Origin of the sequence: Parabacteroides sp. ASF519 (assembly GCF_000364265.2) — a bacterium.
GTDB lineage: Bacteria > Bacteroidota > Bacteroidia > Bacteroidales > Tannerellaceae > Parabacteroides > Parabacteroides goldsteinii.
The window spans coordinates 2,595,215-2,652,885 of sequence record NZ_AQFV02000006.1; the positions used below are offsets into that span (position 1 = coordinate 2,595,215).

47 protein-coding genes and 2 pseudogenes (2 of these 49 running past the window's edge) are annotated in these 57,671 nt (G+C 43.8%); 22 read left to right on the plus strand and 27 right to left on the minus strand.

All coding sequences use genetic code 11. From position 1 onward, the window contains the following. Positions 1–1,857, minus strand: partial view of a TonB-dependent receptor gene (locus C825_RS10045; protein ID WP_154292099.1) — the 5' portion only. It extends 1,341 nt beyond the left edge of the window; the window shows 1,857 of its 3,198 coding nt (coding positions 1–1,857); the start codon lies at positions 1,855–1,857; its stop codon lies off the left edge, out of view. Here C825_RS10045 and C825_RS10050 point away from each other — a divergent pair, their 5' ends adjacent. Then, the gene (locus C825_RS10050) at positions 1,858–3,123 is read left to right on the plus strand and encodes a FecR family protein (RefSeq protein WP_010803767.1); all 1,266 of its coding nucleotides are present in this window, start codon (positions 1,858–1,860) and stop codon (positions 3,121–3,123) included. A 498-nt stretch (positions 3,124–3,621) separates the two neighbouring features. On the opposite strand, the gene C825_RS10055 is transcribed toward C825_RS10050, so the two are convergent. Both C825_RS10055 and C825_RS10060 read right to left on the minus strand, forming a co-directional pair. Beyond that, the gene (locus tag C825_RS10055) at positions 3,622–5,025 is read right to left on the minus strand and encodes an MFS transporter (RefSeq protein ID WP_010802383.1); all 1,404 of its coding nucleotides are present in this window, start codon (positions 5,023–5,025) and stop codon (positions 3,622–3,624) included. 11 nt (positions 5,026–5,036) lie between these two features. Then, positions 5,037–7,040 carry a hypothetical protein gene (locus C825_RS10060; RefSeq protein ID WP_044214756.1) on the minus strand — a complete coding sequence of 668 codons (2,004 nt, stop codon included), beginning with the start codon at positions 7,038–7,040 and terminating at the stop codon, positions 5,037–5,039. Positions 7,041–7,154: 114 nt separating this feature from the next. On the opposite strand from C825_RS10060, the gene C825_RS10065 reads away from it, so the two are divergent. Then, positions 7,155–7,775, plus strand: a complete 621-nt coding sequence (locus tag C825_RS10065; protein WP_010802385.1) for a DUF4923 family protein — start codon at positions 7,155–7,157, stop codon at positions 7,773–7,775. 50 nt (positions 7,776–7,825) lie between these two features. Here the strand turns inward: C825_RS10065 and C825_RS10070 are convergent, their stop codons facing one another. The 3 genes and pseudogenes from C825_RS10070 to C825_RS10080 all read right to left on the minus strand — a co-directional run bounded on the left by C825_RS10070 (position 7,826) and on the right by C825_RS10080 (position 13,003). Beyond that, positions 7,826–8,497, minus strand: coding sequence for a YczE/YyaS/YitT family protein (locus tag C825_RS10070; RefSeq protein ID WP_007659087.1), 672 nt, complete (start codon positions 8,495–8,497; stop codon positions 7,826–7,828). Between the two features lie 674 nt (positions 8,498–9,171). After that, a pseudogene (locus C825_RS10075) lies at positions 9,172–11,288 on the minus strand (AAA family ATPase). A gap of 116 nt (positions 11,289–11,404) precedes the next feature. Continuing rightward, the gene (locus C825_RS10080; protein ID WP_007659085.1) at positions 11,405–13,003 is read right to left on the minus strand and encodes an aspartate:alanine exchanger family transporter; all 1,599 of its coding nucleotides are present in this window, start codon (positions 13,001–13,003) and stop codon (positions 11,405–11,407) included. A gap of 122 nt (positions 13,004–13,125) precedes the next feature. Here C825_RS10080 and truA point away from each other — a divergent pair, with 122 nt between their 5' ends. The 9 genes from truA (at position 13,126) to C825_RS10125 (ending at position 25,290) form a co-directional block, all read left to right on the plus strand. Then, positions 13,126–13,878: a tRNA pseudouridine(38-40) synthase TruA gene (truA, locus tag C825_RS10085; protein ID WP_044214853.1), complete on the plus strand. Its 753-nt coding sequence runs from the start codon at positions 13,126–13,128 to the stop codon at positions 13,876–13,878. 5 nt (positions 13,879–13,883) lie between these two features. Continuing rightward, positions 13,884–14,780 carry a DMT family transporter gene (locus tag C825_RS10090; RefSeq protein ID WP_010802388.1) on the plus strand — a complete coding sequence of 299 codons (897 nt, stop codon included), beginning with the start codon at positions 13,884–13,886 and terminating at the stop codon, positions 14,778–14,780. A gap of 10 nt (positions 14,781–14,790) precedes the next feature. Further along, positions 14,791–15,423 (plus strand): DUF3256 family protein, encoded by a 633-nt coding sequence (locus tag C825_RS10095; protein WP_010802389.1) that lies wholly within the window; start codon positions 14,791–14,793, stop codon positions 15,421–15,423. 130 nt (positions 15,424–15,553) lie between these two features. Beyond that, positions 15,554–16,096 carry an RNA polymerase sigma-70 factor gene (locus C825_RS10100; protein ID WP_010802390.1) on the plus strand — a complete coding sequence of 181 codons (543 nt, stop codon included), beginning with the start codon at positions 15,554–15,556 and terminating at the stop codon, positions 16,094–16,096. A 141-nt stretch (positions 16,097–16,237) separates the two neighbouring features. After that, the gene (locus tag C825_RS10105; RefSeq protein ID WP_010802391.1) at positions 16,238–17,212 is read left to right on the plus strand and encodes a FecR family protein; all 975 of its coding nucleotides are present in this window, start codon (positions 16,238–16,240) and stop codon (positions 17,210–17,212) included. Between the two features lie 239 nt (positions 17,213–17,451). Then, positions 17,452–20,877 (plus strand): SusC/RagA family TonB-linked outer membrane protein, encoded by a 3,426-nt coding sequence (locus C825_RS10110; protein ID WP_157310090.1) that lies wholly within the window; start codon positions 17,452–17,454, stop codon positions 20,875–20,877. A 14-nt stretch (positions 20,878–20,891) separates the two neighbouring features. Beyond that, on the plus strand, positions 20,892–22,592 hold the full coding sequence (locus tag C825_RS10115) for a RagB/SusD family nutrient uptake outer membrane protein (RefSeq protein ID WP_010802393.1): 1,701 nt from the start codon (positions 20,892–20,894) through the stop codon (positions 22,590–22,592). 35 nt (positions 22,593–22,627) lie between these two features. Beyond that, positions 22,628–24,730, plus strand: a complete 2,103-nt coding sequence (locus C825_RS10120) for a glycoside hydrolase family 172 protein (protein ID WP_010802394.1) — start codon at positions 22,628–22,630, stop codon at positions 24,728–24,730. Between the two features lie 11 nt (positions 24,731–24,741). Continuing rightward, a complete protein-coding gene (locus C825_RS10125; protein ID WP_010802395.1) occupies positions 24,742–25,290 on the plus strand; it encodes a hypothetical protein in 549 nt (182 codons plus the stop codon). A 110-nt stretch (positions 25,291–25,400) separates the two neighbouring features. On the opposite strand, the gene C825_RS10130 is transcribed toward C825_RS10125, so the two are convergent. The 5 genes from C825_RS10130 to C825_RS10150 form a co-directional block, all read right to left on the minus strand. After that, positions 25,401–25,850 (minus strand): PepSY-like domain-containing protein, encoded by a 450-nt coding sequence (locus C825_RS10130; RefSeq protein WP_010802396.1) that lies wholly within the window; start codon positions 25,848–25,850, stop codon positions 25,401–25,403. Positions 25,851–25,973: 123 nt separating this feature from the next. Then, positions 25,974–26,819, minus strand: coding sequence for a PepSY-like domain-containing protein (locus tag C825_RS10135; protein ID WP_010802397.1), 846 nt, complete (start codon positions 26,817–26,819; stop codon positions 25,974–25,976). A 24-nt stretch (positions 26,820–26,843) separates the two neighbouring features. Beyond that, the gene (locus tag C825_RS10140; RefSeq protein WP_007659072.1) at positions 26,844–27,284 is read right to left on the minus strand and encodes a PepSY-like domain-containing protein; all 441 of its coding nucleotides are present in this window, start codon (positions 27,282–27,284) and stop codon (positions 26,844–26,846) included. A 66-nt stretch (positions 27,285–27,350) separates the two neighbouring features. Next, the gene (locus C825_RS10145) at positions 27,351–28,619 is read right to left on the minus strand and encodes a sensor histidine kinase (RefSeq protein WP_010802398.1); all 1,269 of its coding nucleotides are present in this window, start codon (positions 28,617–28,619) and stop codon (positions 27,351–27,353) included. Between the two features lie 4 nt (positions 28,620–28,623). Further along, entirely contained in the window at positions 28,624–29,304 is a 681-nt protein-coding gene (locus tag C825_RS10150) for a response regulator transcription factor (RefSeq protein WP_010802399.1), read from the minus strand. A 97-nt stretch (positions 29,305–29,401) separates the two neighbouring features. Between C825_RS10150 and C825_RS10155 the strand changes: the two genes are divergently transcribed. The 5 genes from C825_RS10155 to C825_RS10175 all read left to right on the plus strand — a co-directional run bounded on the left by C825_RS10155 (position 29,402) and on the right by C825_RS10175 (position 32,534). Continuing rightward, positions 29,402–29,911 (plus strand): GFO_1088 family ECF-type sigma factor, encoded by a 510-nt coding sequence (locus C825_RS10155; RefSeq protein ID WP_007659067.1) that lies wholly within the window; start codon positions 29,402–29,404, stop codon positions 29,909–29,911. Further along, entirely contained in the window at positions 29,908–30,435 is a 528-nt protein-coding gene (locus C825_RS10160) for a PG0215 family putative anti-sigma factor (RefSeq protein WP_010802400.1), read from the plus strand. Before C825_RS10155 ends, C825_RS10160 begins: the two co-directional genes overlap by 4 nt. Before the next feature lie 13 nt (positions 30,436–30,448). Next, positions 30,449–30,922, plus strand: coding sequence for a DUF6108 family protein (locus C825_RS10165; protein ID WP_010802401.1), 474 nt, complete (start codon positions 30,449–30,451; stop codon positions 30,920–30,922). A gap of 20 nt (positions 30,923–30,942) precedes the next feature. Next, complete coding sequence (locus C825_RS10170) at positions 30,943–31,830, plus strand: outer membrane beta-barrel protein (protein ID WP_007659064.1); 888 nt, start codon at positions 30,943–30,945, stop codon at positions 31,828–31,830. A gap of 308 nt (positions 31,831–32,138) precedes the next feature. Then, positions 32,139–32,534 (plus strand): YkvA family protein, encoded by a 396-nt coding sequence (locus C825_RS10175; protein WP_007659063.1) that lies wholly within the window; start codon positions 32,139–32,141, stop codon positions 32,532–32,534. Positions 32,535–32,655: 121 nt separating this feature from the next. Here C825_RS10175 and bioD read toward each other — a convergent pair whose 3' ends face one another. The 14 genes from bioD to C825_RS10245 all read right to left on the minus strand — a co-directional run bounded on the left by bioD (position 32,656) and on the right by C825_RS10245 (position 48,291). After that, entirely contained in the window at positions 32,656–33,339 is a 684-nt protein-coding gene (bioD, locus tag C825_RS10180; protein ID WP_007659062.1) for a dethiobiotin synthase, read from the minus strand. A 3-nt stretch (positions 33,340–33,342) separates the two neighbouring features. Further along, the gene (bioC, locus tag C825_RS10185; protein WP_007659061.1) at positions 33,343–34,104 is read right to left on the minus strand and encodes a malonyl-ACP O-methyltransferase BioC; all 762 of its coding nucleotides are present in this window, start codon (positions 34,102–34,104) and stop codon (positions 33,343–33,345) included. Further along, entirely contained in the window at positions 34,080–34,739 is a 660-nt protein-coding gene (locus tag C825_RS10190; RefSeq protein ID WP_007659060.1) for a DUF452 family protein, read from the minus strand. The genes bioC and C825_RS10190 overlap by 25 nt, the downstream gene beginning before the upstream one ends. Continuing rightward, a complete protein-coding gene (locus C825_RS10195; RefSeq protein ID WP_010802402.1) occupies positions 34,736–35,875 on the minus strand; it encodes an 8-amino-7-oxononanoate synthase in 1,140 nt (379 codons plus the stop codon). The genes C825_RS10190 and C825_RS10195 overlap by 4 nt, the downstream gene beginning before the upstream one ends. 3 nt (positions 35,876–35,878) lie before the next feature. After that, the gene (gene bioA, locus C825_RS10200) at positions 35,879–37,156 is read right to left on the minus strand and encodes an adenosylmethionine--8-amino-7-oxononanoate transaminase (RefSeq protein ID WP_007659058.1); all 1,278 of its coding nucleotides are present in this window, start codon (positions 37,154–37,156) and stop codon (positions 35,879–35,881) included. A 13-nt stretch (positions 37,157–37,169) separates the two neighbouring features. Further along, complete coding sequence (bioB, locus tag C825_RS10205; RefSeq protein WP_010802403.1) at positions 37,170–38,150, minus strand: biotin synthase BioB; 981 nt, start codon at positions 38,148–38,150, stop codon at positions 37,170–37,172. Positions 38,151–38,162: 12 nt separating this feature from the next. Then, positions 38,163–38,567 (minus strand): hypothetical protein, encoded by a 405-nt coding sequence (locus C825_RS10210; RefSeq protein WP_010802404.1) that lies wholly within the window; start codon positions 38,565–38,567, stop codon positions 38,163–38,165. A gap of 13 nt (positions 38,568–38,580) precedes the next feature. Continuing rightward, positions 38,581–40,242 carry a peptide MFS transporter gene (locus C825_RS10215; RefSeq protein ID WP_010802405.1) on the minus strand — a complete coding sequence of 554 codons (1,662 nt, stop codon included), beginning with the start codon at positions 40,240–40,242 and terminating at the stop codon, positions 38,581–38,583. A gap of 19 nt (positions 40,243–40,261) precedes the next feature. Continuing rightward, positions 40,262–41,329: a DUF4831 family protein gene (locus C825_RS10220; RefSeq protein ID WP_007659053.1), complete on the minus strand. Its 1,068-nt coding sequence runs from the start codon at positions 41,327–41,329 to the stop codon at positions 40,262–40,264. A 270-nt stretch (positions 41,330–41,599) separates the two neighbouring features. Then, complete coding sequence (locus C825_RS10225; RefSeq protein ID WP_007659050.1) at positions 41,600–41,965, minus strand: DUF3244 domain-containing protein; 366 nt, start codon at positions 41,963–41,965, stop codon at positions 41,600–41,602. 116 nt (positions 41,966–42,081) lie between these two features. Continuing rightward, positions 42,082–43,683: a tetratricopeptide repeat protein gene (locus C825_RS10230; RefSeq protein ID WP_007659049.1), complete on the minus strand. Its 1,602-nt coding sequence runs from the start codon at positions 43,681–43,683 to the stop codon at positions 42,082–42,084. 309 nt (positions 43,684–43,992) lie between these two features. Next, on the minus strand, positions 43,993–45,504 hold the full coding sequence (locus C825_RS10235) for a bifunctional ADP-dependent NAD(P)H-hydrate dehydratase/NAD(P)H-hydrate epimerase (protein ID WP_007659048.1): 1,512 nt from the start codon (positions 45,502–45,504) through the stop codon (positions 43,993–43,995). Between the two features lie 100 nt (positions 45,505–45,604). Beyond that, positions 45,605–46,927 carry a sensor histidine kinase gene (locus C825_RS10240; RefSeq protein ID WP_010802407.1) on the minus strand — a complete coding sequence of 441 codons (1,323 nt, stop codon included), beginning with the start codon at positions 46,925–46,927 and terminating at the stop codon, positions 45,605–45,607. After that, positions 46,924–48,291 carry a sigma-54-dependent transcriptional regulator gene (locus tag C825_RS10245; protein ID WP_010802408.1) on the minus strand — a complete coding sequence of 456 codons (1,368 nt, stop codon included), beginning with the start codon at positions 48,289–48,291 and terminating at the stop codon, positions 46,924–46,926. The genes C825_RS10240 and C825_RS10245 overlap by 4 nt, the downstream gene beginning before the upstream one ends. A 526-nt stretch (positions 48,292–48,817) precedes the next feature. Here C825_RS10245 and C825_RS10250 point away from each other — a divergent pair. From C825_RS10250 to C825_RS10260, 3 genes are read left to right on the plus strand one after another with little or no spacing between them, the layout of a single operon-like run. After that, a complete protein-coding gene (locus C825_RS10250; protein WP_010802409.1) occupies positions 48,818–51,205 on the plus strand; it encodes an FtsX-like permease family protein in 2,388 nt (795 codons plus the stop codon). 22 nt (positions 51,206–51,227) lie between these two features. Continuing rightward, positions 51,228–53,636 carry an ABC transporter permease gene (locus C825_RS10255; protein ID WP_010802410.1) on the plus strand — a complete coding sequence of 803 codons (2,409 nt, stop codon included), beginning with the start codon at positions 51,228–51,230 and terminating at the stop codon, positions 53,634–53,636. 27 nt (positions 53,637–53,663) lie between these two features. After that, a complete protein-coding gene (locus tag C825_RS10260; protein WP_007659043.1) occupies positions 53,664–54,338 on the plus strand; it encodes an ABC transporter ATP-binding protein in 675 nt (224 codons plus the stop codon). A gap of 18 nt (positions 54,339–54,356) precedes the next feature. Here the strand turns inward: C825_RS10260 and C825_RS10265 are convergent, their stop codons facing one another. Together C825_RS10265 and C825_RS10270 are read right to left on the minus strand one after the other, a co-directional pair. Next, the gene (locus C825_RS10265; protein WP_232434131.1) at positions 54,357–54,893 is read right to left on the minus strand and encodes a hypothetical protein; all 537 of its coding nucleotides are present in this window, start codon (positions 54,891–54,893) and stop codon (positions 54,357–54,359) included. A gap of 115 nt (positions 54,894–55,008) precedes the next feature. Next, entirely contained in the window at positions 55,009–55,329 is a 321-nt protein-coding gene (locus tag C825_RS10270) for a hypothetical protein (RefSeq protein ID WP_228100001.1), read from the minus strand. A gap of 160 nt (positions 55,330–55,489) precedes the next feature. Between C825_RS10270 and hpt the strand changes: the two genes are divergently transcribed. The 3 genes and pseudogenes from hpt to obgE all read left to right on the plus strand — a co-directional run. Then, entirely contained in the window at positions 55,490–56,032 is a 543-nt protein-coding gene (hpt, locus tag C825_RS10275) for a hypoxanthine phosphoribosyltransferase (RefSeq protein ID WP_007659039.1), read from the plus strand. Positions 56,033–56,096: 64 nt separating this feature from the next. Next, on the plus strand, positions 56,097–56,666 hold the full coding sequence (locus C825_RS10280; RefSeq protein WP_007659038.1) for an adenylate kinase: 570 nt from the start codon (positions 56,097–56,099) through the stop codon (positions 56,664–56,666). 80 nt (positions 56,667–56,746) lie between these two features. Continuing rightward, a pseudogene (obgE, locus tag C825_RS10285) lies at positions 56,747–57,671 on the plus strand (GTPase ObgE) (it continues 232 nt past the right edge of the window).

Consider the following 57,671-nt stretch of genomic DNA (forward strand, 5'->3'; position numbering starts at 1 on the left):
GTAACGGTTGTCAAAAGTATAGGAGGCACGTCCTGCTATACCCATGCGGCGGAACGGCACAATGTTGCCATCCTGATAATCCCGTTGATTATAGAGGAACATGGCACTGACTGCGTGTTTCTTATTGAATGTGCGGTCGTAAGCGATATTTCCTTCCAGATAAGTGGCTTTATTTCCCCATGCAGACTCGCTTTTTGTATCCAGAAATTCTTGTCCGTCCGTACTGACTGTCAGGATCAGTTCTCCTGTTTCCGGATCTCTGCCTGTTGCCGGATTATAGTAAGTCGGAGTTTTGGAGCGTTTCACCCATGAACTGGAGTAACGGTCGAAAGAAAAGAGTCCTTTTATTTTCAAACCGGGAGTAATAAATTTCAGGTCCTGTTCGATAGAAAATAAGGATTCGACTTTTGAGTTGGTTGTTGTCTGATAACCATGCTGTGTGGCTTCCGCCCAGGGGTTATGGCGCTCTGTTACACGGACATCGCGTCCACCGGAATACTGGATCGGATGGTAGAAAGGAGGTGTATCAAATGCATAATTCCAAATGTCCTGTCCACTGACTGCCATTCCGTTTTGTTCCTGTAAATATCCCCCTATACTTATGCCGACAACGGTTGTTTTCGTGACGTTAATATCAACATTTGAACGGATATTGTATTTGTTCAGGCGGGTCGACGAATCCCAGTCTTTACTTTTATCGGTGACAAAAATACCACGTTCCCCATAGTAGGACGCAACTAATGCATAGCGAAGAATATCGCTACCACCTGTAATAGTCAGATCACCTCGTGTATTGGACGCCATGTCTTTTGAAACGGCATCCAACCAGTTTACATTAGGATAAAGCTCCGGATCGACATTATTACGGTAGTTGTTGATTTTTTCTTCTCCGTAAAGAGGATTAGGATTCCCTGCGTCCATATATAGTTCATCCATTAATGAAAGATAATCAGCCGATCCGATATATTCTGGGAGCTGGGTAGGTTGTGTGAAACCCTGTTCGAAGTGAAAATTTACTTTGGGTTTGCCCAGTTGCCCTCTTTTGGTCTTTACGATAATAACTCCATTTGCTCCTCGTACACCATAGACAGCACTGGCAGCAGCATCTTTCAATACAGAGAATGATTCGATTTCTGCAGCGGAAAGATCATCGAGCGTACGTTCTATTCCATCTACCAAAACCAATGGTTTGATACCTGTCCCTTTGAATGAAGATATACCACGAATCCAGAAGTCGGAACCGTCAGAACCAGGTTCGCCACTACGTTGAACGGCGATCACTCCGGCCAGTTGTCCTGCCAGATTATTGGAAACGGCACGGGTTGTTCCTTGTTGCAATTGAGCAGGTTCGATGGTCGTGATAGAGCCTACTACGGATACTTTTTTCTGGGAACCGTAACCAACTACTACAACTTCATCCAGATTGTTCGATTCTTCAGACATATTTACGTTTATATTGATCTGGTCTCCGACTTTAATTTCTTGTGATTCGAAACCGATATAGCTGAAAACAAGTACCGTGTTTTTATGAGGAACTTCAATGAAGTAATTTCCGTTAATATCGGTAGTTGTACCCTTTGTTGTACCTTTAATAATAACATTGACACCTGGTAATGGAACTTGCTGTGCATCTCTGATTGTTCCGTTGATAGAGATACTTTTTTGCTGTTGTTCTGTTTCTCCTTTTCGCATAATCATTACCTGTCTGTCATTGAGAACGTAGGTAAGACCGGTGTTTTTCAGAATTTCAGATAAAATTTGATCTATCGTTTGAGATTGGATGTTAATACTTACATTTTTACGTAGTTCTAGACGAACTAATTCAATATATATATTGGTATTAAATGAATTTAACATATGAAATGGGGCCAAATTTGGGAAATTAATGTCTTGTTTAAAATGAATAAAAAACAGCATATAAAAACTGTTGACCAGTTAATACATGACGATTTCTTTATTCTCTGGTGTCTGTTTCCTACGGAAGAGTCGGAACAGGTGTGGATTGATGATTATCTGACACTGTATCCGGAAGAGAAAGAAAATATAGAGAAGGCCAGGCAAATGGTTCGTTCGTTGAAATTGAATAATAGGAAACTGTCGCCAATTGAAAAAGAATCTCTTAAAGAAAATATTATAAATGATTTAAGAAAATTCAGAAAGCCAAAGCGAATGCGTCTGACATGGCAATATGCAGCAGCTTGTATTCTTATTATATGTACATTGGGTTCATTATTTTTGATTACTAAAGAAAATTTATTTCAGGAAAGAGATATTCTGTCTTTGGTGGATGATGTCCAGTTAGATGTTAATCAGACAGAAGTAGAACTTTATTTGGCACAGGAAAAAATGAAGGTTTCTGATAATGCGACAATTTTAGTCGATCAACAAGGGAAAATCAAGGTGACGGATAAAGACTTTAATAATCTAGAGGCTACAGAGAGGAAGTGTATTGGTGAAGCAAAGGAAAAAGGTAATCATATGAATGTGTTAAGCGTACCGAAAGGACGTCATTCTTCATTGATTTTGCCTGATGGTACGAAAGTATGGGTAAATTCAGGCACGGTGCTTCAATTCCCTGAAATATTTGAAAAAGAAAAAAGAATGATTTATGTGGAAGGGGAAGTTTATCTTGAAGTGACCAAAGATGCATCGTGTCCATTTTATGTAAAAACGAACCAGATGGAAATCAGAGTTTTAGGAACATCTTTTGGCATAGTTGCATATAAGGATGAAAATTTCCAATCTGTTGTATTGAAAGAAGGAAGTGTTGCGGTTGAAGGATATAAAAGCGGAAAACAAATTATCAAACCTAATGATCTCTTAGTCTTGGAAAATGGGCAGATGTCTGTTAGCCAGGTGAATGTATATGATTATATCTCATGGATAGATGGTATTCTCCAGTTCCGGGAGAAAAATTTAGGTGAGGTACTACGCAGTATCTCACGTTATTACCGTGTTCAATTTAGCTATCCACCGGATATAGAACAAGTGAAATGCTCTGGTAAGCTGGTGTTGTTTGATAATATGGACCAAGTTCTTCAAACACTCCAGAAAACGTTATCAGTTTCATTTCATCGTAAGGGGAATTTGATTGAAGTAAATAGTATCAATAATAAAAAATGAATGCCTATGAATAGATAAAACATGCCGTAACCTAGTATTGTATAAAACAATAGACCATTGTGTTGTTAACAAGTAAAATATTAATATCAAGGAAAACTTATTATATTATTATGGAATATCTAAAAATTAAAAGAAAAATACACGCGGTTTGTGTAGTGTTGTGTTTGCTTTTTACAGTAAATTCATCTCTTTTGGCTGAATTGTCCTATGCACAATCTACACGTTTGTCACTCGATTTATCAAATGTGGCTATCAGTGATGTTTTTGCGTCTGTAGAAAAAAATAGTGAGTATGTATTTTTTTATTCTGACTTAGTTCGTCTAGAACTAAGTTAATTTTTCAAATTGATAATAAAGAACCTTATGTCTTGAAAAATAAAGTTCCTGTTTGGGGGACCGTTTTTCCCTATTTTATTGTATTCATGCTGTTTCCCAATAAAAATATTAGTTAATAATTCGTTCTGTGAGATGAAAAGATTTGTGTTATATAACTGAATTTTTATTTAAATCCTTTCAACGGTCTTGGCTGTGAAATCCTTAAACTACTGATTATTGCGGCTACCACGGCAAATCCTGTTGCCAGATATAAACATGCTTGCGTGCTGTTGTTCGGAACTAGATTGAATATCATAGCGACTAATGTTGCTCCTAATGTCTGTCCTAATAAACGGGCTGTTCCCAGCATACCGCTTGCGCCTCCGCTTCGGTTGGAAGGGGCAGAGGAGATGATCGTGCTGTTATTGGGTGTCTGGAATAAACCGAATCCGGCTCCACAGATAAACAGGCGCCATATAATATCCGTATTTGTCGGGTTATCGGGTAATATGGCCAGTAGGAAAAGACCGGTAGCAAATATCGTCATACCGATACCTCCCAGTATACCGGCATGAATCCGTTCGACTAACCGTCCGGCAAGCGGGGCCATGATCATCGTTGCCAACGGCCAGGGAGTAAGAAGCAGGCCGGTCGTTACGTCGCTTCGTCCCAATGCACCCTGAAGGAAAAAGGGGAGGGAAATCATTGCCAGCATTTGTCCGGTGAAAGAACATATCGACGTGCCGATCGACATGGAGAAGATCGGGATGCGCATCAGGTCGACCGGAAGTAACGGAAACTGTTGGCGTAGCTGATGGCGTACAAAGAAATAACCGATCATAAACAATGTGGCTATACCTGCTATGATCAAAGTTGTGTTCTCTTTATGGGCAATACCTTCCAGCGAGAAAATCAGTAATCCGAATGTAAGAGCGTTCATCAGGCAACTGAGCTTGTCGAAACGGCGGCCGGTGACTTTAACCGGATTGGCTGGCAAATGCATCAGACCGATCACCAAGGCTGCAATGCCGATCGGGATATTGATGGCAAACAGCCAGTGCCACGAACCTAAAGACAGGATGACGGATGCAATGGTCGGTCCGGCGGCAATCGAGACGGCGACGACCAGGGCATTGATCCCCATGCCGCGGCCCAGGAAACGTTTGGGATAAATGATTCGGAGCAATGCCGTGTTAACACTTGTGATGGCGGCAGCTCCGAATCCTTGTAAGATACGTGCGGTTGTCAGCATCCAGAACGAATCGGCAAGGGCGCAGATGGCTGACGTGATGCTGAACAGTAAAATTCCTGATAAGTAAATCCTCCGGTAACCGTAAATGTCTCCCAATGAAGCGAAGGAAAGAAGCGAAATGGTGATTGCCAGCTGGTAAGCGTTGACAACCCAGATCGTGACAGACGGTGAAGTACCCAGGTCGCGGGCTATTGTCGGCAAAGCGACATTTGCAATTGTTCCGTCTATGACGGACATTCCGACACCTAAAGCTGTGGCCAGTATAGCCCAGTAACGTTTAGGTAACGGTAGTCCGTCGTTCTCACTTACAGTTATGGCGCGATTTTGTAATATCATTTATGTCTTGTTTACTTAATAACTTGTCTTACAGCTTCCAGCATAGGTTCGACGGTCAGCGGACTTCCTGTAGCCAGTATCATCCATTGGTTAGGGGTTAAACATCCCTGACGGAAAATCCGTTCTACTTCGTTCGCGAAGTTCTTGCCTTCCAGATACTGGTCAAGCTGGAATTCTATGATTTGTCCGAAAGCATAAGCCGACAAATACAAAGGATAGCTGATCATGTGCGAATAAACAGCCAGTACCGTCTCGTCCTTTACTCCGAAAACAGGCGCATAATATTTGTTCCATATCTCTTTCGATAATGCGATCGTCGCTTCTTTCAGCTGTTCGGCCGTTGCGTCCGGATGGGCATACATCCATTTCCATACGGAAATATCCAACATGGAAACACCGCAAATTTCATACATGCTCCATACTTTATCCAATATTTCCATCGCCTGTTTTTCCGGATTCGGATCGGTGATATCCAATATTTCGAGATCACGTTTCTGGAAAACAAAAGCCAGCGCTTCGGTAAATGCAGTGTTGGGTACGCCGCTCAACATATAATAGTCTACATCATAAAGCGATAAAGTCTGCTCTACATTGTGACCGAATTCATGGATAGCTATGTTGTATCCCTTATAATTCATTCCTGCTGCCGGAATACGTGTGCGGAGACGTGACTGCTGTCCTTTCATGGATGCTCCCCAGGCATGCCCTGAACCACGGGCGGCATCGACTGTGATCTTGTCGGCCAGATAGTTGGCCCGTTCGGCACTGAATCCCAGCTTCATAAGAATGTCCGGTAACTTCTTGTCCAAAGCTGCCGCATCCGGGTAAAGGGCTTGCGTTTGTGCATCCAGCTTGGTCTCGTCGAGATTACTGCGGGCTTTGAAACCGTCGTACCAGATATCGTAGGCTTCCAGTTTGCGTCCCAGACGTTTGGAGATCGTTTTGCCGATTTCTTTCAATTCGGTAGCGGACAGAAATTCATCGAACAGTTTTTCAACATCCTGCAAGGCGACTTCCATATCGTCGTTGAATTTACGGTCGATATAGGTATTACCTGTGTATTTGTCAATGCCTTGCATGGCCTTAAAATTGTTCAGCATCTTCTGATAACGGACAGTCGATTCGGGAGTCGTTTTTACTTCCTTGTTCTCCTGTTGTACCATGTTTGTATATGGATTCCATTCATACGTTCCTGAGTTGATTACTTCGACAGGAATATCCTGTGAAATGATCCGTTTCATCACTTCGTAAACGGTGCGTTGCTTGTCGAGTCCCTCTTTCCCCTTGTTGTAGTTTGCCTTGATTTCATCACGCAGGTTCCAGTGTGACAGCAGGATCATCTCTTTAGGGAACAGATGCTGACCTTTTTTGTTCATTACATGACCCATGTAAATGTTGTACTGGGAGATATAAATGTCGGCATCGCTTTCTGCGTTGGAAGCTGCCTGCAACAATGCGGCAGGGATCCGTTCTGTAAACATGTCGCCCAGACGTGCATAGGCCCAGGCTTTGCGGTCGGTGCCCAGTGCTTCTTTTTCTTCCAGGGTAAGGTGGGGGAAGTTTAGCGCGATGATAAAAGCTATTTTATTATTGTATAAGTCATCGCTTAAATGGCTTGAAGGACTGTATGAACCGAACTTCTCATCGATGGGGTGCAACGGACCGTTATCCAGCTGCAAATTTTTCTGTAAGCGCAGCGACATCTCATTGAAATGACCGCTGATACCTTCGAGATAGTCGCTGATCTTGAGGAATACCTGATACTTTTCATCCGGATCGGCAATATAATTGTCTTCACAAAAAGAGCGGAAGGCTTTTTCGTCGCCGTCTGTTTCCAGCCAAAGACGTGCAACCTGGCTGACTCCTTTTTCTATACTCTGTTTGTTACTGTTGTCCCTGGAGGTTAACGTGCTGATGGTCGATTGTATGACGGACGGATCGATGGATGCTTGTCCGTTCAGATACGCTAATGAGCAAATAAGCATAATACAAATGCGTTTAGTTAGATTTCTCATAAGACTTATGTTGTTAAGTTCAAGATCTTTTGTAGTGTAAATAAAAGCGTGAAGCAAATGTAGGGATAATATTTGTATCTTTGTATGTTTTTTAAAAAGAGTAAAACAAGAGGTATGAAAAAAGTGTGGGGATTAATGGCTGCTATATGCATCCTGCTGTTCGTATCCGGCCAGGCTTACGGACAATCGTTGAAAGACTTATTGAATTCATCTACAGTAAAGGATGCGGTTACTTCTGTAACTGGCGGAAAGAAACTGACAGTAGAGAACTTGCAGGGAACGTGGACGTATACCAATCCAGCCGTTCAGCTGGAAGGCGATAATGCATTGAAGAATGTAGCCGGGAGCGTGGCTGCTGGTGAATTGGAGAAAAAGCTGAAAACGTATTGTGCCAAGGTCGGTATTGTGGAAGGCATGTTCAACTATGTGTTCAATAGTGACAGTACGTTTACCAATGCATTAAAGAAAAAGACATTGAAAGGTACTTTCTCTGTTAATCCGGATGAAAAAACGGTTGAACTGAAATATGCATTGGGCGGAAAACTGAAAGTGACAACTTTAACAGCCCACGTCGTGATTTCCGGAGATGAGCTGTCTTTGCTGTTCAATGCGGATAAGTTACTGGATTTTCTGACCAAATTATCATCGATATCTGACAATTCCACTTTGAAACTGGTCAATAAACTGGCCAGCGAGTATGACGGGATGATGCTGGGGTTTGAATTGAAGAAATAGAAGAAAGTAGTATATTTTGAAAGTGGGTGGTCTTTTCGGACTATCCATTTTTATTTCAGTCCCGGCAATATTTTGTAGAGTGTTTTTCTGGTCATGATCTTCTGGTTCAGGAAACTTACAATATAGCCTGTTATACAGGCGGCAATAAGTGAACCTTCGCGTATCCCTTCAATGCCTTGGGTGAACATGAGGGAGATGAGTACGGCTAAAGTGACCAGGGTAACATCGAAATACACCTTGAACTTTCCGAATTCCTTATTATAACATCGGGATGCATATTTTACAAATGCTTCTGCACTCATCATAGCTACCTTCGGTTTGATTTCGAGCACTACGCCGATGGATTGTATGAGGCATCCTGTGAGCAGTAAGGCCATCGACATGCCGTAACCGGACGGATGCAGATTGCTTGTTAAAGCCATGTTGAAATCAATGAAAGCGGAGAATATGCAGGAAAAAGGTATCTGAAGAAGTATTTCTATCGTGTCCTGACGACTTCTGTCTTTCCGGATCAACCAGAACTGTCCCAGGATCAGCAGTACGTTTACAATGAATGTCCATGTTCCTAATGATAAAGGAGTATTAAGGCTTAACACGTAATTTACACTGGAGATAGGAGTGGTTCCTAATGCAGAGCGAACGATCAATACAATGCCTACAGCTAAAAAATATAATCCTAAAATAAATACTGAATACTTTTTTAATAGTTCTTTTATATCCATATCAAATCTCTATTTGTCTGATCTCTTTCTTTTTGATAGTTAGAAAAAGATATGCAAATATCCGATTTATTTTTCAAAACCGGATGTTATGGTGAATAAATTATTATCAAAATGATAATTTAACGGGGGAATGGAGGCACTATTTGAATCCTGGGTCAGCCTGGCCTTTGTGTAGACGATTCCTGGATGGGTTAGGTTGGGAAAATAGCTATTATAAGTCGAGGTTTTGTGTTAAACAGATGTTGAAACCTCGTGGTTGTAAATATTTGTCTTTTTATTTTCTGTTATGCTGATGTTTTTGATAATTTTATTTTGTTCGTATGACGTTGTCTTTTAGAGTGTAAAATATGCTGTTTAGCATAAAAAAGTATTGTTTCTGAACTGTTTTTCAGTGTGTTTTTGTGCTTTATTAACAGAAAAACTCATCTTAAATAAACCAGGGATCCGTTTAAAACGAGAAAAAACTCGTTTTAAACGAGATTGAAATTTGTTTAGATGAAGTTATCAAAATGATAAACCTTTACTTTGTGTTAAAAAATGTAATATCGATCTGTCTGGAAGCTCTTTCCTGTGAGATGTGTCTGTTTCTATTTTGAGCTTATTTGTATCTAAAGTGATAAAATAAGCTCAAAAAATAGCCATTATGATAGTCGGTGCAAAATAGTGATTCTGTTCTATTGCTTCTTATATTCTTCAACAAGTTCCAGCAGTACGCTACCATAGTTTTCGATTACTTTTTTCCCTATTCCGGGGATTGCAAGCAATTCGCGTGAATTGGAAGGTAGTGTATTGACAATACCCAGCAATGCTTTCTGTTGAAGGATCGTATAAGGAGGCAATCCTTTTTCTGTTGCCAGCTCATAGCGCCACCGCTTAATGCTGTTATAGAGTTCGGGATGGAGAACGTCGCTCGAAACAGTCACTTTGGCCGGCTGTGAAGAACGTTCGGAACGTTTTTTAGCGGATGCGGGCGGTTCGATGGACGCTTTTGCTTTGGCGGATAGATAGCGGACGACAGAAAAACCGTCTACGCATGCTTTCAGCGTCTCCTGCTTTAAATGGAGTTCTTCCGTAAATTTGCTGATCGCATTGTTCACCGCTTTCCGGCTTTCCTTGTTATCTATTTCGACAGCGGAATTTTCCTCGAGAGATGTACACAGGCTGTCGATGCGCTCGATGAAATAGGCTACTCCTTTCCGCACACGTTCCTGGATGGTTTCGTCCTGTTGGTAATCGGGGTTTCCGGAGATCATGCGCGTCAGTTGCTGTTGGAAGCGTCCGCCTACTTCTGTTATTACGGAACGGAAGGCATCACGGGTGTTGGCATATTGCGTGTTGAGTTCCGGATATAATTTCTGTAAATGAGCATATACCGTATAAGCGGCATATTGCAGGCGTTGCTGGATGGAGGTGAAATTGAAAAGTTCGATAACCAGTTCCAGGTAATATTGCTGTTGCGCCTGTTCCAACTGTTCTTTTCCTGGTTGTTTGTCGGTGACGGAACTGGTAAATTCCTGTATCCTCATATCCTTGATCATCGCGTTGCGGGTGATCGGACTGCTTAAAACCAATCCCTCCAGGGTTTTGCAGCGACTGAGTGCCACATAGACCTGACCGTGTGAAAAGGCTGCCGAGGCATCGATGATGGCATGTTCGAAAGTCAGGCCCTGGCTTTTATGGATCGTGATTGCCCAGGCTGTTTTCAACGGATACTGGCTGAAAGTTCCGGCAACCGTCTCTGTTATTTCTTTGGTGTCCGGATTGATCGTGTATTTGACATTCGTCCAGGTTTCTCTTTCTACCTGTATTTCATTGCCGTCTTCTCCGACAACCGTTATTTTGTTCGGGTTGATAAAAACGATTTTACCGATTTTACCGTTGTAGTACCGGTGTTCGCCGGAAGAGTCATTTTTGACGAACATAACCTGGGCTCCGTTTTTCAGTTCCAGTTGATTATCGGTTGGATAAGAGTATTCAGGGAAGTCGTTGTTTATTTCGGCATTGAAGGTGTATGACTTACCGGGCAATTCGGCTAACTTCCGGTTGTTGAGTTGCTGTGCCTGATAATTATGTGTTGTAAGTGTGATATACCCTTGTTGGTCGTCTGGGGCGAAATCGGGTATATATCGCTGGTTAAGACTGTTTAATGTTTCTTCATCGAATCTGTTTTCCCTGATGTTATTCAGCAGGGAGATGAATGTACTGTCATTTTGGCGATACACCTTGGTGAGTTCGATGCAGTAGTAATTGCTTTCCGAAAGCGCTTTACTGTCGAAGAAAAAGGTGGACGGATAATGTTCTTTCAATAAGTTCCATTCGTCATCTTTGGCAACAGGCGCCAGCTGTTGCAAGTCACCGATCAGTAATAGTTGTACGCCGCCGAAAGGTTTTGTCCGGTCTTTATAGCGGCAAAGTACGTCGCTGATCGCATCCAGCAGGTCGGCTCGTACCATACTGACTTCATCTATCACCAATAAATCCATGCTTCGGATGATATTAATCTTATCCCGGCTGAATTTATTCGTGAAATTTTTTGCCTGGTCTGCCTCCCTGCTTGCCGAGGGGAGATAAGGACCAAACGGTAACTGGAAGAATGAATGGATTGTAACACCTCCTGCGTTGATGGCGGCTACACCTGTGGGAGCAACAACGATCATACGTTTGGGGAAACTTCTTTAAGTTTTTTCAGAAACGTTGTTTTTCCTGTTCCGGCTTTACCTGTCAGAAAAAGGTGAGTACCTGTATTCTGTAAGAAGTTGAAGGCAAGGTCAAATTGTTGATTCATTTGCATCATCATAGATCTATTGTTTATGGTATCTGCAAATATATAATAAAAAAACGTGAAAAATGCGCTTATAAGCTAAAAATCAAGCTGACAAGCGCATTTTTTTTATTGTGCCTTTTTTATCAGACAATCAGGTTTGCGATCAGCTGGATAAACAGGATCAGGAAAACCATGGCAATCGGATAAACAGTCGCATATGCAATGCTCGGTGCGGAACTGTCTGTCATAGAGTCGGCTGCGGCAAGTCCGGGTGTGCTGGTCATACCTCCGGCGATGGTTCCGATCAGGTCAAGGATATTGATTTTAAAGACCCAGTAACCGAATCCTAAAGCGATAAGCATCGGGACCATCGTGATTGCCATGCCGACACCGAACAGCGTCCATCCGCTTTCCTGAAAAGTGGATACCAGGTTAACGCCGGCTGATGTCCCGACTTCCGCCAGGAATAACAACAACCCTAACTGACGCAGTAACTGGTTGGCTGAACCTGACATGGACCATACGATCGGGCCCGTTTTTCCGATTGCGCTTAAAACAAGCGCCACCATCAGGATACCTCCGGTCAGTCCCGGAGAGAACGAGAATGAATCGGAGAACGACAGATTCAGTTTCCCGAATAGTACGCCCAGTACGATACCGGCGGCAATCGGGAAAAAGTCGGTATCTGAAAGTTTTTTCTCATCGTTACCGAGAATTTGTCCAAGTTCTTTTAAGTCCTCTTTTTCTCCGGCGATCATCAGTTTGTCACCAAATTTTAGTGTCAGATCCGGTTCGGGAGGAAGGTCGATACCGCTTCGACGGACGCGGGTTACCGTGCAGTTGAATGTTCCTTGCAGGTTTAAATATCCTAACGTCTTATTTATTACGTTTTTATTAGTAATAAGCATAGACTGAAGTTCTTGTGTGCTGTTGAAAGGGAGATCCCCTTTGATGCGTTCGCCTACCAATATTTCCAGTTGTTCCAGTGATTTGTCATTACCGACGGCTTTGATCAAATCTCCTTCTTCCAGAACACTTTGTGCTGTGGGAATAGATGTTTTTTCGTTATGCTTGATACGGGAGACGACAGCTCCTGTCATACTACGCAATTGTAGTTGTGCCAGTGTCTTGCCACAAATATTACTGTTAATAATACGGAAAGCAGCTGTATGCAATGGGGGATATTTACCTTTTCTTTTTGCTTCCAGGGCCTGTGCTTCTGCATTCAGGTCTATACGAAGTATTTTGGGTAACAACTTGACAAACAGGATCACACCGATCACACCGAACGGATAAGCAATACCATAGGCGATGGAAGCGGAGGAAGACTGGGTCGTGTCGATTGCAACCGCCAAACCCGGTGTACTGGTCAGTGCCCCGGCTATCAGTCCGACTATGCTTGGTGTATCGATTCCTAAAGCATATTTGAATATCAAACCTGTCAAGCAGGCGGAACCAACGATTAACAAGGTGAGGATAATCAGTGTTTTCCCTTTCGACCGGAAAGAATCGAAAAATCCCGGACCGGCCTGTATACCGATGGTAAAGATGAATAACACTAAACCGAAGTTACCCAGTTCCTTAGGTATGATCACTCCGAAATGACCGAACAAAAGTGCAATGAAAATGACGGCTGAAACGTCAAGAGAAAGACCTTTAATCTGTATTCTGCCCAAAATGAATCCTAATGCAACGATCAGGAAAAGAGCAAAATAGGAAGACTGAAGCAGTGTTGCAAACATGTCAAATAATTTTATTGTGAAGATTTGAGAGCGCAAAAGTACACTTTTTTGGGTGCATGGGCAATCTCCTGGCGAGATTTCTGTTACCTTTGCAGCGAATTATTAAGAAGAATATCCCGCACGTGAATCGATACTTTATTTATTTAGGTTATAACGGTAAGAATTTCAGTGGTTGGCAGGTACAACCCAATGGTATGACTGTACAACAATGTCTGGAAGAGGCCTTGGCTACACTGCTGCGCCAGCCGGTTCCGGTTGTCGGTGCAGGACGTACGGATGCAGGTGTCCATGCCCGGCTGATGGTTGCTCATTTTGATTGGGGCGAACCGGTTGCCGACCTGTCTTTCCTGGCGGAGAAGCTGAACCGTTTACTTCCGAAAGATATTGCCGTTTACCGGATCGTACCGGTCAGGCCGGAAGCGCATGCCCGTTTTGACGCCACTTCCCGTACCTATAAATATTATATAACTACCCGGAAAGATCCGTTCAATTATGATCTGGTTTACAGAATGAGCGGTCAGCTGGACTTTGAAGCGATGAATGAGGCATGTAAGGTTTTGTTTGATTATATCGACTTCACCAGTTTCAGCAAATTGCATACGGATGTAAAGACGAATAACTGCCGTATTTATAAAGCGGGATGGGAACAGGAAGGCGATGTTTGGGTATTTACAGTTCAGGCGGACCGTTTCCTGCGTAACATGGTGAGGGCGATCGTCGGTACCTTATTGGAGGTGGGACGCGGAAAGTTGACGATAGAGGGTTTTCGTAAAGTAATAGAGGCCAAAGACAGATGCAAGGCCGGAACTTCTGTTCCGGGGCATGCACTTTTTCTTGTGGATGTAACATATCCTGAAAATATTTTTAATATTTAATCATCATGTGGTTAGCGCTAGCATTTGCCTCAGCATTCCTGTTGGGATGTTATGAAGTAAATAAAAAGATTTCCCTGAACGGGAATGCCGTAATTCCGGTATTGTTTCTGAATACGTTGATAAGCAGCCTTATCTTCGTTCCGTTTATATTTTTATCGTTCTGTACGAATGTGCTGGACGATACTATGTTTTATGTTCCCCGTGTCTCTTTTGAGGCGCATGTGGCTGTATTTATCAAAGCGGTGATCGTGTTGTCTTCCTGGATCTCCGGTTATTTTGCATTGAAGCATCTGCCGCTTACCATCACGGGACCGATCAAGGCCACACAGCCTGTTCTTACTTTGGTCGGAGCGATGGTTATTTTTGGGGAACGTCTGAATTTGTATCAGTGGATCGGGGTTTTGCTTTCCATCGCTTCATTTTATATGCTTTCCTCTTCGGGAAAGAAAGAAGGGATAAACTTTACCCATAACAAATGGATATTCTTCACGATTATTTCCATAATAACCGGTGCGATGAGCGGCTTGTACGATAAGCATCTGATGGGGAGTATGGATGTGATGACGGTGCAGGTCTGGTTCAATGTTTATCAGTGTCTGATCATGTTGCCGATCCTGTTGTTGCTATGGTATCCGCAGCGTAAGAAGAGTACGCCTTTTGTGTGGCACTGGAATATCGTATTTATCTCCGTATTCCTGATCATTGCCGACTGGATTTACTTTTATGCCTTGACTTTCCCGGATTCAATGATCTCGATCGTATCCATGGTACGCCGTAGCAATGTGCTGGTTACTTTTGTAGCCGGGGCGATCTTCTTCCATGAAAAAAACTTAAAGAGCAAGGCTGTGGACTTATTCCTTGTGTTGTTAGGAATGATATTCCTATATTTGGGGACGAAATAGACAATAGAATATGAAACGACTTATTTTTTCTATATTGATTTGTGTTTTTGCATGGGGTGTGAAAGCCCAGGAAATAGATGCATTATTTGTTTCAATGCCGGATAAGAATATTCCGCAACTGGAAGATGCCTGGCGTAAGGACTTGGTCGATCTGTACAAATCGGGTAAAGAGGCCCGTTTGAAGAATACGATGAATGGCTTTTCTACATTGAAGAATCTTACTTCCGATTATCTGTTGTTACAGGTTACCGACAGAAGTACTATAGAAATGAAATTACTTCCATTGGTAAATAATACGAATGTGATCTGTCTGGTGAAAACGGTAAATGGTCCGGTTCCTGACAGCCGGATTGAGTTTTTTACAACGGAATGGGAACCTTTGGCTGCTTCCGACCTGTTCACTCCCGTAGAGGCGGATTGGTTTATTAAAGAAGATGCAGATAAAAACAGTACGGCTTTTCTGGATGCAGCTTCCCGGTTGGATATGGATTTGATACAGTACAGTTTGAGTCCTGAAAATCTGACATTAACGGCAACATACACAACTCCTCAGTATCTGAGCCAGGAAGACCGTAAGATAGTAACTCCCTTTATAAAAGAAGCTCCAAAAGTGTATACCTGGGAGAAATATCATTTTAAATAGGATATTTATGGATAACAGATTCATCTTGAAGAATAGTATCTTGTCTTTAATAATAGGTGATCATCATTGAAATATTAATTAAAATGTTACATTTGCTTAATTATATGTCTGAAAGGGAGAACATTTTCTTATGGATTTTGAGCAATTGTATATAACGTGGTATTCTCGTTTGAAGTTTTTTGCCCGTGAATATGTACTGTCGGATGCTGATGCAGAGAACATAGTACAAGATATTTTTACGGACTTATATGAAAAACGGGAAGTTCTGGAAATACCCGTGAATATGGTTGCCTATCTGTTTACGGCAACTAAAAACAGATGTATCAATCATATTCACCGTAAGATATTGGAGCAGGAAACCAGTCAATGGATGCAGGATGAATACAGCCTGACCTTACGGATGAAATTTAATTCTCTGGAGGCTTTCGATCTTGAATTTGCCTCTGATAACGAGATAGAATCCCGCTTGGAGAAAGCTCTGCAATCTTTACCGGAGCGGTGCCGGGAGATTTTCATTATGAATAAATTTGAGGGGATAAAACAGAAAGATATAGCAAAGCTGCTTAATATATCGGTCAATACGGTGGAAAATCAAATGGCTGTAGCTTATAAAAAATTGAGAGAGGAATTGAAAGATTATATACCGCTTTTGATTTTATTGCTTGGAATTTAAAAATAAAGAAAAACGAAGATGACTGTAAAGCGGGCCTCTTCGTTTTTTTCTTTTAAGGACTCTCTTTTTTTTGAAAAATGTATAGTGGATTTTTTCTTTTAGTTTGTCTACTTTATAAATACGATAGGAATATATTATAAAATGGACGAACGTATCGATAAATATTTTCAGGGTGAATTGAAGAAGCCGGAGCGGGTGAAGCTGTTATTGGAGGTTGTGCGTGATGAGGAGTTGAGGAAACAGATTGTAGAATTTCAAAATGTGTACACGCTTACAGGTCTGGCCCCTCAAGGTGCCGATAAAGAAGCCGGCCAGCAGAGCCTGCAACAGTTCATGAAGAGGCAACGCCGGATGGTACGGAGAAAATATCTTATCCGGAGTTTGGGATATGCTGCCGCAGCGGCTATACTGATTGTCTCTGTCTGGATAACTGCTGTCAGTTATGTGGATAAACCGGATGATTATGTCGCTGCTCAACAGGAGTTTTTTGTGCCGGCCGGACAACGGGCACGTATTAAATTGCCCGATGGCACATTTGTCTGGTTGAATGCCGGATCGGTGTTGACATATCCGTCGATTTTTGGGGAAGAGAGAAAAGTATATCTGAAAGGAGAAGGTTTTTTTGATGTCGCCAAGAATGAAAAATCACCGTTTATCGTTTCTACTGGAACTTTAGATATTAGGGCATTGGGTACACAGTTCAATGTGTTTTGCTATCCGGATGCCGGACTGATCAGTACGAGCTTGATAGAGGGTTCCGTTAAAGTGTATCATCCGGAAGACGAGGCGAATGGGGTTGTACTGAAACCTAATCAGCAATTGGTTTATGACCGGCAATCTTTTCAGACCATTCAAATGAAGAATGAAGATGACTTATTGTGGAAAGATGGCATTTATAATTTCAAATCGGAACGTTTAGAGTCGATCCTGAAGAAACTGGAATTATATTATGACGTGAAAATCGTAGTAAAGAGTCCGGAAATCCTTTCTTACCGTTATACCGGGAAATTTCGTCAGCGGGATGGAGTCGTGGAGATTTTGCGTATCATTCAGAAAATACATCATTTCAAAATGAGCGAGAATGATGAACGTAATATCGTAACCTTATACCGGTAGTATGGATTTACCGTAAATTTGATTGTTTAACTTTAAAAGAAATGCCTATGATGAAAAACTGAAGAAAAAATCATTGCTATAAAAATCGGCGGATGCGACCAACATCCACCGACCAGTATAAAGCAAATCCAATGTGACTTTGAAATTAGTATTTACTTTAATGAAACAAAGATATGAAAAGAAATCCTTTGTTAACACCTCCGGTGTGTTTAAAAAAAAGAAATAATATACTTCGTATTATGAAAATAGCCTTGATCTTTTTATTTGCATTTGTATTCCAGCTGATGGCTGTCAAGAGTGATGCACAAAATGTTACAGTGAAATTACCCAACACACAACTGACTGTAGGAGAGCTGATCCGTGCGATAGAGAAACAAACGAACTACCTGGTTGTGTTCAGTGATACGGAAATAGATACGGAACAGGTTGTCCGGTTGAAAAATAGCCAGGCGAAAGTGTCTGAATATCTGGTTGAGGCTTTTGAAAATAATGAGATAAAGTATGAGTTTGAAAATGACTATATTATTTTATCCAAACGTTCCGTTTATAATATTCCACAACAGAGTCGGAAAAATGTCACCGGAAAGGTCGTGGATCAGGAAGGAGAACCAATCATCGGGGCCAATATTGTAATAAAAGGTTCCACAACAGGAGTAGTAACCGATGTCGATGGAAAGTTCAGTTTAACAGTCTCGGAACAGGACCGGTTATTAATCAGTTATATAGGATATGTCCCGGTTGAAATTACTATAGGTAACAAGAATGTCCTGAATATACAAATGCAAGAGGAAACTCTGGCCCTTGATGAGCTGGTGGTGATTGGTTATGGAACGAGGAAAAAGTCGACACTTACCGGTTCGGTTTCAATGATTGATAAAGAGGTTTTGGAAGACAGGCCCGTGGCAAGGACAACAGATTTGTTGCAGGGCATTGCTCCGGGCGTACAGATAACGCGTTCAAATCAGGGAAAAATTCGCGGAACAAATAGTAGTATCTCTATCCGTGGGACAACCTCCAAAAGTGATCCGGGAGTATTGGTTGTTATTGACGGGATCGCTCAGAAAGACAACAATACATATGCGTTGGATAATATAAATCCGGATGACATCGAAAATATCAGTGTCCTGAAAGATGCGCAAGCCGCTATTTATGGTGCCCGTGCGGCAGGTGGGGTTATTCTGGTTACAACTAAAAGAGGACAGACAGACAAACCGACCATTAATTTTACAGGTACGTTTACAATTCAACAACCCTCTTTGATGAAAAAGAGTACGAATGTATTGCAGTTGGTGGAGATGATGAATGAGGGTTTTGTGAATGATGGACAAAATACGAATATGTATAGCCATATCGCGAAATATATAGCGGATAACCAATTGACGATGGATATTATCAAACAGAACAACGGGCAATATTCCTGTCAGTGGCCTTTTGATAATAGTGCGAATTTTGTATTTGGCGATTATAACTGGCCGGATATAATGTTTAGTCCTGCACCGATGCAAAATTATAATCTTTCGGTTTCCGGTAAGACACAGCGGTTGAATTATTACAATTCAGTCGGATATGTCAGTCAGGACGCCATGCTGAATTATGCCGACAATTCAAATAAGCGCTTTTTTGTCAAACTGAAGAACGACTATGATGTTACAAACTTTTTAAAGATAAAAACGATATTCGACTTTGAAAGGCAAAAAGTTACGGAACCTTATAAATATGACCAGATAGAATTTTGGCAAGGGTTGATATGGCCGGTATTTATGCCGTTTAATTCGGCAGGCAATTTATATAATTTCGGTTCCCATCAGAATCCGATCGGCTATGCCCGGGATGGAGGGAATACAACGGATTTGAATTATAGGGTGAAAGCATTGCTGGGATTTGTGTTGACACCGATTCAAAACTTATCGATAACGGGTGAATATTCCACCAGTTTTGATATTAATGAAAATGAATGGGCGGAACTGGGGTTCGATATGTATGACGAAAATAATAAATATTCATATAATTCGACTAACGGACGTAATTCAGCCGGCTCTTCATATGGCCGTTCCCGTTATACGGTAGCCAATATTTATGCTAATTATCAGTATACTTTATTAGAGAAAAACCGCTTTGACCTGATGGCCGGTTATTCACATGAAGAAGAGGACCATCGTACATTCAACGCTTATCGACGTTTGGGGCTGATCAGTCCGGAACTACCGACCTTCGGCGTAGGAAGCAGTGATGAGCAATATAATGGCGAGACTAAATCTGACCGTGCATTAAATTCTGTTTTTGCCCGGTTGGGATATTCGTTCGACAATAAATATTTACTGGAAGGAACCTTCCGTTACGATGGCTCTTCCCGCTTTGCCGAAGGGCATAGATGGTCACCTTTCTTTGGCGTTTCCGGTGCCTGGACGATATCGAATGAGTCCTTTATGCAATCGATCAATCATATTGTAAATTTCCTGAAATTGCGTGCTTCCTGGGGACAGATGGGGAATGAAGCCAGTATCGGATTGTACGATTATATCGCCCAGATCAATATCAACGGGCAATATCCAATGGGAAACTCTTTGTCTCCGTCGCTGACTCAGCAGGCTACTTTATCGGGGATGGCCAGTAAAACCCGTTCATGGGAAAAGATCGACACAAAGAATTTGGGCTTGGATGTATCTCTGCTGGATTCACGTCTGAACGCATCTTTGGACCTGTATATCAAAAACAATCCGAATATGTTTTTTACACAGGAGTTTCCCCAGGTTTTGGGAGTAACGGCTCCCAGTATTAACGGAGCTTATGTCCGTTCCAAAGGATGGGAACTTTCAATTGGCTGGCGTGATCAGATAGGTGACTGGGGGTATTCTGCGAATATGAATCTGAGCAATAACACCAGTAAAGTCTTGAAGTTGGCTGATTCGACGATACCAAATTCCGGATATAACTCTTTTGTGGAAGGATATCCTATCGGTTCTTATTTCGGATATGACTTTGACGGTTTTATTCAGACAGAACAGGAACTGGCTGACTATAATGCGAAAATGACTTCCGGTATTCCGAATAATCTATCACTGGGAGATGTTCGTTATAAAGATCTGGATGGTGACGGAAAATTGCTTCCCCAGGTTTATAAGTTAGGAGAGGACGGGAAACCGACGACCGATTCTGGTGATATGATTCATTTGGGAGATAACGGGCAGCATTATTTGTTTGGTATCAATCTGGGAGTGAACTGGAAAAATATAGATTTGAGTATGTTCTTCCAGGGAGTTTTGAAATGGCAAGTGCTGGAATCGAATAAACCGATTGAATATGACTCATGGCCGCCACAGGAATATTTCTATGGAAAATACTGGACATCAGGTAATACTAATGCGGTTTATCCGCGTCTGTCACAGAATGATGCTGTTAAAAATCACGATTATGTAGCGTCTAATGCTCCTTATAAATTCTATAATAACCGATATATTCGCCTGAAGAACCTGCAATTGGGATATACTTTCCCGAAAAGCCTGATCGGTAAAGCGAAAATAGAAAAACTTAGGGTATATTTCAGCGGAACGGATATTTGGGAGGCTTATTCTATCCCGGGAATTTATGATCCGGAGAAACCCTTTAACCCGCGTATTACTCCTTTCCCCAGAGGCTATTCATTTGGGATAAATGTTACACTTTAAATACATGCAAGATTATGAAAAATAATATAGTATATTCAATATGTTTTTTGTTGGCAGGTATATTGCTTTGCTCTTGTGAGAAGGATTTGAGTTTGTTTCCGCAGGATAAATATTCTGAGCCTACGTTTTTTCAAAGTGCCGGGCAATTCGAATTGTTTGCCAATCAGTTTTATTTCTCTCTGCCCAGTTCCGGCGCAGGCCTGGATGTGCGTTCGGATATTTTGGTCGATTGGAGTGAAAATACGATCAGTAACGGCAGTTATTCGCCGGAACCGAATAGTGACCAGTGGAAAAGTCCCTATATAAATATAAGGAATACTACCTACTTGCTTGAAAAGGCCATATTGGTTCCTGATCTGGCGGAACAGATCAGTGAATATGTCGGTGAGGCACATTTTTTCAGGGCGTTTGCTTATTTTGAGTTGCTGAGATACTATGGCGGCGTTCCTATCATAGATAAAGTACTCGACCTGGATGATACGGAATTACTTTACGGACCGAGAAACAGTCGGGAAGAAGTTGTAGACCATATCCTGAAAGACCTGGACAAAGCAATATCATTACTGCCGAAAGAAAAAGACATAGCGGAGGGAAAGAAAGGACGTGTAAGTCGCGAAGCTGCACTTTCTTTTAAAGGACGTATTGCCTTATTTGAGGGAACCTGGCGTAAATTCAGAGGGCAAAATGGCGATGAACTGTTGGACCTGGCAATTGCTGCGACCGGAGAAGTGATAAACGGAAACCAGTATGTGATTTTCGATCGCAGGGATGTTTTAGGAGAGGAGAGTTACCGCTATTTCTTTTTGTTGGATAAAGGTAAATCAAATGTTGCAGGGCTGACGAAAGCTGACCAGCAGGAGTATATACTGACAAATCGTTTCGATGCGGATATCAGACCAGCAGGAACCAGTAGCGCACATAAATATCCGAGTGTCACCCGTAAGTTTGCTGATCTGTTTTTGTGTACGGATGGTTTGCCAATAGACAAATCTCCATTGTTTGCAGGGCGTGAAACCGTCGAGAGCGAATATGAAAACAGGGATCTTCGTATGACAAATGTTCTGCAAAAACCGTTCACCCGCTTTTGGGCGAATAATCCTCCTGAATATAACCGTAACTGGAACGATCCTTTTGCAGGAGGCAATATTTATGATATCAATTTTGGTAATACGACCCGGACAGGATATTATGCGGTCAAGTTCAGGGTGGAAGTCGCTTCGCCGTTCGGAGTGGACTGGCCGGTTATCCGCCTGGCGGAAGTCCTGTTGATACATGCTGAGGCTTTATTTGAGAAAAACGGAAGTATAACAGATCAGCAATTGGATCTGACTATTAATAAATTAAGAGAAAGGGCAGGGCTTCCGGCTTTAACAAATACATTCGTCTCAGCAAACGGTTTGGATATGCGGACGGAAATCAGGCGGGAAAGAACGATTGAACTTTTTCTTGAAGGATTCCGTTTCGACGATTTACGCCGTTGGAAAAATGCGGAGACAGAAATGCCGATGGCTTTGAAAGGTGTTTTATGGCGCGATACTCAATATGCTACCGATTCAAGATGGAGTAACATTGATTTTCCGCAGGATGAGACGGGCAGTATTATCATCGAACCAACCAATAAGCGCAAGTTTGAAGAGAAACATTATTTGCTTCCTCTTCCTACCAGGCAGATATTGCTGAATCCGAATCTGGAACAAAATCCAGGTTGGTCATAATAACCCGAAAGGGAATAATAAAATAATTATCATATATGAGAACGGGAAAGAACAGCTTGTTTACAGGGCTTATTATTATTAGTCTGTTTTGTTGTCTGCAAAACAGTGATGCCCAACAATACGATGTCACTTTCAAATCGTTGTTGCAGGAAATGACAGACCGTACTGTCATGACTAGGAAACCGGAATTTCCGTATAAGGCGTTACAAAGTAGCAGTTACAATCGTGCAGCTGTAACGCCGGATGATCCGGTAGGATGGTTTGCTAACGGCGATCAGGGTTTTGACTTGCGTAAAGAAACAAATAACGGGAAACAGGAGTCTGTCCTGATGGAGTGTGACGGACCGGGGGTGTTGACCCGGATATGGACTCCTTTTTTCTATAAGGATTTCGATAACAGGGAGGGACCGGATATCTTGATTTATCTGGATGGAGAGGAAGAGCCATCCATACGGACGAATATGATCCGGCTGTTGACGGGTGAATCTTTTGCTCCGCCTCCTTTTGCCGTTTATACTTGTCGGGCAGGAGATTTATATTTACCGATTTCATTCGGCAAAAGTTGTAAAGTATCCGTTGAAGGAGATTCATTTTTCTATATTATAAACTATAGGGCTTATTCTCCGGAAGTAAAGGTCGAAACATTTCAACCGGAATTTATGGAACGTTATCAGGCTGTTTTGACGCAGACCGGGAAAGAGTTGACGGACCCCACACCCTTTACTAAAGGGAAGAAAGTTTCTTTTTCCAAGTCGGTCAGCAGCCGGCAGACAGAGGCTATTCCTTTGCCCAAAGGTACTTCTGCCATTCGTCATATGACGTTTAAGTTGTCTGCCGAAAATGTTCCGCAGGCTTTACGTTCGACCGTCCTTGAAATAGTTTTTGATGATAAATCAACCGTTTGGTGTCCGTTAGGAGACTTCTTCGGGAATGTCAATGCGGTAGATCCTTATAAGACATGGGTACGGGAGGTTCATCCCGATGGGACAATGGTCTGCCGATGGATTATGCCTTACAGGAAAAGCGGGGAGATACGCATTCATAATCTTTCCACATTTTCGGTAAAACTGGAGTCCGAGATAGTGGTTTCTCCCTGGAAATGGACAGACGATACTTATTATTTCCATGCTAATTGGTGGACTGATGAACCTTATATGGCCAATCCGGTCCGTGATATGACTTTTGTCGAAGTAAAAGGAGAAGGCATTCATGTGGGAGATAATTTTGTTGTTCTGAACCCGTTACCCTGGTGGTGGGGAGAAGGGGATGAAAAGATTTATGTGGATGACGATTTTGACAGGCGTTTCCCTTCCCATTTCGGGACGGGCACGGAAGATTATTATGGTTGGGCCGGAGGTGTTCACCCTACTCGTGAAGACGAGTTCTCAACGCCTTTCCTGGCAAACATCCGGGTAGGAGGAGAGACGCGTGGGTTTACCGGAGAGAACCCCCATACTCGTGGATATAATATCTGTACAAGAAGTCGTTCGCTGGATGCGATACCGTTCAATCAACGGTTTAAGCTCGATATGGAAGCGTTCAATTTTTCGTCCGGGCCGGATGCGATCCTGCAATACGCTTTGACATCATTCTGGTATGGGAGCATGGAGGCCGAACATAACAGGCCTCCAATGGTTGAAGCGGCCTCTGGTCCGGTTCCTCAGATAGAGGATCTGGAAAAGATTACGCAGACAAACAATTTCCGTATAAAGAATGCTATTGAATTGGAAGATATATATCCGCTGCTTGCTTCTGACGGACTGATCCGGAAGGTACAGGCTATGGATAATGAAAAGTCTGATTCGAAATGGAGCATGGCTAAACAGTTGTCGGTTGAGGCTGTTAAGGTGAAGGATTATGTTTCTTTCCGTTTCGGAGAGCAGTATCATCCTAAAAAAGTTCTTCTTTACCTGACAACTTCACCTGTTTCCGCTAAATTGAATATCTATATCAATGAAAAGCTAATCGCGGAAAGCTGGGATGCTTACAGTAATAAAATAGAATGCAGAGAATTAGACCTGGGACTTCAACAACCGATGAATAATACTTTTGAACTGAGGGTTGAGGTTGCTGGTAAGAATGAGAAATCATCCGGGTATCATTTCGGTTTGGATTGTATTTTGTTTAAGGACAATTAATCTGCCAGGTTATGATACAAAATAGTTATAAATACGGTTGGTTAGTAATTGTTCTTTGTTTTCTAGGGGTAAGCTGCGCTTCTGAAAAACTCTCCTGGAAAGAGGAACTGCATAATGAAATTTCTTTATTGGGACATCGTAACTGGATCGTTGTGACGGATATGGCTTATCCCCTGCAAAGTCAGGAAGGCATTAAGACGATCTGTACAGGAGACGATTACCTGGAAGTCTTATCTTTTGTTACGGCTGAAATCGATCGGGCACCGCATATTAAAGCGAATGTCTATCAGGATCGGGAACTGCTGTTTATGAAGGATACGGATGCTTCGGGGATCACAGAACTCCGGCAGGAGGTTGCTAGCTTATTCGGGGGGTATTTACAGTATGTATCTCATGAGGAGTTGATAGCCCGGCTGGATAGCATAAGCAGTGTCTTTAATGTCATTATTTTGAAAAGTAATCTGACAATCCCGTATACATCTACTTTTTTTGAGTTGGATTGTTACTATTGGGATGATGTCCGGCAACAAGAGTTAGAGAAACGTTTTCAAGAACATTAAAGGTCTCACTATGATATACAAATGATATTGATCGGGCAGGTACCGCAGATAGTTTATTTATGATAATATATATCTGTGGTTATCTGCCTGGTCTTTTAGTACTCCCCTTTTTATTCTATGAGCTGTCCTTCCGAATCGAATGTAAGTTTTACCTTATTATTATCCTGTTTCAGTTCAAATACGTAAAACATACCGGCTGGTTTTTCGATTGCATCTACTTCCAGTACTTTGTATTGGTTATAGGCGGAACTGGCAAGTTCGTCCGTCACAACGACCGGGACATCTTCAAGACGGGTATCCCATTGAGTGCTGATCCATTCGTTCTTTTCATTGAATGATACTTCTTTATGGATGCCTTTATCTTTTATATCGATTTCCGTGTCGCTCTTTTCTTTATCGAGTTTCAGGATGGTTGCCTGCGGATATTTGGTCGAGATAAAGTTCCGGAAAACCTGAGGGACTTCGACAGTCTGGTTTACTTTCTTTTGATGGTTATTACAACCGGCAAGCAGCGAAATGCAGCATACGAGAATGGCTAAAACAGATAGTTTTTCTTTCATGACGTTTAATTTTAATTGTTTATAAAAGAAAACACGAATACAATGGAGGTCCAGCCATCGTATTCGTGTAGTTTATTCTCGTAAGAAACAAATTCGCTCTATGCAAAGTTCGTTTTTACAGAGTTAATCTTTTTGGGTACTCTTAATATTGCCTTCGGAATCGAATGTTACTTTAACATCATTATCTCCTTGTTCCAGATCGAATACATAGAAAGTACCTTCCGGTTTTTCAATAAGATCAATATCATCAATTGTATAATTCTTGTATTCGGAAGCCTGTAAAGCATTCATGACGATTGCCGGAACCTGATCTTTTGTAATGTCCCATTCTGTAGAAATCCATTGGTTTTCAGTGTTGAAATAAACATCCTTGTAGATATTATTATGGAGGATATCCACTTCAAAACCATTTTTTTCTTGATCGAATTCCAGCATAGTGGCACCCGGATACATCTCGTTGATGGCATCGCTGATTGCTTGCGGGATAACAACAGGTTGGAAATTGTTGTCGTTATCATCATCGGGAACTGCTTTTAAGAGAACACCATCTTCAGTATAATACAGGTCGACTTCCTGTTCTCCTTGTTCCACTTCTATGACATAGACTGTGGCGGCGTTGGAGCGTTCGAGCTTATCAAAGTCAGTGGGTTTCCAGTTTTTGTATTCGCCGCCGTTCAGGTTTAAGCGTACCGGTTCGGGAAGCAGACCGAAATTGATTTCCGTCTTTGTCATTACCCAGTTGCCTTTATTGTCGAACCAGGCTTCGGCTTTATTTCCGCTCAGATGGAAATCGGCTACCTCATAACCACTTTTTGTTTCCCATTCTACTTTACCGACACCCGGGTATTTTTCATCGAATGCTTTAGTGACGGTTTGGTCGGGCAGATAGTTGTTGTCATCATCATCACAACTTGTAAATGTAAACAGACCGCACAATGCTAATGCTAAGATAGATAGTTTTACTTTCATACTTATTTTCTTTTTGTTGTTTTGTTAATCGAATTTCTTAAAGTTACCGTTACGGTCGAATTTGAGTTCAAGGTCATTGTTTAACTTGACTTCATATTCGCGTGTGTCTTTGTCCACAGAGATTACCTTGCTATCGGCAAAATTCTTCCTTATATAATCAGCTATTCTGGCAGGCAGGATTTCTAAAGGGATGGAGGCATGGCGCGCTTCGATCTCTTTCCATTCGCCGGACTTGTCAAATTCCACATTAATTCCGTTGGTAAGGATCACGTCATATCCTTTTGTTCCTAACAGATTGCTTTCTATTTTTATATGCGAGATATCTGTCTGTCCGAAATGGTCTGACAGGAAGTTGCGGCATACAGAAGGCAATACCGATTTGTCTCTTGTAATCTTCTCGTTGTCTGCGAAAATGGCCATTGTCGATAATAACAGGCTGACCAGAATTAATCCGAACTTTTTCATGACTTTCTTCTTTTAATTTATACTGCAAAGAAAAGGTGACATTTGGGAAAGATTTGGGAAAAATGATTATTTGAATGTTAAAATGAACTGATGCAGCCCATTATATTCATATTTTATATTTATCCCGTAAATGGAAACAATCGATTTAACGATCGCTAATCCCAGTCCGGTTGAATCTTTCTTATGTGTCTGTTTTTCAAAACGGTTGAACAAAGTAGCTTCATTCAGTTTCGGGCTATCACAACTGTTGGCAACAGTTAATGTACGGCTGGTTACTGTAATGGCGATTGTTCCGTTTTCTATATTATGTATAAACGCATTCTTTAATAAATTGCTGACCAGGGTGGCTGCCAGCGATTCGTTCATCGTATATGTTAATAAACCGGTTTCCGTATAGGATACCTGTATATTTTTGTATTCATACATCTCTTTAAAATCCGGCAGGAGTCTGTCGATCAGCTTGTTGAACTCTATCCCGGAGGTGTCGGGGAACTGTTTGTTGTCGATACGTGAAAGGAGTAACAAGGATTTGTTCGTCTTTATAATCCCACGGAGCGTATGATTGATTCCGGCTATTTCGGAAAGCTGTTCTTCCGTGCAATCAGGGTCCTCGCTAAGAAGTTCCAGTTTGTTCATGCAGATAGCTAACGGTGTTTGCAGTTCGTGGGAAGCATTCTCGACGAACTGTTTTTGTTGGTTATACATGGCTGTATTCCGTTCCATGGCTGTTTGTATGGCCGTATTCAGGATTTTGAATTCTTCCACTTGGGTTTCGTTTACCAATGGAGCCGGTTGTTTTCCGGGGCGGTATTCTTTCAGCCATTTAACGAGCGTATAAAGAGGGCGGAAGCTGGATTTGAATACAAAGTGCGATACCAGCAGGATACAACAGAGCAGGCTGACATATAATATAATGATACTCCAGAAGATTGCTTCGGCCATATCTTCTTTCTCGAGGGTTGAAGTTTCGATGGTCAACTCGTAATATTTCCGGTCGGAAGTCATGAACCAGGTACGTAATACACGGACCGGTTCGTATTCCATTTCGATTTCGATATAGGTGGTGGAGTCGAAGAACTCGTCTTTATCCAGTTCCGCTTCCGCCTCCGGGACTTCACGGATATAATATTTGGTCATGATGTCGACATGGTCACGCAGTAATGTGCTGTCGGCAAGGACACTCTTGATAATGATCTCCTTATAATTCTCCAGGCTGTCGTTGGTCTCGTCGTCTATCTCATGCATGATGACGAAATAGAAACAGCAGGCCCAGGCGGTCAGGATAATCAATAACGGAATCGACAGGTTGCGGAATGTATAGTGGATCAGTTTCATCGTGTTATTCTTCGTTTACCATTTTATAGCCAAAACCGTAGACTGCTTTGATTTCGGCTGTCGCTCCGGCAGACTTTAGTTTCTTGCGCAGGTTTTTTACCTGGCTGTAAATAAAGTCGAAGCTGTCTGCCTGGTCGATATAATCTCCCCAGATAGATTCGGCCAGTGCCCCTTTGCTGATCAGGCGGTCGGGGTTGGTGACAAAATAGTAAAGCAGGTCGAACTCTTTGCGGTTCAACACCAGTTCTTCTTCATTAATATATACGGCATGGCGGTCCGGGTAGACAATAATGTTTGCTAGGTTGATATGCATTTCGCCATCCTGTTGTTTCCGGCGGATGATGCATTTGATCCGGGCATTCAGCTCGGCCAGGTGGAAAGGCTTGGTCAGATAGTCGTCGGCACCGAGGTCGAGACCGGTCACTTTATCTTCGATCGAGTCTTTGGCGGAGACGATGATAACACTGTCTTTCTTCCGCATCTTCTTCAATTCTTCCAGTAAACTGAGGCCGCTACCGCCCGGCAACATGATATCCAGCACGATACAATCGTAATCATAATCGTTGATCTTCAGCAAAGCATCCTGATAGTTGGCTGTACTTTCCACGACATAGCGCTCCTTTTCCAACGAACGGATCATTACTTCACGCAAAGAATCTTCATCTTCTACAATCAGAATTTTCATGGGCTATCTTATTTATTTACAAAGTTATGCAATAATTCTGGCAAAAAACTGGAATTTTCGTGTTATGTTTTCCTTCCTTTGTCGTCATAATAACAGAATGGAACTTGAAACGTTTAAAATAACCGTCTTACCACTCCGGGATAAGCTGATCAACTTTTCTCTGAGACTGATGCAGGAAAAGGCCGATGCCGAGGATATCGTACAGGAGGCTTTTTTGAAGCTGTGGTATATCCGTGAGAAGCTGGACGGCTACAATAGCGTGGAAGCACTGGCGATGCAGGTTACCAAGAATCTGGCTCTGGATAAACTGCGAGCCCGCCGGCCGGAAGGTCCTGATATAGAGACGCTATCGCTGGATTCGGGATACCGTTCACCGGCTGAACAGTTGGAACAACAGGATGCCGCCGCCCGTATCCGGCAACTGATCAGCCAACTGCCTGCTGTTCAGCAAACCATCATTCGGATGAAAGATGTGGAAGGCTATGAGATTGCGGAGATAGCGGAGATAACCGGCTCTCAGGTCGAAGCTATCCGTTCCAACCTCTCGAGAGCCAGGAAGAAGATACGGGAACAGTTTTTATTATTAAATAAACAGGAGCAATTATGAATATAGATGAATTATTGAATCGGTATTTTGAAGGAGAGACTTCGGCGGAAGAAGAGCAGAAGCTCCGTCGTTTCTTCGCTTCAGACAATGTTCCGGAAAACCTGTCTGCCTACAAACCTTTGTTTGCTTATTTCGATGAGGAGATTGCGGCTGAAAGGGATATGGCAGAAGAGATATGGTCGGAGATCGCTCCCGAAGCACTTCCGGAAAAGCGTTTCCGGTTGAATCGCAAGTCGGTGGTTTATGTCCTGTCGGCAGTTGCTGCTTGTGTGCTGGTGTTCTTGGGAATCAGTCAGTTGCTCTATCCGGCCGATCCCTGTTTCTGTTCAGATAATTATGTAGTGATAAACGGTCGGTGCTATACCGATATCCATAAGGTTCGCTCTTCGGCTTTTGAAGCGTTGCATGAGGTGGCCACTCCTGCAGACGAATATTTTCCCGAAGAAGATAAGGATGAAGCAGATCGCCGGATCATAGATAACCAATTAAAGGAACTCGGTTCCATATTCAGTGATGACGAATAAAAAACATGTTGCGATGAAACAGATTAAATACACATTATTAGTATGGTTGGCGGCCCTTATGCTGTTTCCTGCCGGAGTAGGGGCAACAGATGCTGAGGTCTTGCAGAAGGACCTGAAGATACAGGATGTTTTCCAGCGTTACGGTCGTAAAAAGAATGTAACGATGGTGGAACTTTCCAACGAAATGCTCGAGACGTACGGTATGACCCGCTATAAGAGCATTACGATCAAGAATGATCCGGATGCCTTGCGTTTCACCCGTCAGTGTTTGGAGGCAGACCAGAAAGGCGCCCGTAAGATTAAGGAAGTGACCGACGATGGCGGTGTGATTTCCGCTTATTACCAGTTACCGGGTAAGGAGGCCGATATAAACCGTTTTGTCCTTTTCAAAGTCAATGCAAAAGGCGTGATAACCCTGGTCTATATCGAAGGAGATTTGGATAGTGATGACCTGATTACTATCTTGTTCACTAAAAAAGATTTATAAACGAATAAAACTATATGAAGATGAAAAGATTAATACTGATTATGGCAGCCTGTCTCCCCGTGATGGGTTTGTTGGCAGCAGAGGTAGAACCGATATCGGCCGATACGATTATCACATTGGAAAAGAAACGTATAGAAGTCAAAGATAACGGCGACCGGATGAAGGTGCGGGTATATGAGCTGGATGAAAATGGTGAAGCGGTTGATGATGAAATGGTTTTTGAAGGGCACTACCGTGACGGGCAAAGTTATGAACGCCGCAAACATATCAAGACGTTGAATATACCTGTTCCCACCTGGGACAGGGACTTTTCTGCCCACTGGGCCGGCTTCGGTATGGGCTTCAATAGTTTCGATGGAGACGATGTTTCGCTGCGCAAAGGGAAATCGCTGGAATATAATCTGAATTTTATGGAGTTCAGCTTTCCGTTCTCCCGATATAACTGGGCGCTGGTGACCGGTGCCGGTCTGCGCTGGAATCGTTACCGTATAGATGAAAACGCTCATTTCCAGGAGGTAGACGGTGTTACCCAGCTGGTTCCTGCTCCCGAAGGTGTTGTTTATAAAAAGAGTAAACTGAATATGACCAGCCTTACCATTCCTGTATTGCTCGAATGGCAGACACCGAAGAAAAGACATAAACCCCGTTTCTTCGTTTCCGGTGGTGTCGTTGGAGTGATCAAGACAACCTCTTCTTCCAAAGTTGTTTATGATGACGAACGTGGAAAGACCCGGAAGCAGAAAATGGATGGTGGCATGAACCTTCGTCCTGTTACGATGGACCTTCTTTTTCAAGCGGGTGTCGGCTGCATAGGGGCTTACTTCAAGTATTCGCCTATTGAAATGTTTGAGAGTAAAAAAGGACCGGCTCTTCATCCGGTTTCTTTCGGGTTGCAATTGCATTTGTAGAAATAATTGACCCTTGCTCCGGACGCTTCGTTTTCCCCCTTCACGGACGTTCACCCGCTCAGGTCTTTCCCAGGAAACACAGCTTCCTCTTTGGATGGGCGATACCGACACCTATATAAATATAACAGATCCTTTCTCATTCAACAGTCGGTATCGCTTCGGCTTTTGCCGGTTTCCTGTTGTTTAGCAGGTTTAGTCGGAAGTATGAACAGCGGAAGATAAGGATTTGCATGGCTGGATAAAATTAGTATCTTTGCCCGTAGGAAGGGGCAGTCTGTGAACTGCTCTGATTGGTAAAAACAACGAGTATGAGTACAAATAGAATTGAAGATGTTCCTTTTGAAGAGGTACACGAAGTGCAGAAATACGGAACCTATTATTCGGATAACCGTTTTTGGAAAAAGGTTGAACGGGTAGCCAAAAAGGTGGGAGCCACCGTGTTGTTACCGGTATTTACACTTTATTATATGTTGCAGGACGATAAAGTTTCTCTCCAGCATAAAGCCTATATTGTCGGTGCCCTCGGTTATTTTATCCTGCCGATTGATTTGATACCGGACGGCATCCTGCCTGTTATCGGTTTTACGGATGATATTGCCGTAATGACGTTGGTCCTGAAGTTGGTAAAAGATAGTATCACTCCTGAAATCAAGGCTCGTGCCAATGCCCGGGTATCGGAGATTATTGGGACGGATAATTTGTAACGGGATACTTTTTAGCGATTACTAGTTGATTGGTTTGTTTTGACGGTGACCGTCAACGAGAGGTGACGATCTCCGTCAATGGTGGTTGACGACTTACGTCACTTCTCGTTGACGACTGTCGTCAAAGTAGCTCGGTTATCGAAATATCATTTATATTCATTTCTTCTTTATATTCCGGCAAACAGATAAATGCTGTTCCCGGAAACTCCTTTTCAAGATACTGGGTGAGATACTCCATCGTATTATCGGCAATTAATTTGTCCGTTTCCGGATAGAGATTGTAGACCAGTGCTTTTACTTCTACTCCATATTGTTTACAGGCAAAAAGGCTGAGCAGGGTATGGTTGATACTTCCCAGTTTTCCGGAGGTGACGAGCAGGACCGGATAATTTTGTTCCTTTACGTAATCGATGGTGAGCGAGTTGAAATCATTCGGAACCATCAGTCCGCCGGCACCTTCGAGAAGGACATATTCATATTTCTCCTGTAACTTGCGTGTCGCTTCGGTGATGGTCGACAGGTTGATGGTGCGTCCGTCGCGTTCGGCAGCCATGTGCGGCGAACTGGGATACGTGAAGATGTAAGGACAGGTGAGGCCGGCCTTATCCTCTTCGGTAAAGGGGATATCCTGTAATTGTCGGTGCATTTCAATATCTTCCGATATTTCCGTACAACCTGTTTGTATCATCTTCTGGGTGATGACCGTTTTGCCCTTTTCGGCCAGGGCACGGGCGAGGATACCAGTAGCATAGGTCTTGCCGATATTGGTGTCGATGCCTGAAATAAATAAGACTTTTCCTTTCATTTTTTATGCTTGTTTTTTTACTGCCAGCACATAGAGCGGGCGGTAAGTGAGTGTTACCTGATTATTATTTGTATGGAACAGTTCCTGATAATCCCGGCAGAAATCTGTTTGTTTGCCGCGTGTCCAGGTGCCGTCGCCGGTAGCGGTTACCCCTGTATGCTTTAAATGGCGGAGTACATCGAGCGGTGTGTCGAAAGTGAGGATTATTTCTTCTTCTCTCAGGTGAATCAGATGAAAATCTTCCTCCAGCCATTCCGTCAGCAGTTCGCCAGAAGGATATGTTAAGCCTTTGCCGGTCAATTGCCTGATCTCTGTTAAATTGCCGGGTGCAAAGGAGTTGAACAGTAAAGTCCCGTTGGGCGAAAGCATTCCGGCCAGTTTATGAAGGAATTGTACAGGCTCCTTCATCCATTGAAATGCGGAAGCAGATGCGATCAGGTCGAAGCGACCGGGAAAGTCGATCTCTTCCGCATTTCCGGCGATAAAGAGTGGTGACTGTCCGGGGAACAGGGAGGCTACTTTCTCCCGGCAACCGTCACAGATATCGTTCAGATACCATTCGTCGATTACGCAGCTTTCTTTCAAAAGACGGGTGAAACCGCCCGTTCCGCAACCGATTTCAAGGGCACGCTGGAAATGGATGTCGGTGTAACGCGATAATATACCGGTGAGTTTCCGGCAGATTTGTTGCTGTGCATCGGCATGCAGGTCGTAACTATCCAGCGCGCGGCTGAAGCGGGTTATAATTCGTTCCACTGTTTCCATAAATAAAAAGGATAATGAGGTGCTGTGATTTCTGTTACCGGGCAACGTCCGTTCCAGTAGTTGCGTTGATTGGCAGCCGGAAAGATATGATCGTCCGAGCTTATAATGGCACGTGTCCATTGTATGGATGTCGTGTCGTCTGCATTTGTCATTGATTGGCCGTTACAAAGATTGTAAATATGTTGTAGCTCGTCTTTAACCTCTTCCAGCGGGCGGGCAGGAAATTTCTCGTGTTGTGCGAGTATATCCCGGCTGCCGCACATCCGTCGGTTGAAACGTTTCATACCTTCGGCTGTCAGGTTGTCGAGTGTTCCCCGGAAGATGTTTTCCGGGATACCGAAGTTGTCGTCTATCGGCCGGGGCGTGCCGTTGATGGCGGTAGCTGTGGTTAGTGCGTATTTCCCGGCTAAAGCCAGTTCTGCCATACGCACTCCCATGGACCAGGCAATCAGATGGATTTCCTTATAGCTGCTTAGGTCTTCATGGAATGTCATGTCCCTGTAATCATAACAGAGCATGATATCCGTTCCGTTCTCTGCTTTCAGTCCGGTGAATGATTCGGGCGAGGCAGACCAGCCTGCAAAGAAGAGGAGCAGACGGGGATGGGAGCTATTGAGTTGTTTTTCTATTTTCATATTTCTTTTATCAGTTGGGTGAGTTGCGCAGTGGTTATATCCGCTGTCAATGAGAAGCGTATCCGTGCCGTTCCTTTCGGAACCGTGGGCGGACGGACAGGGAGACAATAGAAACCTTTGCGTTGTAACTCTTCGGCTTTGCTTATACAATCGTTATTTTCTCCGATTATATAAGGGATGATATGGCTTTCGCTGATTTCTCCTCCTTTGCCTTCGAGGGCATCGGAAAGCAGATGGCTTGTCAGGGTGAGTTCTTCACGCAGGGAGGAAAATTCCGGAAGCCGTTCGAAGATGAAACGTGTCCAGGCTATCTGTGCTGGAGGCAGGGCAGTGCTGAATATCAGCGGACGCATGCAGTTGACCAGATATTCCCGGATGGTCCGGCTACAGACCACATAGGCACCCATAGAGGCGAGCGCTTTACCGAAAGTGCCGACCAGCAGGTCTATCTCGCGGATACAATCCTGTTCTTCGGCTATTCCAAGACCATTTTTACCGCGTACACCGATTGCATGGGCTTCGTCGACATAGAGGCAAACGTTCGGATAGCTTTTCTTCAATTCCACCAAGCGACGGAGGTCCGCAACGTCGCCATCCATGCTAAAGATACTTTCTGTTACGATAAATAACTGTTCGTATTGACCGGCATTCTTCTTTAATAATGTTTCCAACTGATTGTAATCATTATGGCGGTATCGTTGGAAAGGGGCGCCGCTGAGCAGTATCCCGTCGATGATGCTGGCATGTACCAGTTTGTCGGCAAGGATGAGGGTTTGCTTATCGGCCAAAGCCGGCAGTATTCCGGTATTGGCATGATAACCGCTGTTGAAAAGCAAGGCGGCTTCCCGGTTGAAGCATTCGGCCATCAACTGTTCTAGTTCCGTATATACCGTAAAATTCCCGGTCAGCAGGCGGGAAGAAGAAGAGGAGAGAGGATAACCTTTTTCCTTCCATTCTTCAAAGAAAGCTTCCCTCAGATCAGAGCGGGACGCCAATCCCAGGTAATCGTTAGAAGAGAGGTTAAGCATAACCTGCTCGTCTCTTTCTATCCGGTTGCCAGTATGAACGATATCCGGCAAGCTGCGTAGGTTCCCCGCTTCATTTAATTGTTTTAATATCAGAGTATAATCTTTCATTGTTTATTTCTTTATGCACCTCAATACCCCCGAAGTCAGAATCGTCAGCTCTTCCGGTCGGATGATAAACGGCGGCATTAAATAAACTAACCTGCCGAATGGGCGGACCCAAATGCCTGTCTCCACAAAACGACGTTGAAGGATTGCCATATTGACCGGTTCTTTCATTTCAATCACCCCGATGGCTCCGAGTACCCGTACTTCCTTTACATTCTCAAATGATTGCGCCGGAGCCAGTTCTTTACGAAGTTGTGCTTCGATGGCGCTGACCTTCTCTTTCCATCCGCTTTCCAGAAGCAGGGAGACAGAAGCAGAGGCAATAGCACAGGCCAGTGGGTTTCCCATAAAGGTCGGGCCATGCATAAAGCAACCGGCCTCACCGGAACAAATAGTGGTAGCCACCCGTGTCGTGGTCAGCGTGGCCGAGAGTGTCAGATATCCTCCGGTCAGGGCTTTGCCGATACACATGATATCCGGAACGACGCCTGCATGTTCCCAGGCAAAGAGTTTTCCGGTACGGCCGAATCCGGTCGCTATTTCATCAAAGATCAGCAATACATTGTATTGTTCGCATAACTCTTTGGCACGGACCAGAAAAGTCGGTGAGTAGAAATACATTCCTCCGGCTCCCTGTACGATAGGTTCCAGTATCAGGGCGGCGATATCATCGGCATGTTGTTTCAGCAAATCTTTTAATGGAGTCATGGCATCTTCGTTCCATTCTTCATTGAACTTTACGGAAGGTTGAGGAATAAAGTATTGAACGGGAAGGCTTCCGGCAAATATCCCGTGCATGCCTGTGACGGGGTCGCAGACAGACATTGCATGCCAGGTGTCTCCATGGTATCCGCTGCGGATTGTGGCAAATGCGTGCTTCCCGGTTTTCCCTTCGGATTGCCAGTATTGGATAGCCATCTTCATCGCTACCTCGACGGCTACCGAACCACTGTCGGCAAAGAATATCTTTTCCATCTCCTGAGGAAGGATTGCCAGTAGTTTTTGGGCCAGTTCGACGGCCGGTTCATGCGTAATGCCGCCGAACATGATATGACTCATCTTATCCATTTGCTTTTTAGCGGCAGCGTTCAGGACCGGATGATTGTATCCGTGAACGGCCGCCCACCAGGATGACATTCCGTCTATGAGGCGTCTGCCGTCTGCCAGAATGATATTCACACCTTCTGCACCGGCAACCGGATAGACGGGAAGCGGGTCGATTGTCGAGGTATAGGGATGCCATACATGCTCCCTGTCGAATTGCAATAATTCTTCTGTTGTCATAAATTTGTATGTGTTATCCGACCCAGTCGGTTTCTTCTGTTAATGAATAGCCGGCTTCGGTAAAGAGTATTTTGTCTTCCTCTACCTGGCTGCCGATGGTTGTCAGCAAGTCGCCGATGATTGCTGCGTTTATACCTATATATAAGGCTTTCCGTTGTGTCTCCTTACTCAACAGTGAACGTCCTCCCGAGAAACGGAGGTAAGCGTCCGGGTTGATAAAACGGAATAGAGCAATAGTCGTGAGAAACTCTTCTTCCGATAATTGGGGAGTGCCGGCAAGCGGAGTTCCCGGTATCGGTTGTAGCAGGTTTAAGGGGATGGAATGTACTTGTTCTTTTTGGAGTAACAGGGCCATCTCTATCCGTTGTTCCATGGTTTCCCCCATGCCGATGATACCGCCGGAACAGATGCGGAAACCTTCTTCGCGTGCCATATGAATTGTTTCGAGTTTCTGCTCGATTGTATGAGTGGTACATAGGGTACGGAAGTGGGAGGGAGCGGTTTCGATATTGCAATGATAGTTTTCGACACCGCTTTCATGCAGTTCTTTTAACTGTTCTTTGTTCAAAAGACCAAGGGAAGCACAGCATTTGATGTCGCTCGCCTGTTTGATATAGCGGACGGTTTCTGTTAATTTCCTGATTTCTCCGTCCGATAGACGTTTGCCGCTGGTAACCAATCCGAAGCGTTCGATTCCCTGTTGGCGATTGTGTAGTGCCTGATGAACACATTCTTCGGCCGGTAGTAAGGGATACAGGGCGACAACTGTGTTATAATGTCCGGACTGCGCACACCATTTACAGTTCTCGCTGCAATTCCCGCTTTTGGCATTGATGATGGAGCAGGTATCGAATTTATTTCCCATGAAGTGACGCGTGATTTGATGGGCGGCCTTATATAAAGCCTCTTTATCGGGAGATTGGGATAAGGCGACGGCCTGTTCCTCATTGATGGTTCCCCCTTCAATAACAATCTGTTTAAGTGTTTCAATCATATTGGTTGTCTTTTATGAAATAGAAAAGCGGGAAGTCTCAGCATAACTGAAACTTCCCGCTTTAGGATATATACATATAATAATGTAGGCAAACGAACCCGCTGCCGATGTCTGTTTTACCGTCTGTAAAGAGAATAGAAGAGGCAACATTTGTGAAAGCCACGATATAGCTTCTGCACACGATTGTTCCTGCAAAAGTTCAGTCTCTTTCTTTGCTTCTTCCGGACCGATTTGTCCGGTCAATAATACAGACGAATGGTTGGAACCGTTTTTAATCTGGAATCTTTCTGCCACATTAGAAGAAAGTTGCCCGATCGTAACGGCTCTGCCCAGACTGAAGAATGCAGCATACCCCTTCCGGCTCCATCTTTTGAATCGGAAAGTCTTTTGTTTGAGATATGTCTGCTGCAACTTCATCTGTTAGCTTTTATTATTTAGCTACTTTTTCCAGACGTTTCATGATAGAGAAGATGAACAGTGCCGACAGCAGACAGCATACGATCAATACGCTCCATACCATCCACAACTGCATTCCGCCCCACAGATAACCGATGATGGCCACCAGATAGTTACCGATAGCCGTAGCTACGAACCATCCTCCCATCATCATACCTTTATATTTAGGAGGTGCTACTTTCGATACGAAGGAGATACCCATTGGTGAAAGCAATAACTCAGCGAAAGTCAATACCAGATAAGTCGATATCAGCCAGTTCGGCGAAACCAGAACATCGGCAGAGATACCGTTTGCTTCAACAGCTGCCGGAGTAGGCAATCCTAAAGAACCCAACGCCATGATAAGGAAACCGCAGGCTGCAATCACCATACCGATACCGATCTTACGCGGTGCAGACGGCTCTTTCTTTTTCTTTGCCAGATATCCGAATACGGCCAGCGATACCGGAGTCAGCACGATTACAAAGAACGGGTTGAACTGCTGGAAGATCTGCGGCAGGATACTGACCGTTGAATCCATAGAACTGTAACTCCATCCCAGTAAGCCAAGCATGATGACAAGGACAAGCCCTGAGATTCCTTTTGCTTTGCCTGTTTTTGACTGGAACAAAGAGAATCCTGCATAAACAATAACCAGCAGGAAAGTAAGGTTTACGATATTGAATCCTAAACGATCCAATCCCGTCACGGCCTGTGCGGTATAGTCGCGTGCAAAGAATGTCAGTGTCAAACCATTCTGGTGGAAGGCCATCCAGAAGAAAATAACTACGGCAAATACCAGCAATAATGCCTGGATACGTGCTTTTGTCTGTTCCGGTGTCAGTTCTTCTTCCTGTACATTAGCCGGTTTAGCTTGTTTAGAGTTGTAATCGGCATGCTTGAATGTCGGACGAAACACTACATAGATCAACATGGATACGATCAGAGAGATACAGGCAATAGCAAAACCATAGTTGTAAGCCTCTGATAATTTGTCAATATAAGTAGTACAGAATGTCGCTGTATCACCAACGAAGTTCTGGGCAGCCTGTAAGCCGCTCAGGGTTGTTGCTCCTTCTTCAGTAATCGTTCCGTTCAGGAATTGATGGGCTAGTGAAGGAAGTTGCGGAACATAAGTGAATCCGGCTTTTCCCAACATCTTGTTAGTGATCATGGTAGCCGCAGTCGGAGCATACATGGCACCGATGTTGATAGCCATATAGAAGATACTGAAAGCAGTATCACGTTTAGCTTTATACTCAGGAGCATCATACAGATTCCCTACCATTACCTGCAAATTCCCCTTGAACAAACCCGTACCACAGGCGATCAGGGCTAAAGCACCGAACATCAATATTTTTCCGGTAGAGGAAGGGGTGGGAATAGATAACAGTACATATCCGATAAACATGACGACAATACCTGTTGTTACCATTTTACCGTAACCGAATTTATCGGCAAGAATACCTCCGATGAGTGGCATAAAATACACTGCAGCTAAGAAAGAACCGAAGATGGTCGATGTCTCGGCGGCTGTGAAGCCGAACTTAGCTTGTAAGAATAAAGTAAAAATTGCGAGCATCGTATAATACCCGAAACGCTCGCCGGTATTCGCTAAGGCTAACGCGTATAAACCTTTAGGTTGTCCTTCAAACATAGAAATTTAAATTAGATTATTATTGAATTATTTGTTTTATGGCGCCGGTCTCCGGATAGAAATAGACTTTCACCGGAGCTTTTTTATCTTCGAACATAACAGGAGCAAGCCCTTCGCGTGAACCGAATTGCGTAATTTGTGCATCTCCTTTATATAGTGTTTTCTTGTTCATGCTGATTTCAATACTAGCTTTGCCGGGTACATTATAAACAATGCCTTTCAATGATTTTTCCTTCTTTTCGGCTTCTTTTGGGTCGAGTACCGGAGCACGTTCGGTCGCTTTTAAATTCATATAGACCGGGACACCTCCGAGGTCGTCTGCATCGACGATACCCATCAGATTGGAGAAGCGGAATAAGACTTCTTTTTCCAGATTATCGTAAGGGGTAATGCTCACTTCGTAATGAGAAGTTTCTTTGGTAAGGATACCGGTAAACAGGTTGGTCAGCGCCTTTTCCTGTTCTTCTAACTGTTGGATAACCAGCTTCATCGCTTCACCGTCGGGTGGAAGATTATCTGCATCTCCGGTCAGGATATTCAGACGGCTTTCACGGATACGGTAGATTTGTTTGGCGGCAACTTCTGCCTGCCTGGCTGTAGAGCCTGCCATCAGCAACTCTTCCGAAAAGACGGAGGCATCCGTCACTTTAGCCGGTCCCTGGCCATTTTTCTTTATTGTCTCAAGTTCTGATTCTTCCGGTGTATATTCTGCATTGATGGAACACAGGAGGCCATCTTCCGTCAGATAAGCGTAAGGGGCAACTGTACCACTTTTAAATTCAACGATATAAGTGTTGTCCGGGTCGGGTATTCCTTTGTTTACCAACGATAGTTTTCCTAACTCATAGTATACCTTATCTTCCGTTATCGCATCTTTCACTCCTAAGTATTTTTCTGCATACTTGTAGTAAGGACCGGCTTTGCAGGTAACCTTTGTAACTTCTGCATCAACGATCAGTTGTGTTTTTGGCAATGAGTAGGTAATACCGAAATTATTAGCTTTAACAGCGTTTTTCTTTACCACTTTGGTTTGTGCCATGAGCGGTATGCTAAACAAAAGACATGCTATTGTGATCAGATTTTTCATATCTAAACAAATTATTTATCTCAATTATGATTGTACAAAACTATGAAATATTTTGTTAGAAACCAACCTTAGAACCTTCTTTTAGACTTTTGTAATGCAGATGAGCAGTATGATTATGGCACTTTAGTTGGGGAGGGATAAAAAAATCATAGTTAATGTTTTGGTTAAGGGAGAACAACTCATGAGTGGAAAAGGAGATCGAGATATAGAGGGGTCGGTTAAATCGCCCTCATGAGTTGTATATAAACATAAATTTAGCGCGTTTAATGCTTATTCTATTTCTATAATGAAAGAGCCGGTAAGATATCCGTATCTATGCACTAATTCCAATGTATATTCACCATTCTCAAGATTTAATGGAATAGTATATACTTGTGGACCAGAGGCTGATACGCATTCTTCATAGACTACCATACCTGTATTATCTTTTACCTGAATAGTCAGGTTGCTAAGCGGACTGGTAAATTCGATTGTCAGATCTTGTCCTTCTATTGAAGCTGTAGGAGGTGCCGGAAAGATAGATTTAATATCCTGAGGACCCCATTTACCTTTAGTCGGGATATTATCTGCATACATGTTTTGAGCACAGAATGCTCCACATATTACTAAAAATAAAGCTGTGATGAACTGTCTCATAATCTTAATTAATTTAATTGTCGGTTGATAAAATTGAAAATGCCTTACAAATGTATAACCCATATTGGAATATAGATTATATTTTTGTTGACAAAATGTTGACAATTGATAAGCTGTTATAAATCAGCTATAAACTGGTCGAATTTTTCGGTGTTTTCAGGCTCATGTGTCAATTTTTTATACAGTCTTTTCCGGCATTGTGTGACTCCGGAGCTTGTTAATCTCATCAATGATGCAATCTTTTTAACAGGAATGCCAATTTTGACCAGGTAACAGACTCGTAATTCTTCAGTAGAGACATATGGAGATAAGTCAAAAATACGTTTTGAGAAATCGGAATAAGTCGCATCGATCAGTAAACCCAGTTCTGACCATTCGCTTTCCGTAAGTCCGGTTTCGGTCTTATGTATTTTGATATATAAAGCAGACTTTTTGAGATCATGTTCTAATATCTCTAATGTATTTTGTTTTAAAGAGATTTGTCTGTTCTCCATTTCCAGCATTAGCTTTTGGGTTTCGAACAGTTGTTTTTTTACGTCACTCAGCGTTTCCTGTCCGTTGGAGAGTGCGTTTTCCAGATATTTGATCTGTTGTTTATTATCTTCTATATGTTGTTGGCTTTGTTTGTATTGTTGCTCTTTCAGGTCAAGTAGCTTTTTCTTTTTCTTCTGTTCTTTTTTGAAAAAGAAAAAGCCGGTGAGAAACAGAAAGACCGTGATGATCAGTATTTGATATATTATGATCATTTGTCTGGCTGCCTCTTGTTCATACTTTAGTTTCTCATCTGCTATGTGTTGGTAGTTGAACATGCTCTGTGTCATGCGTATATTTTCATAATGAGAGTTGACCCTGATTGAATCCCTCAGTTGTTCATAATGGTCCCAATACTTGAAATAGTCTGTAAAGTCGGATTTCTTTCTTTTTATCTGGGCTAAAAAGTATAAACTGCCTGCCTGGGTATAGATATTGGGACTCTGTAAACTTTGGCTCAAATAGTATTGGGCAGAATCGTATTGTGCTGTTTTTAATAAATATTCTCCGTATGTTAGAAATAAATGGTATTCCAGACTGGGAGTAAAGCAAGTTTGTATTGATTTTTGTATGCAATCGCCCGCTTCTTCATATTGACCGATTTTCATGTATAAATTACCTAAATCATTGTATAAAGAAGATGAACTTTCAGGGGTGGCTGTTTTTATCGCTTGCTGATAATAATATATAGCACTATCCAATTGTTGTGTTTCTGTAAAGACACGGGCAGTATTGCGCAGAGCGAGAGATATTCTGGTTGAGTCGTTACTCCCTTCTAAAAGAGATAATGTCTTTTTGTAAAGTGGTAACGCTGTTTCGTAAATATCCTGATAAGAATAAAGCGTTCCGAGGCTATTGTTTATTTTTATAAGCAGGTCTGTGGAGTTCAGGCTTTCACCTAATTCCAATGCTTTCAAATAGGCTTGTTGTGCTTGTAAGGCATCCTGCATATCGAAATAGGTTCTTCCCATATAATAATATGATAACGCCAGTGAGGCAATATCATTATGGTTTTCATAATAAGTGACGGCCTTTTTTATCAATGAGTCGGAAGTAATTGTAATATAGTTTTTATCCAAAGCCTGCGTAAACAGCAGGCAATAAGAGGCATATTCCCTGTTTGATAATGTTTCGGGTGATGGTATCTTGTTGAGAATGGCCAGCGCACTGTCAGGAAGTGTTTCCATTAATTTTTCTGCCTGCAATAGTTCTGATGAGGCAGAACTCCTCTTGGAACAGGAAGAAAAGCACAGGATACAGATTAGCAGAAAGTATAAAATAATATTTCGGGGTTTACTTGTCATTTGCGTATATTTGGTGGCCGAATATATCGCTTTTTTTTGAAACAGAAGTTGATAATGAATGTTATATTTTGGAAGTTATTCGGGAAGGAGGATAAGCGTATTGAATATTAAGCAGAGTCTGGCTGTATAAAAAAGTAGCCGGACCTGAATAGGGGCCGGCTACCGGTATAAATGGGAAATAACTTTATCTGTTTATTTGATTTGCTTGAATGCTTTTCCGAGCATATCGGTGATGTCTCCGGCAATCATACTTTCTTCCGAACGGTAAACAGCTGCCAGGTCGCCAGCCGTGCCATGAAGGAAAACTCCTGAAACAGCAGCCGTTTCGGGTTCTGCCCCTTGAGCCAGCAGTCCTAGAATAATGCCGGTCAGGACATCGCCGCTGCCGGCTGTCGCCATGCCCGGATTGCCACAGCTGTTGAAATATACGTTGCCGCTTGCCGTGCAGGTTGCTGTATAAGTGCCTTTAAGTACTACACACAGTTTATGTTCGATAGCAAAAGACTGTGCTTTCTTCAGGCGCTCGAACATGCTGTTGCTTTCTCCGGCGATACGGTCGAACTCCTTCGGATGCGGTGTGAGGATGCTGCGCGGAGGAATGCGGTTCAATAAATCTTTATTGGAAGCGATCAGGTTTAATGCATCGGCATCCAGCACGACCGGCTTGTCGGTTGTCTGCAACAGACGTTCCAGGGCGGCGGCCGATTCGAGATGTTGTCCTAATCCAGGTCCTACACCGATAGCGGAATAGATGGATATTTCGGGCACGGTCGTGAAATAGTCGGCATGCGGATCGAAGCTGATCATGGCTTCCGGAAAAGCTGCCTGCATAATGACTTCGCCACGTTGCGGGATATGCACGGTCAGTAATCCCGTGCCGCTTCTCAGGCATGAACGGGCGGCAAGCAGGGCGGCTCCCATCTTTCCCTTGCTTCCGGCAATGAGCAATGCGTGACCGAAAGTCCCTTTATGGGAGAATTTATCGCGGGGCTGGAATACTTCGGAGATATCGTCTTCCGTCACCATCATATAGGGAGTAGACGTATTATCGACGATATCCGGGTGAATACCGATGTCCAACACTTTCCACTCACCGACATACTGAGCATTTTCGGGGAAGAAGAAAGCCAGTTTCGGGAATCCGAATGTCAGCGTCAGGCTTGCCCTTACGATAGAATCCGGATCATTCGTCTGGTTATTCTCCCCGAACAATCCGGAGGGAATATCGATAGATACGATCGTAGCATCCGACTGGTTGATATATTTTACCATTGCAGCAAAACCGCCGGTCAACGGACGGTTCAGGCCGGAACCGAACAAACCGTCGATCACGACATCGCGGTCGGTCAGTACCGGAGGAACGAAGTCGGCTACCACTTCGGTAAATTCAACCTTCTCCAATCCGAGTATCCGTTGCTTGTTCATCTCACAATCAAAAGAAAGATGCTCGGTCGGGTTGAACAGATAAGTTTCAACCCTGTAACATTCGTCCTTCAATAGCCGTGCGATAGCGAGTGCGTCGGCACCATTGTTTCCCTGTCCGGCAAATACGATGATACGGGTTTGCTTGGAGTAACGGCGGCAAAATTCGTGCACGAAGACCGTTGAGGCGCGTTCTACTAAGTCGATAGAACTGATCGGTTCGTTCTGGATTGTGTATTGATCGAGTTCTTTTACTTTGTCTGTTGGAAATATCTTTATCATAACTGTAGGATATCAGAAGTTTATTCAGCATACAAATGTATAACAAACTTTGCTATGTTGTTCCCCCTTTTTTAAAAAGGAAAGGAAGCATTTTCGCCAATCAGGCGAAAGTAAGCAGGAAACGGCTTCCTTTCCCTGCTTCCGAGATAACGGTCAGGCTGCCTTTGTGCATATACATGATCTGCCGGGAAATACTGAGTCCGATACCGGAACCGACAGGCTTGGTCGTAAAGAACGGTATGAAGATGCGCTCCTGGACGTCTGCCGGAATGCCTGTCCCATTATCGCTGACCTGAATATAGTTTTTACCTTCCGCATTGATCCCTGCCGATAGTTCTATCCGGGGATTCTCACATTCCTGTGTCGCATCCAGCGCATTTTTTATTAGATTGATCAGTATCTGTTCGATCAGAGCTTTGTCGGCGATGACCTGTAAATGCGATGCCGAAGGCAGGACTTTTATGCTATCCGTTTCCTTCCTGAATAGCAGGGCGACATTGTCGAGCAAGCTGTCGACAGGTATGATTTCGGGGACGGGGGTAGGAATGCCGGTCACTTTTCTATAGTTCTCAACGAAGCGGACCAGGCCGCTGCTTCTCCGGAAGATGGTGTCGACAGCCTGATGTATCTCTTCGCGTTCCTCGTCCGTGATAGGATCCGAAGTCTGTTTGCTTTTCAATAACTCGGAGAGGGATACGATCGGTGTCATGGAATTCATGATCTCATGTGTGAGAACCCGGATGAGTTTCTGCCAGGCTTCCGTTTCTTTATTTTCCAGTACCGAGCGGATATTCTTCATGCTGACGACGGTAAGCGGCTTGTTCAATACCACGAATGACATGGATGACAGGATCAGTTGCGAGAAATCTTCCTGGCGGTGGACTTGCAGGATAGACAGTTCACCGGGATGCAGGATGCGCAGCCGGGCAGGAAGTTCCGGATGGTAAGCAGCCAGATCGTCTATCGTTTCGGCAAAGTTCAGGCCGGTTTGTATTTTGGCTGCCTGGTTCATCCATTCGACCTGTCCCGTTTCGGGAGAATAAACGAAGACGGAGAGGTCGATATGATTGGCCAGTGCCTGGAAATATTGCAGTTGGCTTTCCTTCTGCTGAAGATGTTTCTTATAGAATTGCAAAGCCTCTTCCACCGCTCCGGTCAGTTCTTGCGGGAGGGCATCCGACGGTTCCTGGTGTGTTGTGCCCGAAGAAAGGAAGTCGGAATAACGTACCGACCAGACAAAATGCCGGAATAACCGGTCGCTCCGTTCCATCTGCCGGAGCAGGTACCAGGCTTCTATCAGGAGAATCATGCCGGCAATGAAAGCGGAAATATAAAACTGTCCCGCCACCAAAAAGGCAAGAACCAGGCTGGTGATTACTATTAAAAGGATCAGTCCGATAGCTTTTTTCGAGTATTGTTTCATAAGCCGTATTTTTCCAGTCGCCTATATAAAGATGTACGCGTAATACCTAAGAGGTCGGCAGCCTGTGTCAGGTTTCCGGAGCAATGATGCAAAGCCTCCTGTATGGTTTTCTTTTCCAGCTCTTCCAGGTTGAACTTTTCTTCCTTTTCGTGGTAGCTGGAAACGGGGGTACGGAGCATGAAGTCGTCGTACTGCAACTTTTTTTGGTCGGAAAGGATGACGGCCCGTTCAATGACATGTTGCAGTTCGCGGATGTTGCCCGGCCAGTTGTATTGTTTCAGAAGCTGACGCGCCTCCCGTGAGAAGCCTTCGATCTCTTTTTTATATTTATGGCTGTACCGTTTCAGGAAATGATCCGCCAGGAGAGAAATGTCGTTTCCCCTTTCCCGTAAGGGAGGAATGAAAATCTCGATCGTATTGATGCGGTAAAGCAGGTCCTGCCGGAAACTGCCGTCCTGTACAGCGGTATGGAGGTCGGTATTGGTTGCGCAGATCAGCCGGACATTGATGGAAGTCTCTTTGGTCGATCCCAGGCGGTTTATCTTCTGCTGTTCGATCACCGTAAGCAGTTTGGATTGGAGCATAAGCGGCAGGTTTCCGATCTCGTTCAGAAAGAGCGTGCCACCGGATGCGATCTCGAAACGTCCCGACTTACTTTTATTTGCATCCGTAAAAGCCCCTTTTTCGTAACCGAACAGTTCGCTTTCAAACAAGTTGTGCGGGATGCTTCCCAGGTCGATAGGCACGAAAGCCTCCTGGTTACGTGACGATTGTTTATGGAGCGTATAGGCGATCAGGTCTTTTCCCGTCCCGTTTTCGCCCTGCAAAAGAATGTTGGCATCCGCGTTCTTCAACTTTTCTACCGTCTTGAATATCTTTTCCATGGCGGGAGATTCGCCGATCACTTCCAGCTCCGGTTCCGTCGTGGTGAGGACGGACTTCTGTTCTTTCAGCGTCTGCACTTCTCCGCGCCGCAGGCTGAGTTCGAGTGCCGACGAGATGGTTGCCAGCATCTTCTCGTTCTGCCAGGGCTTAGGGATGAAATCGGTGGCTCCCGCTTTGATAGCGCGGACGGCCTTTTCCGTATCCGAATAGGCAGTGATCAGGATGACGACAGTCTCGGGAGATATTTCGCGGATGCGTTCCAGCCAGTAAAAGCCTTCTTTTCCGCTGACGGCATCTGCCGTGAAATTCATATCGAGCAGGATGACATTGTATTTGGTGGTCGATACGAGCCGGTTGATCTCTTTAGGGTTCGTGCAGATCGTAACACTTTCAGCCAAAGGGCGAAGCAGCATTTTCAGCGTAAAGAGAATGTCTTCGTTGTCGTCGATAACTAATATTTTTCCTTGTCGTACTGCCATTCGTTCTTTATGTATTGATTAGAAGTTCCAAACTTAGGTAAAATTTCCGGATAGCCGGTCAAGAATGTACCAATTATTGGCAATGAAAAGAGTTGGCTTTTCTTATATATCGGAGTTGACTATCGGTGAAATACCGTACGGAATCGTATAGGAAATTGTACGATATCGTACGGTTGTTATTGTTTTCGTCTATCAGATTGGTTGATTAATAGTTGCTTAATAGAATGGCATGAATGTTGCATGTTTATAAAAGAATGAAATAACCTTATGTCGGGAAGCCTGTTTTATGGCAATAACTGAACAGTAGGTTTTGCAAGTTCAGACAGGGAAGTTTCATCTTTTTTCAAAGGTGTAAGCTATTGTTTCATCATAATGAAACACTTGTTTCTATAAAGTGAAACAGTTGTTTCTTCAGTAAGAAACTCTTTTGGGAATATAAGGGGTTAATGAACAGGTACGGGGCTGGGGAAATGTGTACTTGCGAAGTTGAAATGAATAATAGAATGAATTGATAAAAGAAATAACCATGTTTAAACATTATGTGAAAGTAGCCATCCGGCAGATAAAGCGGAGTTTTCTGTTTTCATCTATCAATATGCTGGGATTTGTGTTGGGGATGACAGCCGCTTTCCTGATCTATCTCTGGATAGTGGATGAACTGACATTTGAAGATTTTAATAAGAACGGGGATTATATTTACCGGGTGATCCGTGAAGAGCAGTCTGCAAAAGGCCAGGTTCCTTCTACGGTTACCCCGCTTAGCGAAGTGTTTCGGAAGAATTTTTCGAAGGTGGAGAATGCGACCTTTATAAAGTATGGTGGTAAATATGATATTTACGCCGGGGATGTAGGTGTTGAGGCTAACTATGGATATGTCGATACGACATTCTTTGATGTATTCAGTTTTCCGGTTGTGGCAGGCGATCCGTTCCTGCTGAAGAAAGACCCTCAGATGGTCGTACTCTCAGAGGCGATTGCGGAGAAGCTGTTCGGTAAAACATCGGCTATAGGAAAAGAGGTCACCTGTAAATTCAATAAAAAATATTATAAGGTAGCGGCGGTATTGAAAGTGCCCCGCAAGAGTCATATACAGTTTGAGGTACTGGCAAGTTGGGATTCTTATTTGTGGGACGAAATAAAAGATGAACTTTGGGGATTCTCGGAGAGGATGCACGTTTTTATCCAACTAAAGAAAGGAACCTCTTTAACGGATGCCGATCGGCTGGCCATGCGCGACCTCTGGGTGAAGCATTCGCAATGGGGAAAGCCCCTGGCCTTCCAACCGTTGAAAGATATCCATCTGCGCACAGCATTTAAGGAGCCCAACGATGTGTATAATCACGGGAATATGCAGCAGATTTACCTTTTTGCGGCGTTGGCTGCCCTGATCATCTTTATGGGGGCATTTAATTTTATGACTTTATCGACGGCCCGTGCTTCTTTGCGTTCCAAGGAGATAGGCGTCCGGAAGGTGAACGGGGCGAAAAGGAAGAAGCTGATCACACAGTTTCTGTCGGAAAGTCTGGTGCAGGCTTTTATCTCGTTGCTGTTGGCGCTGGCGCTGACGGAATTGCTGTTACCGTTTTTTAATATGTTTGTAGAGAAGGATATTACTTTGCAATTCAATTGGCAGACCTTGTTGTTTGTGCTGTTCGGTATTGTCGGAGTCGGTTGCCTGGCAGGCTCTTTTTCTGCATTCTATATGTCGTCGTTCAGTCCGCTGCTGGCCTTCAAGGGAGGGCAGGCGAGCGGTAAGAAGGGGACGTTGATTAAGGGACTGGTGTGTGTGCAGTTTGTAATTGCAATAGTGATGATTATTTGTACGGCTGTCGCATTTAAACAACTTCATTATTTACAGAATGCCGACTTGGGATTGAATAAGGAACATCTGATTGAGGTCGATGTTTTGGACTGGCGTCGGGGAGCAGACGGTTTCAAACAGGAGATACTTAAAAATCCGTATGTGAAGAGTGTGGCGTTGGGTGTGGAGATAACCAACTACCTGCAAGGATATAGCTTTGAAGAAAATATGTTCAGGTGGGAAGATGAGAACGGGAAAACAGACTCGGTGAAGATGGTAGGAATGGTCGGAGACAGCGACTTTATTCCAACATTGGGGTTGACATTGTTGAAAGGAGAAACGTTCGGCTCAAATCCCGACCATTACTGGGATGGCTCTTATGCACAAGAATCGCCGATCGTTATCAATGAAACGGCATGGAAGATGCTGAAAGTAGAGAATCCGGTCGGTATGCTGCTGGCTGGCGGTGGCATCGGCATTCGTAATTCCAGGGTCGTTGGTGTTGTGAAAGACTTTAACTTCCAGCCGTTGCGGGAGAAGATAAAACCTGCATTCTTTTATTATACGGTTCAGTTGTTTAATTATATGTATGTTCGGATCTCGGCAGAGAAACAGGCGGAGACTCTGAAGTTCCTGAAAGAGAAATATGAGGAGGCACGTCCGGATATGCTCTTTAATTACCGTTTCCTGACGGATGTTCTGAATGAGAATTATACCCGCGAACGGCAACAAAGCCAGATGTTCCTGATCTTTACCGTGTTGGCTATTATCGTGGCGATGATGGGGGTGTTCGGTCTGGTGACTCTTTCAACGGTACAGCGAACGAAGGAGATCGGTGTCCGGAAAGTGAACGGTGCGCATTCCGACCGCATTGTCCGTATGTTTTGCCGGGAATATGCGATTTGGGTAGGCATTGCCTTTGTGGTCGCCTGTCCGCTCGGCTACCTGTTCATGCTGAGATGGCTGAGTGGCTTTGCTTATCAGACAACGATCAGTTGGTGGCTTTTCCCGCTATCGGGCGGCATTATCCTGCTGATAACGCTGTCGACCGTTATAGCGCAGACCTGGCGTGCCGCATCCAGGAACCCGGTACAATCATTACGGTATGAATAAAATAACAATAAATAAGAACGATATGATTAAGCATTATATAAAAGTAGCCATCCGGTTGATAAAACGGAGCTTTCTGTTTTCGTCTATTAATATGTTGGGATTCGTGCTGGGAATGACAGCCGCTTTCCTGATTTATCTCTGGATAGTGGATGAGCTGACATTCGAAGATTTCCACAGGAACCGCGACTCTGTCTACCGGGTGATTGCCGTAGACCGGAAAGACGGTGGGGAAATGAAAGAATCAGCTTACACGGTGGCCCCGTTGAGTAAAGCATTACGGGAGGAGTTCCCACAGATGGAGAATGCAACCTTTGTGCTCAACTTCGGTATGCTGAACCTTCATTCGGGAGCAAATCTGATCGAAGCGAAGTATACATTTGTGGATACGGCCTTCTTTGATATGTTCAGTTTCCCGGTGATAGCGGGCGATCCCGCCCTGATGAAGAAATACCCGCAGCAGATCGTGCTGGCGGAGTCTACGGCAAAGAAGTTGTTCGGAGATTCTCCGGCTGTCGGTAAAGATGTCACCTGTCTGTTTCTGGGGCAAGTTCACCGTTATAAAGTGGCGGCAGTTCTGAAGGTGCCCCGTAAAAGCCATATCCGGTTTGAAGTGTTGCTGAGTGAACAGGCCTATTTTGAACCGCTGAGCTGGGATTTTGCGGAAGGAACGAATGTATATATCCAGTTGAGGAAAGGCGCCGTATTGTCGGAAGCTGACCGGAAGGCTATGGGCCGTACCTGGATAAATCAGCGGGAAGACGGGAGGCCGTTGGAGTTCCAGCCATTGAAAGATATTCATTTACATACCTCATTTAAAGACCCGTCGGTCGATAATTACGGAAATATGTCGCAAATCTGGTTGTTTATGGCGTTGGCCCTGTTGATTATTTTTATGGGGGCATTCAACTTTACCACTTTGTCGACTGCCCGTGCATCGCTGCGTTATAAGGAGATCGGTGTCCGGAAGGTGACAGGGGCGAAACGGAAGATGCTGATTACGCAGTTCCTGTCCGAGAGTCTGGTTCAGGCTTTCCTTTCGCTGGTCCTGGCGTTGGCACTGACGGAATTGTTGTTGCCTTTCTTCAACCGGTTTGTCGGGAAAGATATTGTTTTGTTGTTTAACTGGCAGACTATGTTATTTATCCTGTTCGGTATAATAGGAGTCGGGAGTCTGGCAGGAGCGTTCCCTGCTTTCTATATGTCGTCGTTCAACCCTTTGCTGGCCTTTAAAGGCGGAAAGGCAACCGGCCGGAAAGGGACGCTTATCAAAGGCTTGGTGTGTGTGCAGTTTGTCATTGCCATTACGATGCTTTTTTCCACTTCGGTAGTCTTCCGTCAGCTTCATTACCTGCAAAATGCAGACCTCGGACTGGATAAGGAAGATATGGTCGTCGTGGATTGTGATGTATTCGAACTGATGGCCTACTACGGCAACCAGGGAATAGATGATTATAGGCAGGAAGTAATGAAAAATCCGAATGTCGGGAATGTGGCGGGAGGCGTGGACTTGTCGAATTACCTTCGGGGACATAAGACGGAAGAAGCCGTTTTCAGTTGGATGGGTGAAAACGGACAGGTCGATTCGCTGAAAATGGTCGGTGTTGTGGGGGACGGCAATTTTATGAAGACATTGGGAGTGACCTTGCTGAAAGGCGAATCTTTCGGTGCCGACAAGAATGCCTATATGGATGGCACTTATCAGAAGGAGTCGCCGGTAGTCATTAATGAAACCGCCTGGAAGATGATGCAGGTGAAAGACCCGGTAGGCATGGTCGTTCAGAATAAAGGATGGTTCGGGGAGACTGCGCGGATTGTCGGTGTGGTGAAGGATTTTCATTTTCAGTCGTTGCGTGAGGAGGTCAAACCGGCTTACATCTATTATTCCCGTCAATTATTGAATACAATGTATATAAAGATATCACCCGAGAATAAGGCGGGGACATTGAAGTTCCTGAAAGAGAAATATGAAGAGATGCGCCCGGACAATGTATTTTCCTACCGTTTCTTTTCCGATGCGTTGAACCTGAATTATGCCCATGAACAGCAGTTGAGCCGGATGTTTCTGATCTTTACGGTCCTGGCAATCGTTGTCGCCATGATGGGCGTACTGGGACTGGTTGCCCTGGCAACCGCACAGCGGACGAAGGAAATAGGTATCCGGAAAGTGAACGGTGCGCATTCCGACCGCATTGTCCGTATGTTTTGCCGGGAATATATGATTTGGGTGGGAATCGCCTTTGTGGTAGCCTGTCCGGTCGGTTATCTTCTGATGGTTCGCTGGCTGAGTAATTTTGCCTATCAGACTCCTATCAGTTGGTGGCTGTTTCCGCTGGCGGGACTGATTATCCTGCTGATAACCTTCCTGACAGTTGTAGCACAGACCTGGCGGGCAGCTTCTCGGAATCCGGTGGAGTCGTTGAGATATGAATAAATGAATAAGAATAATAAAATAAGCATCATGATAAAAGCAGTAAATTTAACGAAAGTATTTCGTACGGAGAGTGTTGAGACTACAGCCTTGAACGGTATTAATCTGGAAATAAACCAGGGAGAGTTCGTTGCAGTAATGGGGCCTTCGGGTTGTGGTAAATCGACATTACTGAACCTGTTGGGGTTGCTGGATAATCCGACATCCGGCGAGTTGTGGTTTCTGGAAGAAGAAGTTTCACGTTATACGGAGAATAACCGGACAGACTTGCGGAACGGTAATCTGGGATTTGTCTTTCAGAGTTTTAACCTGATAGACGAACTGACGGTCTTTGAGAATGTGGAATTGCCTCTTTTATATGCCGGAGTCCCGGTAAAGGAACGGGTTGCGAGGGTAAATGCCGCACTCGACCGGATGCAGATTGCCCATCGTACGGAACATTATCCGCAGCAGCTTTCCGGCGGACAGCAACAGCGCGTGGCTATTGCCCGTGCCATTGTAACGAATCCCAAGATCATCCTGGCGGACGAACCGACCGGAAACCTGGATTCGGTGAACGGAAACGAAGTCATGAATCTGCTTCTCGAACTCAACAAGGAAGGTTCAACTGTCGTCATGGTGACACACTCGGAAGAAAATGCCCGGATGGCAGGACGTTTAATCCGCATGATGGACGGAAATATCCTGACTGAAAGCAGGAAATAGAATAACATAAGAAAACACTCATCGACTGCCTGAGGTAAACCTGTCTAACCAGACGGGCCTGTCGGCATGAATATAAATAATACGTTTTTGTATATATTGTGCTATTAATACAGGGTCGGTGAGTGGGTTCTGTGCATCCATAAAAAGAATACTGTCAAATAAATCGAAGTGTTGATTTAGATTAAGATAGCATTGGTTAAAGTTCCATTCAATAGATTGTATAGGTAAATCATGTCCCTTTTTCTTTACCCGTATGCTGACATTGGTAATACTTTGCTCAACTGTATTTAATCCGAAAAATATGCCATGAATGATATATTGTTTTGATTTGAAGTGCATCACCTCATTCAGGCCAAAGTTGTCGGCAAAAGGTGTTTCTAATGCAAAATCTGTATGTTGCTCTATGCTGTGTTGACGCAACTCTTCATATTCTTCTTTTTGGTAATCATTAACCAGTTCATCGAACATTTCATTAAACATGTCATGTGTATAAGCCGGATAAAACTCTTTACGCTGTTTTTTATTTAAGCTCGATAAATAGGAGATGATTTCCATTTTTCGTTTATCCGGATCGTAGATTGGGAGGCCATTTGTATGTAGTTTCCCAAATGTACTTTTACCGGCGCCATTGGGACCCATAATAATATAAAAGATGGGAGGCATAGAGCATTTATTTCTTGATCAGGTTAAATAATTCACCTTCTCCCTGCGGGCGTGATGTTTTTATCTTCCTGAATTTGACTTCATGAGCATAGAGATTGTGTTCCGGATTAATAAGTTCAACGATGTCTTCACTTCCATCTGCATTGGCACGAATAAAACGATTGCTTTTTCTTACTCTTTTCTTATCTTTATATAAATATGGAATTTCTTGTTGCCAGCATTTTTGGATTTCGCTTTTACTTATTTCCATATGGAGTGGACGTGGCTGCAGGTTTTGCATCCGACTGATAAAAGATTTAGAAAATTCGTTGTTCGTTAATTTCCCCATATTGCTAATGTGCTACATTCTATCGCAAATATACGTATAAAATAAATAGGGAAAAGATTACATTCGCATTTTTTAGGGAAACTTCCTGATCTATGCAAATCTCTTGTTTGTGCTTCACTGAAAATATTGTACCTTTGCTCCCTCGAAAAATAAACGGTATATGGACAAGATCCGATTAAAAGATAAAGAATTTGAACTGCTTATCCCGGAGAAGGAGATCAAGGATGCCATTGCGAAGATGGCTAAACAGATTAAGGCAGATGTAGGAGATACTAACCCTCTGTTCGTAGGCATATTGAACGGGGCGTTCATGTTTACCGCAGAACTGATGCGGCAGATGGACACCTACTACGAAATTACGTTTGCCCGCTATTCTTCTTATCGTGGCCTCAATACCACCGGAGTTGTTCGTGAGATTATGCCGGTGCAGGCCGATGTGAAAGGACGTACCCTGATCCTGCTGGAAGACATTATCGATACCGGTTACACCATGCAGTTTGTTATGGATAAGCTGAGAAATGACGGTGCGGCGGATGTCAAGCTGGCAACCATGCTCTTCAAACCCGATTCCCTGAAATGCGATCTGAAGCCTGACTATGTCGGTTTGCAGATACCAAGCGACTTTATTGTCGGTTACGGGCTGGATTATGATGAAATGGGGCGTGCCTACCGGGATATTTACAAGGTGACAGTTAATAGTTGACAGATGACAGCTTACAGGTGAGTTTGATAACTGAAAAATACATTTATAAATAAGGAACAATATTATGTTGAACGTTGTTATTTTTGGAGCTCCGGGTTCAGGAAAAGGAACACAGAGTGAGTTGATCATTAAAGAGTATGGTTTGGATCACATTTCAACTGGTGATGTATTGCGTGCTGAAATGAAAGGTGAAACCGAACTTGGTAAGATCGCTAAGGATTATATTGAAAAAGGTCAGCTTGTACCGGATGAACTGATCGTTGATATGCTTGCCAAAGTATTGGACAGCAAAGCCAGTTCAAAAGGTGTTATCTTCGATGGTTTCCCCCGTACTATCCCGCAGGCAAAAGCATTGAAAGAAATGCTGAACAAACGCGGTACGGATGTTTCAGTGATGCTGAACCTGCAGGTTGAAGAAGAAGAACTGATTTCTCGTCTGCTGGAACGCGGCAAAGTATCGGGACGTTCGGACGATAACCTCGAAACAATCAAATCGAGACTGGATGTTTATCACAAACAGACAGCACCTTTGGCAGATTACTATGTGGGAGAAGGCAAACACGTCGGTATCCACGGAATGGGTACAGTCGAAGAAATCTTCGATCGTATCAAAGAAGCGATCAATAATTTGTAAATTAAACAATGTGCCGATATGTCAATAAGGGTTTCTTCATTGGCACATTGGCATATTATCACATTAAATAATTATTTTTTATGGCTGAATCAAACTTTGTAGATTACGTAAAGATCTATTGCCGCTCAGGAAAGGGCGGAAGAGGGTCTTCTCACTTTCGTCGTGAGAAATATATTCCGAAAGGAGGCCCGACGGAGGCGACGGGGGGCGAGGAGGCCATGTGTATCTTCGTGGCAACCGGAATTACTGGACCCTCCTGCATCTGAAGTTCGAACGTCATATCATGGCAACGAACGGCGAAGGCGGCAGTGCCAAGCGCAGTTTCGGAAAAGACGGTGAAGATCGGGTGATCGAAGTGCCGTGCGGAACTGTAGTATATGATGCCGAAACCGGCGAATATATCTGCGACGTGACCGAAGACGGACAGGAAGTTATGCTGCTGAAAGGTGGTCGTGGCGGACAAGGCAACTGGCATTTCAAGACATCTACCAACCAGGCTCCCCGTTATGCTCAACCGGGCGAACCGGCTCAGGAACGCAAAGTCATCCTGCAATTGAAGTTGCTGGCTGATGTGGGGTTGGTAGGTTTTCCGAATGCCGGAAAGTCGACTTTGCTTTCTGTCGTATCGGCGGCTAAGCCGAAGATTGCGAACTATCCGTTCACGACACTGGAGCCGAACTTGGGTATCGTAAGTTATCGTGACCATCGTTCATTCGTGATGGCCGATATTCCCGGTATTATTGAAGGAGCCAGTGAAGGGAAAGGTCTCGGACTCCGTTTCCTTCGCCATATCGAACGAAACTCGCTGCTTCTGTTTATGATTCCGGCGGATACCGACGATATTAAAAAGGAATACGAGATCCTTCATAACGAACTGGTAAAATACAATCCCGAATTGTTGGGTAAAAGCCGTGTGCTGGCAATCACCAAGAGTGATATGCTGGATGACGAGCTGATCGAAGCCCTGTCGGAGGATTTACCCGAAGGCATTCCGCATGTGTTTAT

Coding starts and splice junctions, on each gene's coding strand:
- hpt (WP_007659039.1), top strand. CDS start 55,490: ATGGACAAGATCCGATTAAAAGATAAAGAATTTGAACTGCTTATCCCG.
- C825_RS10135 (WP_010802397.1), bottom strand. CDS start 26,819: ATGAAAGTAAAACTATCTATCTTAGCATTAGCATTGTGCGGTCTGTTT.
- C825_RS10210 (WP_010802404.1), bottom strand. CDS start 38,567: ATGAAGTTGCAGCAGACATATCTCAAACAAAAGACTTTCCGATTCAAA.
- C825_RS10130 (WP_010802396.1), bottom strand. CDS start 25,850: ATGAAAGAAAAACTATCTGTTTTAGCCATTCTCGTATGCTGCATTTCG.
- C825_RS10095 (WP_010802389.1), top strand. CDS start 14,791: ATGAAACGACTTATTTTTTCTATATTGATTTGTGTTTTTGCATGGGGT.
- C825_RS10260 (WP_007659043.1), top strand. CDS start 53,664: ATGATAAAAGCAGTAAATTTAACGAAAGTATTTCGTACGGAGAGTGTT.
- C825_RS10190 (WP_007659060.1), bottom strand. CDS start 34,739: ATGAAAATAGAAAAACAACTCAATAGCTCCCATCCCCGTCTGCTCCTC.
- C825_RS10080 (WP_007659085.1), bottom strand. CDS start 13,003: ATGTTTGCAACACTGCTTCAGTCTTCCTATTTTGCTCTTTTCCTGATC.
- C825_RS10255 (WP_010802410.1), top strand. CDS start 51,228: ATGATTAAGCATTATATAAAAGTAGCCATCCGGTTGATAAAACGGAGC.
- C825_RS10070 (WP_007659087.1), bottom strand. CDS start 8,497: ATGGATATAAAAGAACTATTAAAAAAGTATTCAGTATTTATTTTAGGA.
- C825_RS10225 (WP_007659050.1), bottom strand. CDS start 41,965: ATGAGACAGTTCATCACAGCTTTATTTTTAGTAATATGTGGAGCATTC.
- bioC (WP_007659061.1), bottom strand. CDS start 34,104: ATGGAAACAGTGGAACGAATTATAACCCGCTTCAGCCGCGCGCTGGAT.
- bioA (WP_007659058.1), bottom strand. CDS start 37,156: ATGACAACAGAAGAATTATTGCAATTCGACAGGGAGCATGTATGGCAT.
- C825_RS10110 (WP_157310090.1), top strand. CDS start 17,452: ATGAAAATAGCCTTGATCTTTTTATTTGCATTTGTATTCCAGCTGATG.
- C825_RS10265 (WP_232434131.1), bottom strand. CDS start 54,893: ATGGAAATCATCTCCTATTTATCGAGCTTAAATAAAAAACAGCGTAAA.
- C825_RS10270 (WP_228100001.1), bottom strand. CDS start 55,329: ATGGGGAAATTAACGAACAACGAATTTTCTAAATCTTTTATCAGTCGG.
- C825_RS10065 (WP_010802385.1), top strand. CDS start 7,155: ATGAAAAAAGTGTGGGGATTAATGGCTGCTATATGCATCCTGCTGTTC.
- C825_RS10175 (WP_007659063.1), top strand. CDS start 32,139: ATGAGTACAAATAGAATTGAAGATGTTCCTTTTGAAGAGGTACACGAA.
- C825_RS10160 (WP_010802400.1), top strand. CDS start 29,908: ATGAATATAGATGAATTATTGAATCGGTATTTTGAAGGAGAGACTTCG.
- C825_RS10155 (WP_007659067.1), top strand. CDS start 29,402: ATGGAACTTGAAACGTTTAAAATAACCGTCTTACCACTCCGGGATAAG.
- C825_RS10170 (WP_007659064.1), top strand. CDS start 30,943: ATGAAAAGATTAATACTGATTATGGCAGCCTGTCTCCCCGTGATGGGT.
- C825_RS10140 (WP_007659072.1), bottom strand. CDS start 27,284: ATGAAAAAGTTCGGATTAATTCTGGTCAGCCTGTTATTATCGACAATG.
- C825_RS10195 (WP_010802402.1), bottom strand. CDS start 35,875: ATGAAAGATTATACTCTGATATTAAAACAATTAAATGAAGCGGGGAAC.
- bioB (WP_010802403.1), bottom strand. CDS start 38,150: ATGATTGAAACACTTAAACAGATTGTTATTGAAGGGGGAACCATCAAT.
- C825_RS10055 (WP_010802383.1), bottom strand. CDS start 5,025: ATGATATTACAAAATCGCGCCATAACTGTAAGTGAGAACGACGGACTA.
- C825_RS10125 (WP_010802395.1), top strand. CDS start 24,742: ATGATACAAAATAGTTATAAATACGGTTGGTTAGTAATTGTTCTTTGT.
- C825_RS10100 (WP_010802390.1), top strand. CDS start 15,554: ATGGATTTTGAGCAATTGTATATAACGTGGTATTCTCGTTTGAAGTTT.
- bioD (WP_007659062.1), bottom strand. CDS start 33,339: ATGAAAGGAAAAGTCTTATTTATTTCAGGCATCGACACCAATATCGGC.
- C825_RS10115 (WP_010802393.1), top strand. CDS start 20,892: ATGAAAAATAATATAGTATATTCAATATGTTTTTTGTTGGCAGGTATA.
- C825_RS10230 (WP_007659049.1), bottom strand. CDS start 43,683: ATGGAAACACTTCCTGACAGTGCGCTGGCCATTCTCAACAAGATACCA.
- C825_RS10165 (WP_010802401.1), top strand. CDS start 30,449: ATGAAACAGATTAAATACACATTATTAGTATGGTTGGCGGCCCTTATG.
- C825_RS10050 (WP_010803767.1), top strand. CDS start 1,858: ATGAAATGGGGCCAAATTTGGGAAATTAATGTCTTGTTTAAAATGAAT.
- C825_RS10105 (WP_010802391.1), top strand. CDS start 16,238: ATGGACGAACGTATCGATAAATATTTTCAGGGTGAATTGAAGAAGCCG.
- C825_RS10150 (WP_010802399.1), bottom strand. CDS start 29,304: ATGAAAATTCTGATTGTAGAAGATGAAGATTCTTTGCGTGAAGTAATG.
- C825_RS10220 (WP_007659053.1), bottom strand. CDS start 41,329: ATGAAAAATCTGATCACAATAGCATGTCTTTTGTTTAGCATACCGCTC.
- C825_RS10245 (WP_010802408.1), bottom strand. CDS start 48,291: ATGGCAGTACGACAAGGAAAAATATTAGTTATCGACGACAACGAAGAC.
- C825_RS10235 (WP_007659048.1), bottom strand. CDS start 45,504: ATGATAAAGATATTTCCAACAGACAAAGTAAAAGAACTCGATCAATAC.
- C825_RS10240 (WP_010802407.1), bottom strand. CDS start 46,927: ATGAAACAATACTCGAAAAAAGCTATCGGACTGATCCTTTTAATAGTA.
- C825_RS10120 (WP_010802394.1), top strand. CDS start 22,628: ATGAGAACGGGAAAGAACAGCTTGTTTACAGGGCTTATTATTATTAGT.
- C825_RS10060 (WP_044214756.1), bottom strand. CDS start 7,040: ATGAGAAATCTAACTAAACGCATTTGTATTATGCTTATTTGCTCATTA.
- C825_RS10090 (WP_010802388.1), top strand. CDS start 13,884: ATGTGGTTAGCGCTAGCATTTGCCTCAGCATTCCTGTTGGGATGTTAT.
- C825_RS10215 (WP_010802405.1), bottom strand. CDS start 40,242: ATGTTTGAAGGACAACCTAAAGGTTTATACGCGTTAGCCTTAGCGAAT.
- C825_RS10280 (WP_007659038.1), top strand. CDS start 56,097: ATGTTGAACGTTGTTATTTTTGGAGCTCCGGGTTCAGGAAAAGGAACA.
- C825_RS10250 (WP_010802409.1), top strand. CDS start 48,818: ATGTTTAAACATTATGTGAAAGTAGCCATCCGGCAGATAAAGCGGAGT.
- C825_RS10145 (WP_010802398.1), bottom strand. CDS start 28,619: ATGAAACTGATCCACTATACATTCCGCAACCTGTCGATTCCGTTATTG.